The organism is Parabacteroides sp. AF39-10AC, from assembly GCF_003635405.1.
Lineage (GTDB): Bacteria > Bacteroidota > Bacteroidia > Bacteroidales > Tannerellaceae > Parabacteroides > Parabacteroides distasonis.
Genome location: NZ_QTLP01000018.1, coordinates 57,672 through 114,953 on the forward strand (window position 1 = coordinate 57,672; position 57,282 = coordinate 114,953).

A 57,282-nucleotide genomic window follows, 5' to 3' on the forward strand; every position below is an offset into this window, starting at 1 on the left:
GCATCCTCCTTATTCAAATCGTCATTCTCCTTATCGAAATTCACACGGAATACGTAACGTACGAAAATGATCGAAAGAATAATACCGATCACGCCCAGCGGATAAGCCACGGCGTAACCCAAGGCGATCGTATTATCTGAAACCCCGTACATATCGGAATAAGCCTGCTGAGCCGCACCTAATCCGGGGGTATTCGTCACCGCCCCCGATAAAATACCCACCATCGTAGGCATCGGAATACCTGTCACGAAATGCAATACCAAAGCCGTAGCCACGCCAAGGAAGACAATTCCACAGGCAAGCATATTCAACGTGATTCCACCCTGCCTAAAAGACGAGAAGAAACCCGGCCCGACTTGCATACCTACCGAATAAACAAATAAGATCAATCCAAATTCCTTAAAGAAATGAATCACATTGTGGTTAACCGTAAACCCCAAATGCCCTAAAATAATACCTACAAACAACACCAAGGTAATCCCAAGCGAAATCCCAAACACCTTTATCTTTCCCAACTGAATGCCGGCGGCAATCACGAAAGATAGTAAAAGGATAGAATGCCCGATACCTTCTCCCCATAATAAGTCGTTTATCCAATCCATGCTAAAATCTTTAAAAATCTTATTACCTATTAATAAAGATGCGAAGTTAGGCATTTACTTTGTGTTTTACAACATAACACCTATATTTACCTTCCAAATTAAAATTACATGAAAAAGATATATTACATTTTATCAGCACTGTTCCTTTGCGTGGTAGCCACCTCGGCGCAAGAAGCTGGAAAAACGGTAGTTATTAAAACCAATGTAGGTACTATGAAGGCCATCCTGTACGATGATGTGCCTAATCACACCCGTACTTTTATCGAACGGGCGAAACGGGGAGATTTCAACGGGACCTTATTCACCCGTGTCCTGCCGGAGTTTATGATCCAAGGAGGAGCCCCGGATTCCAAGAATGCTCCCGCCGGTGCCAAATGCGGCTTTGGCGATCCCTCCGCCGAGATCCTGCCCGAGATCAACGAGAAATATTTCCATAAGAAAGGAGCCTTGGCCGCTCCCCGCCAACCGGACGATGTCAACCCGCAAAAGAAATCGGACATGTCGCAATTCTTTATCGTGCAGGGGAAGGTCTATAGGGAAACCGAACTGGATACGTTAGAGCGTACCGCCAACTATCCGGCCCGGCAAAAGGCCCTGAAGGAGTTTTACGCGCCGGTCCGTGCCGAGTTGAATATGATAAAGATGAGTAACAAACGGGAATACCAGAAGCGATTGAGAATGATCAACGCCCAGATAGACTCCGTTATTCAAGCAACTCCCGGGCATTTGCTATTTACGGATGAGCAACGGAAGGCTTATACCACCGTAGGCGGTTGCCATCATCTAGACGGCACCTATACGATCTTCGGGGAGCTGACGGAGGGGTTCGACGTTCTGGATCAGATCGCTACCCAGCCGAAAGACCAGAATGACCGTCCGAAGAAAGACATCCGCATCCAAAGTATAACGATCGAATAATTCACCACTCCTATGTTAAAGAGAGATTTCATCATGGTACAGATCGAGGAACTGGGCAAAGTGATCGCCCAGATCATCTTCAATCGTAATTCCAACGATGGGGCACGCAAGAACCCCGAGTTAATCCAATCCGTCTACACATCCTTAAAACTGGATAACGATTTCTTGCTGAACACGCCTATCGACGGCATCCGCACTTATCTGGACGGTGATGATTCGTGCGGCCTCCAACGCATGGAGCTGGCGGCCAAGACCTTGCTGGAAGAAAGTTTCCTTTTGCCGGAGGCGCAAGGTAAAAAACTCCGGGCAAGAGCGAAAGAGCTATTGGAATATATCCAACGCAACGACACTACGTTCTCATTGGAACGAGTGGCGTTGCTGGAAGAGATAAATAACTATTGAATTGATTGCGGATCGATGGTAGGGCCTTCCACGACTAGAAGGCCCTTCTCATCGATTCGCATTTTATCGATGAATACGACCCGCTCATCCCCTGTCTTCTGGGTACGCCCGTGATAAACGCAATACATTTGTTTTCCGTCCTTCGACCAAGTAACGCTATTATGTCCGGTACCCGTGACGATACCGCCTTTTTCCACGTTCTTCTCCAGCACCGGATTATTAGATGCCTTCTCAAACGGTCCTAACGGATGTTCGGACACGGCATATCCCACCGCATAATTTGCCCCGCCAAAATAATTAGCGGAATACATCATATAATACAAGCCGTTGTGACGTAGCATGAAAGAGCCTTCCGTCCAACGACGTCCGACCTCCCCTTTGGTAACCGAGCGACTTTCCCATTCACTTTGCGCATCATCCAATTTTACGGGTGGACGCAGCAGAAGTACGGGTTCCCCAATTACGTGCGTAAGATCCTGAGCGACCTCCACCCCGTAAATCCAGCTTTCCTCAACGGAGTCGAACATGCCTTTCTTCTTTGCCTCATCGGCGATCTCGCTTTCTACCGGATGCTTATAGCAACAACGGGAATAATAGAGATAGGTACGGCCATCCTCATCCTCGATCAAGTTTCCGTCGATTACAGGATATCCCGGATCAAACAAAGGAGCATCGGCCAATTCCTTAAATGGTCCGGTCGGCTTATCCGACACAGCTACGCCGATACGGAAATTTTCCTCCTCGTTGGTCGGATTCTTCCGCCAATCCGCGCTGAAGAACATATAGAACTTCCCGTCACGCTCGTACACTTCCGGCGCCCAGAAATTAGCGATTGCCCAAGAATCGGGCGTATTGCCCCGATAAACCTGCCCTTCCGACTTCCAATGGATCAAATCATCGGAAGAATAGGCGCAAAAACCGTCTACAGCCCCGGCACCGGTACCATACATATAATAACGTCCGTCCGAGGCCAACAATACGTATGGATCGCCAAACTGGACCGACAAAGGATTACTGTACGTTAACTCGGGCTCTTCCGCGGCAGACTTCTTTCCCGTACAACCCGCATTCAAACACATAAGAACTCCCAGACAAAGGGATATTCCTATTTTCATACCACTTTTCATTTTTCTTATTTATTGGATTCTAAATTATACACTCCTTCCGCACAACGTTCCCCGTCGATGGCGGCGGATACGATTCCTCCCGCATACCCCGCTCCCTCACCGCAAGGGAAAAGACCTTTTACCGTGACGTGTTGATAGGTATCCCGATCACGGAGGATACGAACCGGAGCGGATGTACGGGTCTCTACGCCGATCATGGTTGCCTCGTTGGTCAAGAAGCCTCTAGAGACCTTACCGAAATAACGGAAACCTTCCCGCAGGCGACTGGTCACAAATTCCGGCATCCAAAAATGCAACGGAGAGGCCAGCAGACCCGGCGTATACGACGAAACCGGTAAATCGAAAGAGTTCTTCTTCCGCATGAAATCATCCATGCGCTGGGCGGGTGCCGTTTGCTTCATGCCTCCGTTTAGCCAGCAGACCTCTTCCAGACGTTCTTGAAAGGCCATCAACGCTAATGGGGAATCCGCATCTACCTTCTCGCCATTCCGAAGATAAAGCTCCTCCTGCCCTACCAGTTCGGAATAATCTTCAGGACGGATCTCTACCACCATCCCTGAGTTAGACCAGCGGGAACCCCGGTTGGAAGGCGACATTCCATTTACCACGACCTGCTTAGGTCCGCTCGCCGCAGGAACCACGAAACCTCCCGGACACATACAGAAGGAATAGACGCCCCGGTTATTCGCTTGCGTCACAAAACTATACTCTGCCGCAGGAAGATATTTCCCACGACCTTCTTTCCGATGATACTGGATTTGGTCGATCAATTCCTGAGGATGTTCCAGACGAACACCGACCGCGATCCCTTTCGCCTCGATCTGGATCTGGCGTTCGTATAAATAGTTATAGACATCACGGGCGGAATGGCCGGTAGCTAAGATAACAGGCCCGTAAAAGCTCTTTCCCGTATTCGTCTCGATGCCGATCACCTCGTTCTCTTTCATGATAAAAGCATCCATACGGGTCTCGAAATGTACCTCACCTCCGCATCGCTTGATTTGCTCCCGGATATTCTCGATCACACGGGGGAGCTTATCCGTTCCGATATGCGGATGGGCATCCGCCAAGATAGAGGGACTGGCCCCAAACTGGCAAAAGATATTCAGTATCTTATCTACCGAGCCTCTTTTCTTGCTACGGGTATACAGCTTTCCATCAGAATAAGCGCCGGCACCGCCCTCACCGAAACTATAATTTGATTCTCCGTTCACCTTATGCTCACGACTGATCAAGGCGATATCTTTCTTGCGTTCCCGCACGTCCTTACCTCGCTCGACGATGATGGGGCGCAAACCTAACTCTATCAAGCGCAAGGCAGCGAACAGACCTCCCGGACCGGCTCCTACGACGATCACAGGTTTCCCTGCCGAGACATCTTTATACTCTATCGATTGATATTCCGGCTCGCTGGGCATCTCGTTCATGAAAACACGCAGTTTCACGTTGACAAATATCGTTCGCTGGCGTGCGTCTATCGAACGTTTCAATACACGTACGGCCCGGATATTTTTCGGAGCCTCACCCGTCTCACGGGCTACTACTTGCCTTAGCGATTGCTCATTAACAGCCTCTTCCGGCAATATCCTGAGTTGTAATTCTTTTATCATTGTTTATTATATATTAACCGAATAGTTGCCGAAAGGCTTCCTCCACTTTCTTTACCTGTACGATTTGGATCTTACTTTTCGCCGTATCGAAACCTTTTAGATTATTATGCGGAATGATAATCCGGGAGAAACCCAGCTTCTCCGCCTCCAAGATACGTTGCTCAATACGGTTGACCGGACGGATCTCTCCGGACAAGCCTACCTCTCCGGCCATACAAATACCCGGCTCGATGCTGATATCCAAGCTAGAGGAAAGGATGGAACTGATTACCGCCAAATCGATAGCCGGATCATTCACTTTCAAACCTCCGGCGATATTCAGGAAAACATCTTTCTGGATCAACTTAAAACCCGCCCTTTTCTCCAATACCGCCAATAACATATTCATTCGGCGTAAATCGAATCCGGTGGCGCTACGTTGCGGCGTACCGTAAACCGCCGAGCTGACCAAGGCTTGCGTCTCGATCAAGAAAGGACGTACCCCCTCGATAGCGGCGGCGATGGCGACACCGCTCAGTCCCTCATGATTCTGGGTTAATAATAACTCGGATGGATTGCTGACCTCACGAAGCCCGTTCTGGCGCATCTCGTAAATCCCTAGTTCCGCCGTACTGCCAAAACGGTTCTTGATGCTCCGCAGGATACGATACATATAATGCTGATCGCCCTCAAACTGCAACACCGTATCCACGATATGCTCCAATACCTTCGGACCGGCGATACTGCCTTCCTTATTGATATGGCCGATCAATAAGACCGGGACACCGCTTTCCTTGGCGTATTTCAAGATAGCGGCGCTACACTCGCGTACTTGGGAAACACTGCCGGGGGAAGATTCCACGACTTCCGTAAAGATGGTTTGTATGGAATCTATGATCATCAAGTCCGGCTGGATATTGGCCGCTTGCGTAAAAATCTGTTCCAGATGTGTCTCGCATAAGATGAAACAGTTCGGATTATCATGCGATAATCGGTCCGCCCGGAGTTTCAACTGGCGACTGCTCTCCTCGCCCGAGACATATAGGGTTTTCAAGCCTGTCAAGCCCAACACGGTTTGCAAGACCAAGGTGGATTTTCCGATTCCCGGCTCTCCCCCGATCAAGACCAAAGAGCCTTTTACCAAGCCTCCGCCGAGGACCCTGTTTAATTCATCATCTTTTAAATCGATACGGGCCTCCTCTTCCGTCGTTATATCACGCAATAACACCGGACGGATCTTATTGCCCTCCATAATACCGGGAACTGGCCGCTTCACGGCAGGCTCCTTCGTTACGATCTCCTCCACATAGGTGTTCCACTCCCCACAATTCGGGCATTTACCCAGCCATTTCGGGGAATCAGCGCCACAGTTAGAGCAGACATATACGGTTTTTGTTTTCGCCATTCTATCTTGAATTTGGCGTAAAGATACAAAAAACTACTTTTCCCCTACTACAACGATCTTCTTTCCGATACCGCAGCCCTTCTTAATTTCCGGGCTACCTTTCTCCTTATACAAGAATCCGCGGAACATACCGCCACTGTTATAAGGCATGGCGATATTTCCTAGTTTATCCACGGCGATCAAGCCGCCGTTGCCGGCGTTCGTATTCAATTCCGTATGGATGATATAATCTGCCGCTTTCTCTACGCTTTCCTTAAGGTATTTATAGCGGGCACACACATCGAACGCTACCGCATGACGGATAAAATACTCGCCATGCCCCGTACAGGAGACGGCGCAACTGTTATTATCCGCATACGTTCCCGCCCCGATCACGGGCGAATCACCGATACGCCCCCAACGTTTCTTGAACATACCGCCGGTACTGGTCCCGGCCGTTAAGTTTCCTTGCTTATCCAGAACGACACAGCCTACCGTACCGTTCTTCTTACTTTCTTGCTTTAACTTCTCGATCCACTCCATCGTCTTGGGCGTAGCGAAATACATATTGTCTTCTACCATTTCCAAGCCTTGTTCCTTGGCGAACTCCTCAGCACCGGCTCCGCTCAGCATGACATGCGGAGATTTTGTCTTTACGGCATAGGCGGCATTGATCGGATGCTTCACGTGTTTTAAGCCAGCTACAGCGCCTGCGCTTAAATCCTTGCCTTCCATGATGGAAGCGTCCAACTCAAAAGTTCCCTCCGCCGTACAGGTAGCACCAATTCCGGCGTTAAACAACGGATTTCCCTCGAAGTAATTGATTACGGCCATCACCGCTTCCGGCCCCTCGCCTCCCGCAGAAAGGACCTTATCTCCAATCATTAAAGCGGAGTCCAATGCGGCGTAATATTGAGCCGACTTAACCGGATCTTCCTCCAATCCGGCCATCGCCCCCGCACCACCATGTACCACGATTACATACTCCCGGTCTTGCGCAAAAGCAATGGATGACACCATCAAAGCCGTCAAGGCTATCATTTGTTTTAACATGCTATTATATTTAATCATTTATACAATGTTCAAAAATAGAACAAATATCTGAATTATCTTAGAGACATAGACTTATTTCCCGATTTTTATCCGTACATTTACCTCGAACGGTAATCTCTTAAATAATAACATTATGGAAGAATACATCGATTCTATCATAAGAGTGGGAAAGATATTGATCGGAAGCATAATGGTCGTGTTCGTACTCTGGTACATCGTAAAGGATATTGTCAAGGCTTATGGGAAAGATTCGCATGAACCGGATTAAAAAAAGTGCCGTGGCGATATGACCACGGCACTTCTCTTCATTATATCATAGAGAGCTATTTCATTCGTTCGTATACCATATCGGTCCCGGCTGGCTGCCCATGACGAACTCCAATGTCGCCCCGCTCATGATTTGCTCGTGGGTGATATAACTCTTATCATAAGGTTGTCCGTTCAGCTTCACGGATTGGATATAAATATTCTCCGCAGAGACCTCGGGAGCCAAAACCATAAAGGTCTTGCCATTACCTACATGCATCTTCACTTCCGGGAACAACGGGGAGCCGATCTCATATTGGCCACTGATCGGATCAACCGGGTAGAATCCCATGGCGCTAAACACAAACCAAGCGGACATCTGCCCACAGTCCTCATTACCGCAAATACCGTCCGGGGCATTCAGATACAAATCATGTAATACCTGAGCCACGTATTTCTGGGTCTTCCAAGGCTGGCCGACCTTATTATATAAGTAGATCACATGATGGCTCGGCTCATTTCCATGCGCATATTGACCAATCATGCCTGTACTAAAGATAGGCAATTCCTCATCCGATTTGGGGACATAGGTAAACATACTATCCAATTTCTCGGCGAAACGTTCCTTACTTCCTACCAATCCGATCAAACCGTCCAAATCTTGCGGCACGGACCAGAAATATTGCCAACCATTGCTCTCGCAAATATCTTCCGTATAATCATCGGGGCTGAAATTAGCGGCAAAGTTTCCTTTCTCATCACGAGGCTGCATAAAGGAAGTTGCCGGATTGTACACATTATGATAATTCTGTGAACGTTTAAAGAATTCGTCGGCGATCTCTTTCTTACCCATCTTCTCGGCCATCTTAGCGATGCAATAATCATCGTAGGCATACTCCAAGGTCTTCGATAAAGACCAGTTCTCCCATTTTTTCGGATCGCTATAAGCCGGTACGTAGCCCAACTTCTTATAATCGCCGATACCCCGATAGTCATCCCGGTTGGCTGTCGCTATACAAGCCTCCAGCGCTTTCTCGGCATTGAAATCACCGATACCTTTCAGATAAGCGTCTACGATAACGGGCACCGCATGATAACCGATCATCATATTCGTTTCCCAGCCATAAAGGTTCCATAAAGGCAAAGCCCCGTTCTGCTCATAGAACTTCAAGAAACCCTTGATCATATCATTCGCCCGTTCCGGCTCCGTATACGTAAACAACGGATGGGAGGCACGGTAGGTATCCCATAAAGAGAAAGTAGAGTAATTCGTCCATCCGTCCGCTTTATGGATTTGCTGATCCGGACCGTAATAAGAACCATCCACGTCGCTATAGATCGTCGGGGCGATCATGGAATGATACAAGGCCGTATAGAATTTCACCATATCGTCCGTATTCCGGCTCTTCACCTCAATCTTGGAAAGCTGTCGGTTCCAATTCGCGCTAGCCTGCGCTTGATAGTAATCGAAATCATCCTTCGGGGCTTCCGCACGCAAATTCTTTCCCGCTCCCTCCATGCTGACACCAGAGATTCCGGTCGTGACAAGGATTTCCTCATCCTTCTTCGTATTGAAATCGAAACGGGCCACATAGGCCGTACCGATCCAACCTTTTTCCTTGGTCACGATAGAAGTCGTATCCATATGACAAGCCACGAAAGGCTTAGAGAAACGGGTCTCGAAATAAACATGCTGCAAGGGAGACCAGCCTTGGGATAGGCGGTATCCACGAATCGTCGTAGAGTCTACCACCTCGATCTTGGAATCCAAGGTAAAGTCCCAATTCATCGCCTTCTTCAAGTTCAAGAATACCGAAGCCTCGGCCTCCGGGAAGGTATACCGCTGGATACCGCAACGCTCGGTAGCCGTAAGCTCCACGTTAATGTTATAATCCTTCAGCAATACCCGGTAATATCCTGCGGAAGCCGCCTCGTCATTATGCGAGAACGTGGAGTAAATGCCTAACGGCGCAGGGGCCTCTTTATAAGGACGGGTCACGGGCATAAAAGAGATATCGTATAAATCGCCTGCCCCCGTACCGGAAAGGTGCGTATGGCTAAAGCCGGCGATCGTCGTATCCGGATAGAAATACCCCGAGATGCGATCCCAACCCGGCAAACCGTTATCCGGGCTCAATTGTACCATACCAAAAGGAAGTTGGGCTCCCGGGTAGGTATTGCCGGTAAAATCCGTACCGATCATGGGGTTCACATACTGCGAGTAATCCGCCTCCTGTTTCTTTTCAGGCGTGCAGGCCACGAGTGCCAGCAAAGAGACCGCCAATATAGACATGTGCTTCATGTTATGCAATTCGTTTTGAGTTTGAGCAAACATACATAAATTATTTCGAAAGAGAAACAGTTTACGGGGAAAACTTTCTATTTTCATCGGGGTGAAAATCTTTTTTCATTATGATGAGAATCTTTTTTCATCAAGGAGAAAATCTTTTTTCATCAAGACGAGAATTCGGTGGAATCCTTTAACTTTGTACAAAAACTACGATAACATGGAAGATAAAACATCAACACTTCGTTTGATCTATCCCCAATGGCAAGGTGGGATCGTGAATCATTGGATACCCGACCTTCCTGCGGACGACGCTTCCAGAGGGTATTACCTTGGTGCTCAATTACTCAATATCCTCGCTCCCCCAAGTCCCCAGAAAACCGTGGAAGTACCCATCTCACTAGATATAAACGATAGGGAAACGGATCTAGGGGTCAGCGCCCGTAAGATTATTCTGAAACAAACAAAAGCGGCCCTTGAATTATTACATGAAAACACTCCGGAAAAGATCGTCACTTTAGGGGGCGAATGTTCGGTGAGTGTCGTGCCCTTCACCTATCTGGCCGCTAAATACCCGGATGATATCGCAATTGTCTGGATAGACGCGCATCCGGATATAAACTTGCCGTATGACGAGTATAAGGGATATCATGCGATGGCCCTTACGGCCTGTCTAGGGATGGGTGATGAGGAGATTCTTCAATTATTACCGGGAAAGTTCAAGATCTCGAATAGTTTAATCGTAGGTTTACGCTCGTGGGACGAGGGTATGAAGGAACGGCAGAAAGAATTAGGTATAAAAGGTTTATCTCCGGAAGAAGTGGCGGCTGATAGCTCGCTTATCCTCGAATGGTTGAAAGGGACAGGTGCTTCCAAGGTTGTCATCCATCTCGATATAGATGTCATTGATCCAGCGGATATGATAGCCGGGGTCGGCATAGAACCGAACGGGATGAAAATAAACGAGGTAGTACGTGCCATCAATGACATTGCGTCCGAATACGATCTAGTAGGACTTACCGTCGCCGAACCTATGCCACGGATAGCGATTAAGCTTAGGAATATGTTGAGTCAATTACCACTGTTAAAAGCTTAAGCAATCAGATTGCCGTTCCGGTATTCTGATGGTGAGACTTTCAGCAATCGTTGCACGTAACGGCTGAAAAAAGACAAAGAAGAGAAATTCATATTGTCTGAGATTTCTTTCAATGTCAGGTTCTTGTCTGAAAGCAAGTGGGTAATCCGGGAGATGGTGAAACGGTCTATCCAGTAATTTGCTGTAAATCCGCTTGCTTTCTTACAAACTTCCGTAAGGTATTTAGGCGTAATGCAGAGCCGTGAAGCGTAATAGGATACTTCCCTGTGGTTTCGATAATCCCCCGCTTTTAGCAGATTTATAAATCGCTCCATCAACACGGCATTTTGTTCCGATACAGAGGGAGATTCATAAATTCGTGCATGGAAATCGTAAAGGTCGAGCACGAAAGTTTTAGCCAAACAACCGATTAGTTCGTCATGAAAACGATGCGTATGGTCCGTCAACCGCCTGCGGATAAGTTCAATATCTTCCATAAATATCCGCTGTTCTCGCTCTGTAAGCGACATGATCGGGTTACGGAGTAGTGTCAACTTTCCTATCACGTCATAATCATTTCGAGGGATATTCTTGAATGAAAAACTGTTCGAGATATAAAGTACCGTTACCTGAAAATCGTCGCTTATCTCTATCTTAGATATAAGTTCATTATGAGTAAATATAACGCAATCCCCTTTCCTCATCCGAAACCATTCGCCCGTCATCAGGAATGAAGCTTCACCCTCACGACAAAGCGCATGTGTACAATACCGGTCAAAACTCCCGGAAATCATATCATCGAGGTTGTCAGCAAATAGGATATCCGTATTCATAATCAGCTCTCTTGTTTACAGAGTAAAGATACAGAAAAACACGATATAAAAATAAAATCGAGACTCAACAACCGAAAAAAATGAAAATAGCACCGACTTTTATTTATCGTCATATCCGCTTATCAGACATAACTTTGCGACCACAATTTAAAATAACATTACGATGAACAAAACAGTAAAATTGAACAACGGCGTAGAAATGCCGATCTTGGGTTATGGTGTATATCAAATAGCCCCCGAGGAATGTGAACGTTGCGTATTGGATGCTATCAGCGTAGGCTATCGCTCCATCGACACGGCACAAGCGTACTATAACGAGGAAGGTGTAGGCAAAGCCATAAGTAAATGTGGCGTACCTCGCGATGAATTGTTCATCACCACAAAAATATGGGTGACCAACGCCGGAGAGGAGAAGGCGAAAGCCTCCATCGATGAGTCTCTGCGCAAATTACAGACCGAATATGTTGATCTTCTGCTCATTCACCAGCCTTTTGGCGACTATTATGGAACATATCGTGCCATGGAAGAGGCTTACCGTGCAGGAAAAGCCCGGGCCATCGGCGTAAGTAACTTTTACCCGGACCGTTTTATCGACCTAGCGGAACATGTAAAAATAAAACCCGCAGTGAATCAAGTGGAAACACACGTCTTCAATCAGCAAGTGAAAGCAGAGGAAATCATGCGGGAATATGGTACACAAATCATGTCATGGGCCTCTTTCGCAGAAGGGCGCAATAACTTTTTCACGAACGGGATATTGACGGGAATCGGACAGAAATATAATAAATCCGTGGCGCAAGTCGCCTTGCGCTTCCTCATCCAACGCAACATAGTCGTTATCCCCAAATCCACGCATAAAGAACGGATGGCAGAGAACTTCGACGTATTCAGTTTTGAACTTTCGGAACAGGACATGAATGAAATCGCGAAGTTAGACAAAGCCCAAAGCCTGTTTTTCTCACATTATGATCCGGAATTGGTACGGTTCATATTGAGCCTAGAGAAAAACAGATAAACAAGGCCTACACAAAAAGAGGCGTAATCCGTTATGGATCACGCCTCTTTTATATTACATTATTATAACTTTCGGGGTTTATTCCTCATTATTATCTTCCTCATTCTCCTCGTCTTCTTCCTTTGGGGCTTTCTTCACGAAGAACGCACTCAACTCATACAAACCGTAGAGCGGTAAGAATACGATACTTAACGTAAACGGATCACTACTTGGAGTGATGAACGCCGCACCAACTAACAAGCCGACAACAGCATGCCGTCTGTATTTATGAAAGAACGAGCGGTTTAGCAACCCTATCTGAGATAATAGCCAAGATACCAATGGCATCTCAAATACAATTCCCATCACGAATATCAACATCAAGAAGTTATCCATGTAAGAATCAAGGGATACCTGTTCCGTAATGGCGGCACTCAACTCGTAAGTCGCCAAGAAACGTAGTGTCATCGGGAACACCAAGAAATAACCCACTGAGCATCCGATAAAGAACATTATAGTTCCGAACAAGAATACCCAACGTACATTTTTCTTCTCATTCTCGTAGAGAGCCGGACTTACGAACTTCCAGATCTCCCACATCAAATAGGGGAAAGTCAATAATAACGCCAGCCAGAAAGAACTTGTCATATGCGTGAAGAACTGGGAAGCCAGTTTGATATTGACAATGTTCACATGGAACGTATCATTACAAAAGTCCGGGAGAAAAGAAAAATGAGAACTAATCTTACACATTTCCCGATAGACGATGAAATCGGAGCTACACGGGGCCATCACGACATTATCGAACAGCCACGGCATTACCGAGAACCCGGCTATAGCAAAAACAAAGAGCGCTAAAACAGAACGAAATAAAGTCCAACGAAGTTCTTCTAGGTGATCCCAGAATGACATTTCTTCTTGTTGCATCTTCCTTTACTTCTTTTCCGTATCGTCTAATTTGATATCGTCTTCCAAACCTTTTACACCGTCCTTGAAATTCTTCACACCCTTACCGATACCTTTCATCAGCTCAGGAATTTTCTTACCACCGAAAAGTAACAACACAACAATGGCGATGATCACGATCTCGCCAGTACCTAAGTTTCCTAAAAATAGTAATTCATTCATGATATTATAATATTAGTCATTAATATTCTCGTTTCTATGGGGGCAAAGATACAATTTGTAATGAATAGTAGCCTCATTATTCCAAATTTATTACCTTTGCACCGTCTTAAAAAACTGAAATTAGAAAAAAATTAGAAAGATGAAAGCGTACGTATTTCCCGGTCAGGGGGCACAGTTCGTAGGTATGGGCAAAGACCTCTACGATAATAATCCTCTTGCTAAAGAGATGTTTGAGATGGCTAACGAGATCCTTGGTTTCCGTATCACGGATTTAATGTTTGCCGGAACAGACGAGGATCTGAGACAAACCAAGGTTACTCAACCAGCGATCTTCTTACACTCTGTCATTCTCGCGAAAACATTAGGTGATCAATTCCAGCCGGATATGACCGCAGGTCACTCATTAGGAGAATTCTCTGCCTTGGTAGCTGCCGGAGCATTGTCTTTCGAGGACGGCTTGGTATTAGTTTCCAAACGTGCCATGGCTATGCAAAAGGCTTGCGAGGCAACTCCCTCTACAATGGCCGCCGTATTAGCCTTGCCGGACGCGACGGTTGAGGAAATTTGCGCAAGCATCAAGGACGAGGTAGTGGTTTGCGCTAACTATAATTGCCCGGGCCAATTGGTAATCTCCGGTTCTATCCCCGGTATCGATCAGGCTTGCGAGAAGTTATTGGCCGCAGGCGCTAAGCGTGCCTTGAAGTTGAAAGTAGGTGGAGCGTTCCATTCTCCATTGATGGAACCGGCTCGTACGGAGTTGGCTGCCGCTATCGAGGCTACGACGATCAATAAACCTTCTTGCCCGGTTTACCAGAACGTAAGCACGAAAGCCGAGACTTGCCCGGAAACAATTAAGGCTAACTTGATCGCACAGTTAACCGCCCCAGTACGTTGGACCCAAAGCGTACAAAACATGATCGCCGACGGTGCCACTCATTTCATCGAGTTAGGCCCGGGTGCCGTTCTTCAGGGATTGGTTAAAAAGATTAATAAGGAAATGACTACGGAAGGTATGCAATAATTTACCTTTCAATGTAATAGGATAAAAGTCCGAAAAGGATGGAGGGTGATTTCCCTCGTCTTTTCCGGACTTTTTTATATACGATGATGATTCGAAAAGATCTTGAATGCTAAACTAATCAAAGGCCAACGTTGTTTTATACTATAAACACAATTCAGAATATAGAAAATGGAAACAGTACAACAGAAAAATAGGATTATCCTACTTTGGCCGGATGGAGCGCCCACTAGTAATGGATTGGCCGGCGTAGAATTGGAAGATGCCCCGAATGCCATATCCAATATATCGAATCCTTCCCTATTGGTTTATCCGGCGACGAAGCCGAATGGCAAGGCGATCTTGATGTGTCCGGGTGGCGGACTTTCCAAGATTTCGATCGGACATGAGGGGCGTGATATGGCCGCATGGTTTAATGCGCAAGGTATTACTTATGCCGTATTGAAATACCGGATGCCGAACGGACATAGGGAAGTCCCTCTGGACGATGTTCGCCAAGGTCTCCGCATCCTCCGTAATTACTCGGAAGAGTGGAAGATTACGAAGGTCGGTGTCATGGGTGCCTCCATTGGCGGTTATATCGCCGGGCATGCCGCAATATTCGGGGTAGACGACGCACGTCCGGATTTCCAAATACTCCTTTATCCGGTTATCAGTATGCTACCTCATTTAACGCACCTTAAATCGAGGGAACGGCTATTAGGAGCGAATCCCACGCATGAGGAAGAGGAAGCTTTCTCTTTGGAATTGCACGTAAACTCACTGACGCCTCCCGCCTTTATAGCGTTGGCTTCGGATGACGAGGCGATTAGCCCGGAGAATAGCGTGCTTTATTATCTCGCTTTGCTAAAGAACAAGGTGTCCGCCTCCTTGCATATTTACCCAAAAGGCGGCCATAGTTTTGGGTTCAGGGACAGCTTTATCTTTAAGCATTTATGGACTGAGGAATTGGAGAAATGGTTAAGTATGATCGAATAAGAGACTCGGGTTAAAACCCGAAGTCTCCATGACCCTCGTCCGCTGTCTCCTCCTCCGTTCCTTTTATATAAATAAAGTCATCTCCCTTGCGAATGCAAGAAGAGGCCGATATTTTCTCACCCCAACGTTTCAAGGTTTTTTGATCTTTCACGTAAATTAAGGCTTGAAAATAATCGGTCTTCCTTTCTCCCACGAACCAGACTCCCGTGAACGGGCAATCTTCCAGCAATTCAGCCAAAGACGTACTGGCGTTTGAGACAGAGATTGGGCCTCGCAAATATTTCACCGCACCCGAATAAGGGGAACGAATCCCAAGTATCTCCGGGATTTGAGGAGCCTCCTTACCATCCATCGGTAAATAAAGACGGATCAATTCGTCTACCGCATCCTTAGCGGCCGAGGAACCGGAAGGGATATCCATAAAAAACGGTGCCACACAAGTAAATGCGTGACACCGAAAAAGTATATATAAAACAGACCAAGCAGGTTCGCTATTTAGCGTTCCACCAAAGTGGAGTAGTCGTCAAGTCCGGGCCGCCCAAAAGCTGGAGAGCTTGCGCATAACCCACTTGATTATTCGTTTGGATATTCGCCGGATAACGATAACGTTTCGGGTAGAAATCCCAACGGCATTCCTTAGAGGTAGCGACCGTCAAAGGAACTTGATTCAATGGGTTGTAATCCTTCTCTACCGCTTGGTTCTCGAAGAAAGGAAGACCTAAACGACGATGATCGCTCCAAGCCTCTTCCGGCAACCAAGGAACTTGCGCTATATATTTCTGGGTGATAATCTTCGTCAGAGCGTCATTATTATAAGCGCCATTCCGGTAGATCGAGTTATGGGGATATTCATACGTACGGCTTTTTACCTCCTTCGTATATGGGTCCGTATAACGGATCGTATACGATTTCGCCTCTGTCGTATGGTCGAAAGCGACGGAAGTACCTACACGGTTGTATTTCTGAGACGATAGGTAATCACCGACTTGGCTCAATAAGCCATGATACTCAAAACTAGCCGTAACACCAGACTCATAATTGGATTTAGCCGTTCCCGGAACTTTCCAGCCTTTCACCGCAGCCTCCGCCAATAAGAAGTAACTTTCCCACGGGCCGAAGAAGACACGCTTATTGGTGCTCATTCGATATTGTTTCGATATAGAGGGATAATTATAATTCTTACCTGTCAGCTCACTTACCAGACCGGCTTTCACGTCCCATTCTCCGGCGACCCAAGTGCCCCACGTATATTTCGGATCGATCGTCAACATATTCTGGGTATTATCCGCCGGATTCTTCAAGTGAACCGGCTTCACCTCGCTGGCCGCACCGATATAATCGGAATAAACCACACCATCATCCCAGCCCACTACACTAAACAACTTCGGGGCACGGGGATCTACATATTGAGGTATACCGTCGAAATAGAAACCGGCGCACGGATCATTCGTCGTCAGCGGGAAGTGCTGGTTCAAATATAAACCTTGATAATCGTATGGATTCTTCAAATGGCTTTTTAAGGAGTCCGGCAACGGAAATTCCTGTCCACCCAAACCAACTACCAAGTTCTTAAACGTCACGGACATCGCCTGCCCATTCCAAGGACGAGACATCACGCTCGTCAGCTCATCCCAACCCTCTTTCTCCTGCACGGAAGCGATATCGGTTGGCTCGGAAATAAATGTCTTAGAGGCGGCATCCTCAAATTCCGCTTTCGCTAAGGCAGGATCGACAGCTGAGATACGCATCGCCAAACGCATACGCAAGGAGTTGGCGTACTTCTTCCATTTCGCAACATTTCCCGCATAGAAAGCATCCTCGTTAGCCATAGCGGACATATCCAAGGAGGGGTCTAACGCAGACTCAGCTTCCCGTAATTCTTTCAATATAAATTGATAGATAGCCTCTACACTATCGTACTCAGCCGGTACACCGGAGAAAGCGGCTAACGCAGGGATCGGCCCGAAACCGTCAGCTACTTCCGAGTTCAAGTAAGCACGCCAGATGCGGGACATCTGGATCACGTTCTTATAATAAGGATAAGTATCCGCCTCGCCATTGGCAACCATCTGCTCTCCTAACTGGATCGCTTTGGTCACTTGGTTCAGCCAACCCACGGCGTAATCGTTACTCAAGTAGGTAGTACTATAATCATTGTTATCCGTACCGATCGTAAAACCACTTCCCCTATTGAAACGGGAAGCACGGTCCCAGTACAAGATAAAGATACGCTCGGCTATCTCTGGGTTCATCTGGTCTCCCATGATAGAGGCATTCAGGAACCATTGGGGTTTCACCTTATCCTCTCCCACAAGATTCGGGTCCTCATTGATCTCCTGAAAGTCATTACAGGAAGAAAGAAGAGCAGCCACCGATACCAGTCCGGTAAAAAGTATATTTCTTGTTTTCATCTTCATCATTTTTATCGTAATTCAAATTATCATGTATTCCATTAGAATCCCACGGTTACATTAAACGTATAGGAACGGCTGGTCGGCGCGGCTCCATTCTCGAATCCGGTAGCGTTGGTATTCGTGGCGGCAACGGACTCGGGGTCGATACCCGGCAAGTTATAATGGATCATCCAAACATTGTTACAAGTAGCGGATAGACGTACACGCTGGAAAGGCGTTTTCTTCAACATCTGTCGATTGAACTCGTAGCCAAAGGTGATATTACGCAAACGGACATTGGTGGCGCTATAGGTATAAACCTCTGGTAAACCATAATTTCCGGTAGACCCAATACGCTCCCAATAGTTCTGGGGAGTGACGGCGACCGTATTCTCCGCATAACCACTGCCCTGTTGAACCACGGTATTCGGTACCACGAATTCGGCACGATCACCATTCACCACTGTTCCGGCGGCGTTACCCCGGGTATACAGGTTGGAGGCTGTCGCCGAATAGATGCTACCACCGATACGGAAGTCTATCAAGAAGCTCAGGTTAAAACCTTTATAAGAGAAATTATTGGTCCAACCCATCATCCAATCCGGACTCTGGTTTCCTACTTTCGACTTCTCGGTAGAGATCAAAGGCAAACCGTCATCACCTACGACGATCTTTCCATAGTGAGGACTATTCTCATCGGTCACACGCATAAAGGTCTGCCCGTAGATCTCACCATAATAACCACCTACCGGAGCTACGATCTGGATAGCGTCGAACGTCTTTATATCATATAGATTCACGCCCTCGTATAATTCTTTGATCTTATTCCGGTTCAAGGAGAACTGCGCCGTAGAGCTCCAGCTCAATCCGGCGGGATTGTCTAGAATCGTACCGTTCAAGGAGATCTCCAAACCCTCGTTCTGAATGTTACCCGCATTAATCTTACGGGAAGCATAGCCGGAGAACGGGTCCATCGGTAAATCCAGTAACTGGCGGGTAGCGTTGGACTTATACCAAGCGGCATCCAAGCCTAACCGGTTATTAAAGAAACGGATATCGAAACCGGCCTCCCATGATTTAATCAACTCACTACGTACGTCCGAGTCGTAAAGTACCTTACCCGGTTTCGCCGTCGTATTCCCGTTGGGGTCCTTGCCTACAGAGTAGAAGTTATATAATTGATACGGGTCCAAGTCGTTACCTACCTCAGCGAAGGAGGCACGTACCTTAGCGAAAGAGAACCAATCCGGCATGCTTCCGCCAATCTTCGGCAACATATCGGAGATCACCGCGGAGAAGCTGACAGACGGATAGAAATAAGAGCGGTTGGCTTTCGACATCGTAGACGACCAATCGTTACGTGCCGTAACATCCAAGAACAGATAACCATCCCAGTTCAACTGCAACGACCCGTACAAGGAATTCATACGACGGCGGATCAACTCGGAAGTGACTGTTGGCTTATTCACGCCATTATTCAGCGAGAACAAGTTCGGCACCAACAACTCTCCGGCAGAAGCGTTCATCTTATTACGCTGCTGGAGCATCAAGTTACCACCGAAAGTAACGAAGCCTCCCAGCCGATCGATCAAGTTATCCTTCCGGGCCGTAGCCAAGAAACTGAAGTTATTCTCATAGAAGGTCTCCGATCCCTCGGTATACAGACCTCTCGGACTGGTATTACCACCGGCATATACTTTCTCGCTCTTCGTCGTGGTATAATAATCCGTACCACCTCTCAACTCAATATCGAACCAATCGGTCGGGGCATATTTCAAGGAGATATTTCCTAACAAACGGTTACGGGTATCCTCGTTCTGGCGATAACGGGTCACCCAATAAGGGTTCTCCTGCGGATTCTTGGAGGCGTCATACCAAATCATATTGCCTTGCTCATCCACGTCATCCTCAAACTCACGGATATTCAAGGAACGAGGCAGGTTATAGATCGTATTGAAAGCGTTCGAGGGATTCACGCCCTGAATCGGGCGGTTATGTGCGTTTTGATTGATATAATTCACCTTGGCATCTACTTTCCACTTTTCCGCCTCATCTAGGAAAGTAGTGGCACGCAAGGTAATATTCGTCTTGTTTAGTTTTGAGCGTGGGGTGATGCTAGCATCGTCGGAACGGTTTACGGAGGCGAATACCGCCGTACCCTTTATGTTCTGCTGGAAGCTGACACCCTCGTTAAAGGAGGTTCCGGTACGGAAAAAAGCGTCGATATTATCATATGTATGCAGAGGGATTTGGTTGCCTCTCCAATCGGTTACCATTTGTCCCGTGGCTTTCGGTCCCCAGCTAAGGCGGGATTGGTTATCGTAAACGCCCACGGAGCCTTGTCCGAAGTCGTTCTGTAAATCAGGTTTCAGGAAAATCGTCTCGGCGGTGATACCGGCGTTGATCGTAATACCGAGTCCCTCGTTCTTACGTCCGGACTTGGTAGTGATCAAGATCACGCCGTTACCGGCACGTGAGCCATAAAGGGCGGCGGCGGAAGCACCCTTCAATACCGTCATGGACTCGATATCTTCCGGGTTGATATCCGAAAGACCGTTACCCATATCCGCTCCGGAGTTACCCCATACATCATCCACGCCACCGGTGAAGTTATCCATCGGGGTACCGTCTACGACGATCAAGGGCTGGTTGCTACCCGTCAATGAGTTATTACCACGAAGTACGATCTTAGAGGACCCTCCTACGCCATTGCTTGAACGGACGATCTGCAAACCGGAAACCTTACCGGAAAGGGAGTTCGCCAAATTCGGCTCACGGGAGGCCAAGAGGTCGTCCCCTTTCAACTCCTGCATGGCATAGCCCAAGGCTTTCTTATCTCGTTTCATACCCAAGGCAGTCACCACCACCTCATCGAGTTTCTGGGTATCTTCCACGAGTTTAACCGTAATCTCGGACTGGCCGGTATATGGGATGTCTTGCGAGGTATAACCGATAAACGATATCTGTATGATATCCCCTTTCTTCACGTTATCCAAAGTAAAATGCCCGTCCAAGTCGGTCATAGTACCATTGGTAGTTCCTTTCACGATTACGGACGCCCCGGTAACGGGTCCTAAGGCATCCTCAACTATTCCCGACACCTTTGCGTTTTGCTGGGAAATGTCAACCTTCGGAATCCCGGGCATAGGCGTGGCGTATAAGTTTCCCGAGAACCCAAGCGCCCCTACCAACAGGATTAAGCTGACTGGTCTGAATCTTTTCAACATAACTACTGTTTTTTGTTTATTTTGATAGACAATGTTTTAGTTTTTGCGTCAACGAATGTCATTTATCCTGTATAAACATAAAAAGGGCAGATATGTTTTGAGTTTAACATATACAAGAGTAACCGGAGAGAGATGAGTATCACTCCGGTATCTCAGTAAACCAGGAAGGTCGTGAGTTTAGTGACAAGTGATTTTAGGAATGGACAATATATATACTGCGTTGCCCCAATAATATATACTGCGTTGGTCAAGTAAGATATACTACGTTTATTAGAATGCCCATCATAAGCACCTTTCGACCGCAGTCGGCAGGGGTTTACGATGGGCATTGTTAGATGCTTATAATAGCGGTCGGCACAAATACACAAAAACAGGGGCTTTTGACACACCCTCTTTCATATAAATCAATGTTTAGCCCACCATAGCGGAGTAGAAATTAAATCAGCTCCACCCAATAGCTCAACAGCTTTCATATAACTATCCTTACTATTGATTTCCATATTCGCTGGATAGCGCAGACGTTCTTGATAGAATTCCCACTTACATTCCTTACAGTTAGCACGAGTAAGAGGCAACTCGTTACTAGAAACGTTATAATCTATCTCAACAGCTTGATTCTCAAAGAAAGGCAAACCTAAACGACGATGATCAGACCATGCCTCTAAAGGTAACCAAGGAACCTGTGCCAAGTATTTTTGCGAGATTATCTTTGTCAGCTTATCATTATTGACCGTACCATTCTTATAAATAGAATTTTTCGGATAAGTATAAGTAGTAGTCTTTTTCTCACCAGTATAACCATCTACATATTCAGCCGTATAAGACTTTGCTTCCGCCGTATGATCAAAAGCGACAGAAGTACCTACACGGTTATATTCCGTAGAACTCAAATAATCATTTAAGAACTCAGATACACCGTGATATTCAAAGCTAGCTGCTATACCAGCCTCATAATGAGATTTCGCACTACCAGACACGTTCCAACCATACAACGCAGCTTCAGCCAATAAGAACTCCGTCTCCCACGGCCCAAACCATACACGCTTATTCGTACTTTCACGATATATCTTGGATAAAGAAGGATAAGTCTTACTTGCTCCTGTCAATTCGCTGGTTAGCGCTGAGTATTTATCCCATTTTCCAGCAACCCAAGTATTCCAAGTATATTTCACGTTCAACTCCAAATATGTCTTATTGTTATCCTCAACATTTCCAGTAGCAGGATCCGCTAAACGAGCCTTATCAGCCAAACCGATATTAGAGAAATAAACAGTACCATCATCATATCCCGGAATATGAAACAACTTAGTAGCACGAGGATCAATCTTTGAAGGAAGAGCATCAAAGAAATAGCCTGCAGCCGGATCATTCGTAGAAACCGGTAAGTGTTTTTCTAATCGAAGGCCTAGATAATTACGAGCATCTTTCAATACCACATCCTCTTTTATCGCCGCAGGAACTTGGAAATCGATTCCTCCTAGGCCAATCATCATATTATTAATGGTGACCGAAATGGGTTGGGCATTCCAAGGACGAGACATCACACCATCAAGATCAGTCCAACCGCCTTTTTCTTGCACCTGAGCAATTTCATCTTGCGTAGTAATAAAATTATTCGTCGAAGCGGCATCCTCAAAAGCAGCCTTTGCTTTAGCTTGATCTACAGCAGATAAACGCATAGCGTAGCGCAAGCGTAATGAGTTCGCATACTTTATCCATTTAGAGGCATCACCATCATAGAAAGCATCCGTTTTCTCTGATGTAATAGCGCTCATATCCGCATTTACATCTATCTTGCCAGCGGCATCTTTCAATTCAGAAATAATAAAATCATAAATATCTTCTATACTCTTATATTCTACGATACCATCAAAAGCGTTTGCCGGAGGCACAGGACCAAAGTTATCAGCCAATTCAGAGATGACATAAGCCCGCCAAATACGAGACATCTGTAGCAAATTGTTCTCATAAGGATACTCCGGATTGGCGGCACGTTCCGTACCAATTTTCACGGCCATATTAACATTGTTCAGCCATCCCACTCCATAATCAACGCCAAAGTAGTCCGTATTATAATCATTATAATTCGCACCTGTAGCTAAACCACTACGACGTTCAAAACGAGCCGCACTTTTCCATTGATACACGAACACACGCTCTGCGATATGCGGGTTCTGCTGTGCCCCCATGATTGATTTATTCAGTAGATAAGATACTTTGATCGCACTTTCATCTACGGCATTCGGGTCTTTATTTATTTCCTCAAAGTCGTTACATGCAGTAAATAAAACGGCTAATGAAGCTAACCCTATTATTGTTCTTTTTAATGTTTTCATACTTAAAATCATCTTTCTTATTAGAAACCAACTGTTACATTAAATGTGAAAGAGCGAGAAGTCGGAGCTGCCCCATTCTCAAAACCAGTAGCATTGGAATTTGTAGCCGAAATAGATTCCGGATCAATACCTTCCAAATGATTTACAATCATCCAAACGTTATTCGCCACGAATGATACACGTACTTTCTGTAATGGGGTTTTCTCTAACCATTTTTTCTCAAAATCATAACCAACGGTAATATTACGTAGACGAATATTAGTAGCATCATATAAAAATGCCTCACCCACACCGATATTACCTCCGGCAGCACGTCCCCAGTACAATTCAGGAGTAACAGCATTAGAATTTGCCGTATAACCACCATTTCCATCAGAAGTCACTGAATTCGGAACTACAAATTCCTCACGGGTTCCATTTATAACGGTACCTGCGGCATTACCTGCCTTGTACAAATTAGCAGTGGTCGCTGAGTAAATATTTCCACCAATACGAGCATCAATCAAAAAGCTCAAAGAAATATTTTTATAAGAGAACGAGTTAGTCCATCCCAACATACAATCAGGCTGTTGATTCCCCAGATAATAATCATCTGAAGTAACTAATGGTAAACCTTGAGCATCTACAATAATTTTACCAGCATGTTCCCCACTTTCAACACGTTGGAATTTTTTACCATAAATATCGCCATAATAACTACCCGTACGGGCTACAATCTTTAAATCATCAAAAGTCTTGATGCCATATTCATTTACTCCTTCATACAAATCTATGATTTTATTTTTATTGAAGGAAGCATTCAATGTTGTTTCCCAATTTAAGCCTCTAGGATTCTGCAAAATAGTACCATAAAGCATTAATTCCACACCTGAATTTTGAATATTACCTGCATTGATCTTACGTTTGGAATAACCAGAAAATGGATCCATTGCCAAATCTAGCAATTGGCGGGTAGCATTAGATTTGTACCAAGCCGCATCAATACCTAATCGATTATTGAAAAACTTCAAATCAATACCGGCTTCCCAAGATTTAATCAACTCTGAACGTACAGAAGAATCATATAAAGTAGTTCCTAGAGCTGCAGTTGGGTTACCATTTGGATCTTTATCAACCTTGAATACAGTATACAATTGATATGGATCAAGGTCATTACCTACTTCCGCATAAGAAGCACGAACCTTAGCGAAACTCATCCATTCCGGCATTGTACCGCCAACCTTTTCCACCATATCTGAAATAACACCAGATAAGCTAACCGAAGGATAAAAATAAGATTGGTTTTCTTTACTCATAGTGGAAGACCAGTCATTACGAGCCGTAATATCCATAAACAGCCAGCCATCCCAGTTCATTTGCAAAGAACCGTAAATAGAATTCATCTTGCGCTGTACATCTTCAGATGTATGCGTCATATTATTCTTGTCAGCGGCATTAGACATCGCAAATAGATTCGGGATCAATAAATCACCCGTACCAGCCTCTAATTTCTTACGGCGTTGCATCATCAAGTTTCCACCCACGGTCACAAAACCACCAAACTTGCTAAAAAGGTTATCTTTCTTAAAGGTAGTCAAGAAACTATAGTTGTTCTCATAAAAAGTCTCCGACTTCTCAGAGTAACGCCCTTTCGGATTCACATTACCACCAGAATATACCTTATTTGTAGTCGTAGTCGTATAATAGTCCGTACCGCCTTTTAGCTCGAGGTTCCACCAGTCCGTTATCTTATAAGAAAGAGAAATTGTACCTAACAAACGATTACGAGAGTCTTGATTTGTTCTATAATCTTTAATCCAATACGGATTTTCTTGGGGAGTACTCTCGGTATCCCACCAAATCATATTTCCATTTTCGTCCAAACAGTTCTCCAGATCCCTAATATCCAGCGATCGTGGTAAATTATAGATCGTACTAAAGGCATTCGATTGGTTAATACCTTGGATTGGACGATTCTTTGCGTTATTATTTAAATAGTTGGCTTTTGCATCTAATTTCCATCTTTTATCCGGACCGAACTCGCTTGTTCCACGCAAAGTAAGAGACGTTTTATTTAATGATGCACCCGGAACGATGCCCTTATCATCAGAGCGATTAATTGAGGCGAATACCGCCGTCCCATCATAGCTCTGCTGAAAAGATACACCTTCATTGAATGAAGTTCCTTTCTGGAAATAAGCATCTATATTATCATAAGTATACATCTGGACTTTCTGCCCATCCCAGCGATCAATTGTTACGGAACCATCGGCAACAGGCCCCCAGCTTGAACGGTCTTTCACATTATATATGCCATTTGTACCCTGACCATACGTATTCTGTAATTCTGGTTTCAAAAACATGCTTTCCACTGTAACTCCGGCATTTACAGTAATACCTAATCCACTTTGCTTTTTACCCGATTTCGTCGTAATCAAAATTACGCCATTACCTGCACGAGAACCATATAACGCGGCGGCTGAAGCTCCTTTCAACACGTTCATGGATTCGATATCTTCCGGGTTGATATCTGACAAACCATTACCCATATCCACGCCGCTATTACCCCAAGCATCATCAACTCCTCCAGTAAAGTTATCCATTGGAATACCATCGACAACAATCAACGGCTGATTAGATCCAGTTAATGAATTATTACCACGCAATACAATTTTTGAAGAACCGCCAGGGCCACTACTAGAACGAACTACCTGCAAACCCGATACTTTACCAGATAACGCATTCGCAATATTACTTTCCCGTGCATTTACAAGTTCGTCTCCTTTCAATTCTTGCGTAGCATATCCCAACGCTTTCTTCTCACGCTTGATACCCAAGGCCGTAACCACGACCTCATCCAATTTCTGGGTGTCTTCCGCTAATTTGATAACGCCTACCGGCTTACCGGTATACGTAAGCTCCATGGTGGAGTAACCAATGAATGAGATTTGGATTACATCACCATTCTTGACGCCATCCAAAGTGAAATTACCGTCCATATCGGTAATCGTTCCATTAGACGTTCCTTTCACGACAACTGACGCTCCGGTCACTGGGCCGAAATCATCTTCCACTGTACCTGTTACTTTCCCGTTTTGCTGGGAGATAGAGGTACCTTGCTCAACAGGTGCGATGTTGGCATACATACTTCCCGAGAAGCATAACGCACCCGCACATAGAATTAAGCTGACAGGTTTAAAGTTTTTCAACATAACTGATGGTTTTATTGATAAATAATTAGACAATGTCTTGGCGAAACATTTGTCCTTTTCTTAAATTCATCTACAGACAGATACTCACTCTTGAGTTCCGGCGCAATTAAGTTTCAATAAAAATGGGCTAATATTTTGAGTCCTATATGAACTTATTCCAAGTAGAAGTTGTTATATTTAGTTAGCGTCAAAATTCATAGCACATTTCATATCGGAGGCAAAGATATGAAATATTCATTACGTAGTGTTATTTTAATTAAAAAAATCACCCCTCATTTTTATGTTCTACAATATAAAATTAGAAATATAAACGGTTTTAAGTTAAAATTCAACCTAAGTTCATATAGAACTAAAGTATCTGCGCCAAGATGTAGAGGTTCCGTAATTCAAAGAAAGCGAAACAAAAAAAGTAAGTTAACTTCGTGGACAAAGTAAGTTAAGTTACTTTGCCCACGAAGTTAACTTACTTTGCCGATGAAGCTAGCTTACTTTTATCAGATATTTCTTATAATCCCTAAAATTCCTTCTCGTTCGCCATATACCACATATTAAGGAAGGAGGCCTTCGTGATGTCTACCACCTTGTCCCAGTTAATCCGGTCGGCATGATCGCTCGGTTGGTGGTAATCCGGATGCCCGTCGGTGTGATACCAGATGATGGGGATGCCTACCTTGGCGAAAGAACCGTTGTCGCTACCGCCTACCGGGTTATCCCATGGGCGATAATCCGGAGCGAGGTTCAAGCCGTATTTCTTGATATCGTTCTTCAGCCAGTCGCCAAACACAGGGTGGGACTCGGTGTAGAAATAAACCACGTGGGTAGGCTTCGCCTCGTTATTATTACGGCCTATCATGTCGAAGTTCAAGTAACCTTTCACGTTCTTGATCTCCGGAAAAGACTGCACGAAGGCTTTCGAACCGAGAAGACCTTTCTCCTCCCCATCCCAAAAGGCGAAAATGATCGTGCGCTCCGGCTGCTGGCCGGTAGCCAAGAATGCTCTCGCTATCTGGAGGACGGCAGATACGCCGGAGGCGTTATCGTCGGCGCCATTGTAGATCTGGTCGCCGTCCAACATCGGATCGATACCCAGATGATCGTAATGCGCTCCCACGATCACGATCTCGTTCGGATTCTTGCCCTCTATCTTACCCAAGATATTATTCAAGGAAAGTTTCTGGAAAACACCGGTTTGCTTGATAGCCGCTATGGAATCCGGCTGCACCTGCCAGCGGGCCCCTCTCTTCTGGCGTTCCATATGGTAAGCCTCAAACGGATGGTAATAAGAGTCTCCTACAGGGTCGATACCCAATGATTTCAGGTTCGCCACGATATAATCGCCCGCTATACGGCCTCCACGGAAACCAGCCTCACGGCCCTCCAGATCATCATCGGCCAAGAAACCGATATGCGCCTCGGCGGTCGATCTATTTATCACCTCCAAACCTTTCTTCTCCGGACTTTCCGCCCAAAGAGCCGTACTTAATGCCAGCGACATTAAGAGTAATCCTGCTTTTTTCATCGTTTTTGTGTTCAAATGATTATTGTTTTAGCTTTTTCATCCACAAATATAAGTAATTTCCCTGATATGCGAAGGAGAAGGAAAGGAAAGGGCACAAAAAAAAGGCTCACCCGGCCGTATCGCCAAAGGTAATCCTCATTTCCTATCTCTCACCATTCCGTTTTGAACGGAGGTAAGAGATGACATCTAATTTATTTCTTACTTTAATTCTTTACTTAAAAAAGACGCGGTCTTTTAGTTCTTATCCGCATCTACACTCATTTCGCTCATAAGGCGACGGATCTCAGCGTTTAATCGCTGACTCATGGCACCATTGCCAGCTGACTGGTAACGATCTGCTTGATAACGCAACATCGCTAAAGCACGAAGGCTTTTCTCATTTTCTCTCATCATCATAATCTTTTTGTTTTACGCTTCCCACGCTTGGAAAGCCAGTTAATAAATAATCCTAAAACGATCTTTCTTTCTTAATTCGTTACAAAGATAACCATTTTATCCGAAACAATGTTGTAGAACATAATAAAATATTTCATTTTTTCGATTATTTATAACTTGTGCAAATAAGTCTAAATACGCCGGGGATTACTCCATCGGCGTTAATTCACCTGTAACAGAGTCTATTACAAACCCTCTTACCGTTATATCCGACGGAACCAGCGGATGATTCCGAATTTGCTCCACGGTCTCGTGCACGGAAGCCTCGGAGGTCTCGAATCCCCGCAACCACGACTCGAAGTTTATACCGCAATATCGGATCATATCTATTCGTTCCTGCGGAATTCCCCGCTCTTTCATCTTTTCGATCATCTCGGAGCTATTCATGTGCTTGGCTCCGCAATCGGTATGCCCGATTATCATTACCTCTACAACCCCAAGCTCGTAAATCGCCACCATCAAGCTCCGGATAACGCTTCCGAAGGGGTGGGATATGATCGCCCCCGCGTTCTTTATAATTTTCACGTCTCCATTCTTGATGCCCAAGGAGGCGGGTAGCAACTCGGTCAGCCGGGTATCCATGCAAGACACGATGGCGATCTTCTTATCGGGATATTTATTCGTGATATACTTCTCATACCCCTTGTTCTTTACGAACTCACGATTATAGCTTACCAATTCATCAATCATAGCGTTTGTGATTTAGCGTTATTAAACTGTTTATTTATATAACATCGAAATGTCTTAAAGCGTTCATGACACCATCGTCATCTACGGAGTCGGTCACGTAATCCGCCGCCTCTTTCACCTCGTCGCCGGCGTTACCCATGGCTACCCCGATCCCGGCGTGGCGAAGCATGGCCATATCGTTGCCTCCATCGCCAAAAGCCATCGTCTCGTGGAGCGAGATCCCGTAATACTCGATGATCTTATCGATCCCTACCGCCTTACTGCTCCCCCGCGGCACGACATCCGCAAATAGCGGGTTCCAACGAGTAGCCTCGCAATGCGGCAAGACGGACATGATACGTTCTTCATGGCCGGGAGAGAAAAAGGCTATCAGCTGGTATACTTCCTTACCCCCGTTGCCACGCAAAGGACGCAAGGGAGGATGAGGGAAGTCTAGCATGTCGTAAAGCTGTCGCACAGAATCATCCACGTAGTTCTGGTAAATCCCATCTTCCTCCACCAAGGCGCACGGGAACGCCTCCTCATTCTCTTGATAGCGGATCAACGCCTCTATATCCTCCGACGGGATATTATGTTTATAGATAACCTTATCTTTTCCGGCCAAGCAATATCCTCCGTTCAAGGTAACATAGCCATCAAACTCTTGCGTCCCGAGGTTATTGATAGATTGCAACTGGCGGCCGGTAGCGATGAAAACCTTGATTCCCTTTTCTCGCAACAGGTCCAAGGCCCGGACCGTGGAGTCCGGTAGCTTATGCGTCTTGAAACTTACCAACGTACCGTCAATGTCAAAAAATACTGCCTTAATCATACTTATACTACTCTTCTTTTCGTACAAAAGTAGGTAAAAAAAGCGGAACCTAGGCATAAAGTATTTATGATCATACTATCGGGAGCATAAAATAAATCGACAACCTCTTGTTGATAAACATTTGTTTACCTACCTTTGTAAGGTCAAGATCTTTTAGATGGATGATAACCAAAAAGAGCTAAAGGCTCTGATAGAACATGAAAAGAAAAATCTTCTGTTCTATTCTCTCTACTGGGATATTTTAGCGCAAAAAACCTCAGAAGGGGAACTTGAAAAGCAAATAGACCTGCATTTAGACAGGTTATTGTTGTTACTCAAGTTGAAAGGTTAACAGAAAGTACTCCTAAAGGAGTACTTTCTAAAAGATCTTTTCACTGGAACTTTTTAACAGAACAACATATGGCAAATTACGATCAACTCAATCAAGAACTGGAAACATTAAAAAGTAAATTCATGCTTCTGGATACAGATGAAGAGCGCAAGGCTTTCCGCTCTGAAGTAACAGCGTTTATCGACTCTAAAAGTGACGAAGAAAAACAGTTGGTCAACGAAGCGTTTATCGCAGGGGCAAATGATGCCTGCGCCAGAGCCGATAAGTTAATCGACAACGTTCTCAGAAACAAACTTGACGGTATATATGAATCGATCTCTTGGTCTTATATCGCACGTACTTATTTCAACAAAAGCAGGGCATGGTTGAGCCAACGTATAAACGGCTTAATGATCCATGGCAAAGAGGTACAATTCACGTATGAAGAAAAGCAGACGTTATTACAAGCGCTCCGCGATATTGGCAAAAAAATAGAACGTACGGCTCAAGTTATCGAGCAAACACTCTGAAGATCTTGACAAATTTACAGAGAGCAGAGACCCGGCCGACATCATGGTTCGCCGGGTTTTCTCATTAATCCAACCGCACTCAAATCGATATCCAAAAACAATTTGTACTTTTGTAGTCTGTTACCAACTAAATCTATCGTATGAAGAAACATTTTCTACTTTTCTTGCTTTGTCTAGCCACGAACGCCAGCCTGACGGCCCAAGAGACCCTTCGGGAGAATAACGGGGAACCTACACTCGTGGAACGATTATCGAACGGAGAGATCAAGATCAATAGCGCCGAGATGAACTTCCAGCTTTTCACCTCGGCCAACGCTGAGTTTGTCGGAAAGGAGCTAGACGGTATGAACTTCAAGCTGAACCGTGTCCGGCTGGAGATCAAGGGGGATGTAGGCAAGTGGCTGGGGTATCATTACCGGCAGTCGTTCAACAAATACTCCGATCCCTATTCGCTCGACAACCTCTCCTCCTCGCTCGAGCTGGCTTACGTGAACCTAAAGGCACGGCATAATCTCAATTTCACGATCGGCAAGCAGTTCGTTAATTTCGGGGGATACGAGTATTACGTCAATTCCATCCGGGTACGAGAGTTTAGCGAGTTCAATAATTTACTGACCGCCTACCAAGCCGGTATCTCGGGCAACTGGCAAGTCAACCCGGACCACGAGCTTTGTTTCCAGATCGTGAATAACCGCAACGGTAACGATGAGGACATCTACCCTACCGGACTTCCCGAGGGTACCGCCAAGGCCAAGATACCCTTTATGTACACGGTCAACTGGAATAGCTATTATCTGGACAAGGCCTTGCAACTGCGTTATGCCACCGCCGTCGGACAGCAGACCCGCAAGCGCTACTCCTACTATTTCACCTGTGGCAATACCTATGAGAAAGGCCCGTTGCTAACGTACCTCGACGTTATGTACACCCGCCAAGGGATCGACCAACATGGGGTCGTCAGCCGTCTGCCCGGCACGCCTCATACCGCCATGAACACCGAATACCTATCGATTATCGGCGACGTGGATTACCGTGTCCACCCCCAATGGAACGTTTACGTGAAAGGGGCGTACGAGACCGCCCGGGTGTATAAGAGCAACGGTGATTTCCGGAAAGGGATGTACCGCCGTTCGTGGAATGCGCAGAGTAGCGTGGAATTCTTCCCCTTCAAGCAACTCGACCTTTTCGTATTCGTCCTATACACCTACCGGGGCGTTATCCTAGAGAAAGCCGCCACGCGAATGGGAGCCATAGAGCCGGATACACACCGTATATCGCTGGGGCTGGTCTATTCGATCCCGGTCTTCTGAGAAACCGCACATACGGTAGCGCAGGCTTGCAGATATGGTAGTACAAGCTTGTAGATACGTTCGTGCAAACTTGCAGATACGTTCGTGCAAACGTGTAGATACGTTAGTACGGACTTGTAGATACGGTAGCGCGGGCTGACACATAAGGAAGTACAGGCCGGCACATACGGTAGTACAGGTCCGTATCGCCTTATGTGCAGCCTCCCCCATCCACCCCATAAAAAAAGCGGTGCCTTCCGTTTCCGGAGACACCGCCCTCATTCTATACTAAAGACCTGTTATATTAAGCCTCTACATCCCAATTCTCGGCAGCCATACGTTTGTAGCTACGCAGACGCCATTTAGCGTTCTCCTCGGCGGCGGCAAACAACTCAGCGGCCTCAGCCGGATATTGTTTAGCTACGGAAGCGAAACGAACCTCACCCTTCAAGAAGTCTTGGAACTTGCTCCAATCCGGCTCCTTGCTATCCAAGGTGAACGGATTCTTGCCCTCTGCCTCCAAAGCCGGGTTGTAACGCCACAAGTGCCAGTAACCGCATGCTACGGCTTCTTTCTCCTCAGCTTGCGACTTACCCATACCCTTCTTCAAACCGTGGTTGATACAAGGAGCGTAAGCGATGATCAAGGAAGGACCGTCGTAAGCCTCGGCCTCGCGGATCGCCTTCAATGTCTGGGCTTGGTCGGCACCCATAGCGATCTGAGCCACATATACGTAACCGTAAGTAGTAGCCATCAAGCCTAGGTCTTTCTTACGTACCCTCTTACCGGAAGCGGCGAACTTAGCGATAGCGCCCACCGGAGTAGCCTTCGAGGACTGACCACCCGTGTTAGAGTAAACCTCGGTATCCAATACCATGATATTTACGTTCTTGCCGGAAGCGATCACGTGATCCAAACCACCGTAACCGATATCGTAAGAAGCACCGTCACCACCGATAATCCATTGAGAACGTTTTACCAAGAAGTGAGACAATTCCTTGATCTGAGCGCAAACCGGACAACCCTCCTTGATGCCTTGCTCAACGAATGCCATGATTTGCGGAGCCAATTCCTTCGTCTTCTCGGCGTCGTTCTGGTTAGCGATCCAAGCGGCGGCTATTTCCTTGGCCTCAGCCGGAGCATGCTCGCCCACGGTGATCTGTTGCAACAAGCCTTCCAGACGTTTACGCATCTTCTCGTTCGCCAATTCCATACCCAAGCCGAACTCGCAGAAGTCCTCGAACAAAGAGTTTGCCCAAGCAGGACCTTGACCCTTCTCGTTCGTTGTATAAGGAGTGGAAGGAACAGAACCGGAGTAGATAGAAGAACATCCGGTAGCGTTAGCCACCATCTCGCGGTCGCCGAACAACTGGGTGATCAACTTCACGTACGGAGTCTCGCCACAACCGGAGCAAGCGCCTGAGAATTCAAACAACGGAGTAGCGAACTGTGAGTTCTTCACGTTAGACTTCACGTCTACCAAGTTTTGCTTAGAAGAAACGTTAGCTACGCAGTAGTTCCAGTTATCGGCCTCAGCCAACTGGCCTTCCAGCGGAACCATAGACAATGCCTTGTTGCCCTTGAATCCCGGACAGATATCGGCGCAGTTACCGCAACCCAGACAGTCGAGAACGTCTACCTGCATACGGAACTTCATACCTTTCATAGCGGCCGGAGCCTTCACGTCCAACATAGCGAAGCTGGCGCCCTTCTGCTCCTCATCGTTCAATACGAACGGACGGATAGAAGCGTGAGGACAAACGTAAGCGCATTGGTTACACTGGATACAGTTCGCCTCATTCCAAACCGGAACGAAAGCGGCCACGCCACGTTTCTCGTATTTAGCGGTTCCTTGCGCCCAAGTACCATCCTCGATGCCCTTGAATGCGGAAACCTTCAATAAGTCGCCATCCTGAGCGTTGATCGGACGAACTACCTCGTTGATGAAAGCGGGATCGTTGTTTACGACAGCCTCATCATCCGGAAGGTTAGCCCAAGCGGGATCAACCGTCAATTGGTTGTACTCGCCACCACGGTCTACAGCCGCGTAGTTCTTGTTAACCACGTCCTCGCCCTTCTTACCGTAAGACTTAACGATGAATTTCTTCATCTGCTCGATAGCCAAGTCTACAGGGATAACACCTGTGATACGGAAGAAAGCGGACTGAAGGATCGTATTGGTACGGTTACCTAAACCGATCTCCAAGGCGATCTGTGTAGCGTTGATATAATATACAGTGATATTCTTCTGAGCGAAGTAACGTTTTACCTTATTAGGCAAGTGCTTAGCCAACTCCTCAGCGCCCCAAACGGTATTCAACAAGAAGGTACCGTTCTCACGCAAACCACGAGTCACGTCGTACATGCGCAAATAAGCCTGAACGTGGCAAGCCACGAAGTTCGGGGTATTCACCAAATAAGTAGAACGGATCGGATGATCACCGAAACGTAAGTGAGAACAAGTGAAACCACCGGATTTCTTAGAGTCGTAAGAGAAATAAGCCTGACAGTATTTATCCGTGTTATCACCGATAATCTTCACCGAGTTCTTGTTAGCGCCTACCGTACCGTCGGCACCCAAACCGTAGAACTTAGCCTCGAACATACCCTCACCGCCCAAGGCGATCTCTTCCTTCTGAGGCAGAGAAGTGAAAGTAACGTCATCCACGATACCGATCGTGAACTGGTTCTTCGGCATCGGCAACGCCAAGTTCTCGAATACGGACAGGATCTGAGCCGGAGTCGTATCCTTAGAACCCAGACCATAACGGCCACCTACGATAACCGGAGCATCCTCCTGACCATAGAAGCAGTCTTTTACGTCCAGATACAACGGCTCACCGTTAGCACCCGGCTCTTTCGTGCGATCCAATACGGCGATACGCTTAGCGGTCTTAGGCACGGCAGCCAAGAAATGCTTAGCGGAGAACGGACGATACAAGTGAACGGATACCAAACCTACCTTCTCGCCCTTAGCGATCAAGTGATCGATAGCCTCACGAGCGGCCTCCGTAACAGAACCCATGGCGATGATCACGCGCTCAGCGTCCTCAGCTCCGTAATAATCGAACAAACCGTATTTACGGCCCGTGATCTTGGAGATCTCGTTCATATATTCTTCTACGATAGCGGGAACCGCCTCGTAGTACGTGTTGGAAGATTCTCTGTGTTGGAAGAAATGATCCGGGTTCTCGGCCATACCGCGAGCGACCGGTCTCTCCGGGTTCAAGGCACGGGCACGGAACTCAGCCAAGGCCTTCTGGTCGATAAGCGGAGCCAAGTCCTCATTCTCCAAAGCCTCGATCTTCTGGATCTCGTGAGAGGTACGGAAACCGTCGAAGAAGTTCACGAACGGCACACGAGACTTGATCGTAGCCAAGTGAGCTACACCGGCCAAGTCCATAACCTCCTGTACGGAACCCTCGGCCAACATGGCGAAACCTGTCTGACGGGCAGACATCACGTCTTGATGGTCACCGAAGATACACAACGCATGAGAAGCCAATGTACGAGCGGATACGTGGAAAACGCAAGGAAGCAATTCACCGGCGATCTTGTACATATTAGGGATCATAAGCAACAAACCTTGAGAAGCAGTGTAGGTTGTTGTCAAGGCACCAGCTTGCAATGAACCGTGAACAGCACCTGCGGCACCACCCTCTGATTGCATTTCCTGTACCATTACAGTCTCGCCGAAAATATTCTTACGTCCGGCTGCAGCCCATTCATCTACATATTCAGCCATTGTAGACGACGGAGTGATGGGGTAAATCGCGGCTACCTCGCTGAACATATACGAGATATGAGCAGCGGCCTGATTACCATCACAGGTTAAAAATTTCTTCTGTTTTGTCATAGACCTATAAAACTATTAGTATTAAAAAATATCCTTACTTAATATAAAAAACCGAACAACCAAAGCGGGATCATGTTCCCCTCCCCGATCTCGGTCTTATCGACAGCATAGTACATATCCGGATTGTTCTTCACTTTCATGTTTTCCTCGATCCGGAAATTATACATCGTATTCACCAGAAAGTGGGCGTTCTTGATTCCTTCATTCAGCTTATTGTCTTTCAATAGTTGGTTATAAAAGAACGACTCACGCACCGCCCCGGCATTTACCTCCATCGGACGGATGGGGTACATCAGGTTCGAGTTATACATATATACCTTGGAGGGTTTCTTCGGAAAGGATTCGCCCACCGGATACAGCATATTCATCAAACGGGCATCTGTCAAATACTTGATATAGTTCATCACGGTGGCCCGGGATGTCTCGATATCCTTGCTCAACTGACTCACGTTTGGGGTACAAGGAGCGCTCGTAGCCAATAAGTAGAGTAGTTTGCGTAGCTTTGGCAGGTAGCTTTGTTCGATTTGTTTTATGTATAACACGTCCACCTCTAGCATCATGTTCATGGTCTTCAGCAGGTTCTCGGAGAAGTTGCGCTTTTCCAAGAAGAACGGATAAAAACCATGATGTAGATAATCTTGGAAATAAGCCATCGGCCTTACGACCGAGCAAATACGTTTGGCGATTTCCTGATGATTCTCTAATACCTCATCGAACGTGTACGCGGGAAACTGGTTCCCCGACATCAAATTCAAGAACTCACGGAACGAGAACCCCCTGAGGTTATACGATACCACCTTGCCGGACAGGTCCGGATTCTCCTCTTTCAGACGCATCACCGACGAACCGGAGAAAACGATCTTCAAGTCCTCGAAATTATCATAGCAATACCGCAACTCTCTCGACCAATCGGAATACTTAAACACTTGGTCTATCAACAACACCTTTCCGCCTTTAGCCCGAAACTCGGCGGCGAAATCAACGAGTGTGCGTTCCGTAAAATAGAAATGATTTAAATTAATGTATAAGCATTCCTTATTATCGGCACCAAAATATTCACGGGCATAGTCTAACAAGAAAGTGGTCTTTCCGACTCCTCGCGAACCTTTAATACCGATCAACCGATCCTCCCAATTGATCTCATCCATTAATCCCCTTCGTACCGGAGAATACAGATGCTCTACCAGATATTTATGTGTTTTAAAGAATGCTTCCACCTACATAATTGGTAATTGAAAATTTGGAATTACCGATGCAAAGATAAACATCTTTTCTCATTTGCAATGCGGAGATTGCAATTTTATTGCAAAAAGTAAAGTTCAAACTAACAATTGCCTATCAACGTATTCTGTCTCGTAAAGACGGAGCGCACTCCAGTCCTTACGAAACAAAAGATATTATTCAATGATCGAGATCCATCCGTAAGTATCCGGCTCGTCGCCATACTGGATGGCACGTAGCTTATGATATAGTTTCTCGCAAACAGGACCCGGTTTGCCATCTTTGGCGATAACAAAAGATTTGTTCTCATCCAAATCGTCGATTTGTGAGATCGGGGCGATAACCGCAGCGGTACCACACTCGGCAGCCTCGTCGAACGTAGCGATCTCCTCGAAAGGAACCGGACGACGCTCTACCGTCAAGCCCATATCCTCGGCCAATTGCTGCAAGCTCTTGTTCGTGATCGAGGGCAAGATCGAGTGGGATTGCGGAGTGATATAGCTATTGCCACGGATTCCGAAGAAGTTAGCCGGACCGCACTCATCCAGATATTTCTTCTCTTTCGGATCCAGATACAATACGGCGGCGTATCCCTTGGAATGAGCGATCTCGCCAGCTACCAAGCTAGCGGCATAGTTACCACCCACCTTGATCGTACCTGTCCCGTTAGGAGCCGCACGGTCGTACTCACGAAGCACGCACACCTTCGAGGGCTGGAATCCACCCTTGAAATACGGACCTACCGGAGTGACAAATATCATAAACATATATTCGGGAGCCGGCTTCACACCCACCTGAGCGCCCAAGCCGATCATCAACGGACGAATATATAAAGCGGCACCGCTCTCATAAGGAGGAACAAAACGCTCGTTCAATTTCACGACCTTACGTACAGCTTCCTCGAACATCTCTACAGGCAACTCAGCCATCTTGATACCCCGGCTGGAAGATTGCATACGTTTAGCGTTCTCATCCATACGGAATACACGGATCTTACCGTCTTTTCCACGGAAGGCCTTCAAACCCTCGAAAGACTCTTGTCCGTAATGCAAGCAAGTAGCGGCCATGTGAATATTGATAATCTCGGATGAAGAAACTTCCAACTCACCCCATTTGCCGTCACGATAGTAGCATCTTACATTGTAGTCTGTCTTGATATAACCAAATCCCAGCTCAGACCAATTTAAATTTTCCATATCTATACAATTTGCTGTAATTAGTTTAAAATTAACAAATTACACTGTTAATAATATCGCTCAAAAGCAAAAACGCCCATAGCCGTCGCTATGGGAGATTTTGTGTACCGCAAATATACGCTAATTTATATATAGTTCGGCCTATAAACTAAAAAAAGCAAACGGAAGGCCACGGCTTTTTCATTTAACATTTCGTTAAAGTGGGGTTTCTTGTAAATTTTAACATGCGCTTTTGTTTTCGGTGGAAGGATTCCGGAAAACACGTACGACCTTTCCGGAAAACACGTACGACTTTTTCCAAAAACATGTACGTGTTTTCGCAGAAAGATTATCCTGTTTTTAATTACTGATTATCAGATTCTTATACACAATTTTCTCTCGTAAACTTATTGTGCGGAATTTCACTTGAGATTCATGCATTCCGGCCTGCCGAAACGGATGGGTAAATGAAAGAGCCGTGGCATGGATATATACAAATAGCGGATTAAAATCTATGTTACCAAGATTTTTGCTACATTCGCGTCAAAAATAATTAAAATATGAAAGTCATTGATCTGATAAGGGATAGTAAGAGTACCGCTTTTTCTTTCGAGATATTACCGCCGCTGAAAGGTAACAGTATCCAGAAGGTGTATAATGTAATTGACAAGTTGAAGGAATTCGACCCTAAATACATAAATATCACCTCCCACCATAGCGAGTTCGTCTATAAAACCTTACCAGACGGAAGTTTCCAGAAAGTAAACATCCGTAAACGTCCGGGCTCCGTAGCGATCGCTTCGGCTATCCAGAATAAATACGGTATTCCTGCCGTACCCCATATTATATGTAAAGGCTTTACGAAAGACGAGACGGAATACGCTTTGATCGATTTGAACTTCCTTGGCGTAAACAACCTCTTAATATTAAGGGGAGATATAAAGACTTTAGAGGCCTCCCAGCAAAACCCGGAGTTATACCACGATCATGCGACTGATTTACAGCAGCAGGTAAATCATTTCAACGAAGGTATCGCGTTAGACGGTTCCAAGATAGACGGTATAGAGACTCCCTTCTCGTACGGCATGGCTTGCTATCCGGAGAAGCACGAGGAAGCGCCCAATATGGAATCTGATATCTATTATTTAAAGGAGAAAGTAAAAAATGGCGCTGAATATCTGGTAACCCAAATGTTCTTCGATAATAAAAAATATTATGCGTTCGTGGACCGTTGCCGTGCGGAAGGCATCACGGTTCCCATCATCCCCGGTATCAAACCGATCGTTTTCAAGAACCAATTAACGGTTCTTCCGAAGATATTCCGTGCGGATATCCCGGAGCCTTTCGCAACAGAATTACGTAAATGTAAAGATGATGCGGAAGCGAAAGAGGTGGGTGTGGAATGGTGTATACAGCAGTGCAAGGATCTGATCGTTCATGGTGTACCGAGCTTACATTTCTACACAATGATGGCCTCGGATAGCGTTTACAAAATAGCGAAAGAAATTTATTGAAATACAATAGGGGTTTTTATACGCTGAGTTGTCTAATAGAAGTACACGATTGAACAATCATGTACTAAGTATGGTTATTTTTAAAATTCTAAGGTAATGAAATACATATTCTTTATTGGACTTGACTTGGTATTGTATCCGTTCTTAGTTTTACTCTACATATGTCAATTGATATTTACAAAACCTCGCGCTTTTTGATATCTGAATACTTTTCCGTAACTTCGTTCATTATTCTATAGAAAAGGAAATATCTCATGTATTTTAAAGATATCATCGGGCAAGAGGAAGTGAAGGAACGGTTGAGACAATCGGCTCGGACGGGGATCGTACCCCATGCACAGTTATTCACAGAGCAAGGGGGAGCCGGGGCGTTTCCGCTGGCTTTGGCTTACGCCCGTTATCTGAATTGTACGAACCGGACGGACACGGACGCTTGTGGACGTTGCCCGTCATGCCTCAAATATGACGAATTGGCACATCCCGATTTACATTTTGTATTCCCGATCGTAGCCAAGAAAGAGAAAAAGAAAGAGGTCTGCGATGATTATCTCAGTGAATGGCGTGGGTTCCTCAAAGAACATCCCTATTTCAATATGGATGAATGGCTGGATTATATCGAGGCCGGAAACTCACAAGCCATCATCTATTCCAAGGAAAGCGATGAGATTATCCATAAACTGAGCCTAAAGATTTATGAGGCGGAATATCGTATCTTGATAGTTTGGTTGCCGGAGAAACTGCATCCTACTTGTGCCAATAAGCTTCTGAAAATCATAGAGGAGCCTCCTATGAGAACGGTTATTCTTATGGTATCCGAGACACCGGACCTTATCCTCGGGACCATCCAATCCCGTGCGCAACGCATCCACATCCGTCCCATTGAGACCGATGCGATCATGAATGCCATGGTATCCCGTTTCGGGCTTTCGCCCGACGACGCTAAACACGTCGCTCACCTCTCCTCCGGAAGTTTTATCAAGGCGATGGAGGCGATTAGCTTGGGCGAGGAAAATAAATTCTTTCTGGAGCAATTCAAGGCCATGATGCGAAACTCATGGGCACGAAACGTAAAAGGCATGAAAGCGATGGCGGACGTCATGGCAGGGATCGGACGGGAACGACAGAAAAACTTCCTCTCCTATTGTCAGCATTTGATCCGGGAGAACTTCATGTACCGGTTCCAATCGCCGGAACTTAATTATATGAATCTGGACGAGGCTAGCTTCTCCGTTAAGTTCTCCCCTTTCGTCAACGAGCGAAACGTGATCGATTTGATGGAAGAATTGGCGAAAGCGGAACGCCATATCACACAGAACGTGAATGCCAAGATGGTCTTTTTTGATTTATCCTTACGAATTACCGTACTAATCAAAAGATAAGTCTTCAGATTTTCTTGTTACGCCAATTTCCTTTCCATAGATAGAAGAAAGAAGAAAGGATCATGATATTATATACATACTCCGTAGTCCAGCAAACCGCCACGTCCGCACGCAACCATACGGCGACATACAATATATATAATACGTACACGAATATGCTAGCCATATCGATTTCCAGCGCACGGCGGGTATTGCCTGTCCCCGATACGCTAAAGAAATAAATAAAACCGGGAACAGCGAAGAGATAAGAAGACAGCATCACCCACAACGAGGAGATCGAGCTAGCGATCAAGTCCGGGTTATCCGTATAAATACGCAATACGGTAGACGGGAACATAGCGATCAAGATACCGATCGGTAGCACGAACGCATAGCATAGCCCGATCATCCTCCGGCAAAGCGGAAGCACCCGGTCCGACTCCCCGGCACCGATCAAGTTACTTACCAGCGAGCTGTTCGTGGAGGCGAAAGCATTCACGAACATAAACAGGAACGAGGAGATGCTACGTACCACATTCGTAATCGCCAACGGCCGCTCACCCAGATGCTCCATAGCGATAAAGAAGATAAACCATCCTCCAAAAGCGATCCCATGCTGGATCATCACCCAGATAGAGACACTAAGTATTTGTCCCAGCATCCTAAAATCCACTCTCGTAAAACGGAACAGACCATATTTTTTATAATCTATCTTCTTCCAAGTATAAATCACGAAGAACAATACGGAAACAGCTTCCGAGATCGAGGAAGCGATAGCGGCACCCGCTATCCCCAAAGCGGGGAACCCGAACTTACCGAATATCAAGATATAGTTCAAGACCACGTTGGTAAGCACCATCACCACCGAATTGGCCGTCAAGATCTTCGTATTCGTCGTACTCACGTAAAACGCACGGAACATCACCGCTATAAAAGAGAAGAAGAACCCGTACACCCGCCAGTCCAGATAGCTCATCGTCGCTCGATACACCTCTTCCGAACCGATCATCCGGTGGAGCAGATGGGGCGTAAGCAGATTAGAGGCCGTAAACAACACCGCCGCCAGCAAAAAAAGGAATAGCCCGCCTTGCGTGAAAACCTCGCCGATCCGTTCATACTCCCCCTCACCGTTACGACGTGCCATCAGCACCTGAGCGCCTACACTGAAACCAAAGCCCAGCATATAAATCACAAGATAATAGACTCCTGCCAAGGCGGAGGCACCTAGCTCGACCTCGCCGACACGTCCCAGATAAGCGGTATCCGTCAATCCGATCATATGCTCCATGAGCAAGCTGATTAATACCGGATACGTGATCTTTAGAATTTGTTTGTTCGTATATCGCATGATGAATCTTAAATAAAAGGGAGGCAAAGGTAGTAATAAGATGCCAGTCACACAATATTACCCCATGCGATCCGTTTCTTATCATATTACATTATTATACGAAGAGATATGGTTACAAAACTCATCATGGCCTGTATTTTGTCCGCTACGCTATTGAGCTGCAACGGGCAAAACACAAATACGATCAACTACGCTACCGTCGAACCCCTGCATATCAATCGTTTTGACAAGGATTTATTCCGGCTGATCGATACGGAAGATACCACCTTGCAACCCGAACTAATCAAACAATACCCGGAAATGCTGGATATCATCGGGAAAGGCATATTAAACCTGCAAACCATCGAGACTCCCGGCTTCTTCGAGAAAATGCGGAATTATTACTCGGAGCCTACCTTGAAAGGCTTGTATCGTGACGCTATCACCCAATATGATTCCGTGGAGGATATCGAGAAATCCTTGGGATACGGATTCGCCTATCTAAAGGAGAATTTCCCCTCGATGCAGATCCCTGCTATCTATATGCATGTATCCGGTTTCAACCAGAACGTATTGGTAGGCGATAGCCTGCTTTCCCTTTCCATCGATAAGTATATGGGAAAGGACTATCCCTTGTATCAAGATTTCTTCTATGACTCCCAGAAATTGAAAATGCAACGTGGACTCGTGGTCCCGGATTATCTGGCGGGGTGGCTCATGTCCGAATATCCTTTCGCGGGAAAAGAGAACGTATTGCTGGACCGGATGATTTACGAGGGAAAAATCAAATACCTGCTCTCGCAAGCCCTAGGCGTTCCCGATGCCGCCGAGCTAATGGGATACACCGAACAGGCCTACAACTGGTGCAAGGACAACGAAGGAACAATCTGGAAAGCAATCATCGAGCGCAAGCATCTTTATACCCCGGATCAACTGATAACTTCCCAGTATTTCGAGGATACCCCGGCCATTTTCCCCGAGAACGACGCTCCCGGGAATATCGGGACTTGGATAGGCTGGCAGATCATCAACCAGTACATGAAGGAGACGGGATCTACCCCGGAGGCGTTGATGCAAAACAACGACGCCCAAGAAATCCTAACCGCCTCAAAGTACAAACCCCTATAAACAGGAAAACCGCCCTATTCTCACGAACAAGACGGATAACCTAATCTAACTTAATTCTAATACCATGAAAAACACTATATCTTAATAACAAGGCTTTTTAAAAAAGGTTCAATGGAATGAGATTTTAAACCTCTTATTTACCTTGGTTGTTGTAACAGGAAACGAAAACAAGGTGAGTCCGATGGATAATGATCTCTTAGATATAACAAAATTGAGGCGCTGGCGGATCTGGAAATTGAAACTTATTGACGCCAGACTTTATTTTGTAAGCATTTTCGTGGGATTGCTGACCGGGTTGGTAGCGGTACCTTATCACTATCTGCTCCAGCAGTTATTCAATAGCCGGAAACTTTTTTTCGACGGTCATTACCCTTGGTATTTCCATGTCTTGTTCTTCTTCACGCTATGGGGTATATTGCTTTGCGTGAATTGGATGGTCAAGAAGATGCCGCTGATTACCGGTGGGGGCATTCCCCAGACACGGGCGGTTATCAATGGCAGGATCACTTATAAAAACCCGTTGACACAATTAATCGCCAAGTTCACGGGAGGGATATTAGCGATCAGCGCCGGCCTGTCCCTTGGTCGTGAGGGGCCGTGCGTACAGATCGGATCTTACGTGGGGAATATCATTTCCAAATGGGGACACGTATTGGCTGGAGAGCGCAAGCAACTTTTGGCCGCCGGCGCAGGTGCCGGATTGGCCGCCGCTTTCGCCGCTCCCCTCGCTTCCTCACTTTTGGTGATCGAGTCCATCGAACGGTTCGACGCTCCCAAGACCGCCATTACCACCTTGCTGGCAGGGGTCGTGGCGGGAGGCGTAGCGAGCTTGATTTTCCCCTTCAACCCCTACTCGCAGATTAGCGCTATTGCCCCGCAGGCTACTTTTATAGATCAACTGAAGTTGTTCTTATTTCTGGCCGTGGTTATTTCCGTCTTCGGGAAAATTTACTCGATGTTTACCCTTTGGTGCAAGGATTTCTTTACCAGACTGAAGCATCCTCCTTATATGAAGATGTTGTACCTGCTTATCATAGCGTATACGATCTCATTGACGGAGATCGACTTGACAGGAGGAGGCGAGCAATTCCTTATCATGCAAGCGATGCATGGATATCACCCCGTTTTATGGATAGCGGCGATGATGCTCATCCACTTGATATTCACGTCTCTCTCTTTCTCCTCCGGACTGCCGGGAGGGAATTTCATCCCTACACTAGTTACCGGGGGATTGTTCGGGCAGATCATCGCCTTATTATTGGTGAAGTATGGTTTCATTGAAACGGAGAGCATCAGCTATATCATGTTAATCAGCATGGTAGGTTTCTTGGTGGCGGTAGTCCGGACACCGCTGACGGGTATCGTCTTGATTACGGAGATAACCGGGCATCTGGACGTATTCTACCCCTCTATCATTGTCGGCGGGCTTACGTATTACTTCACGGAAATGCTACAGATAAAACCTTTTAACGTGGTTCTCTACGACGAGATGATCTCGACTCCAGCCTTCCGTACCGAAGGGCGTTCCAGCCTGTTCGTAGAGATCATGACAGGTGCCTATTTCGACGGGAAGGAGGTAGATCACCTCACCCTCCCCCAACGTTGTATCATCAAGACTATTCACCGGGATCGCAAGGACTTGGCTCCCGCCGGACAGACTCTTATCCCCGGTGATCAAGTAGAAATCGAGATCGATTCGCAGGATATCGAGAAGCTGTATGAGCCGCTGATTAGCATGGCGAACATCTATTAATCGCAGACCTGCCAATCGCCTCGAAAAGAAATGCCACACCAAGAATCCCCCGGTGTGGCACATCAACAAAACGCTACATTATCAGAAGTTATATTGAGCGGAAACATTAAGTCGGTTGGCGTGGCGGGTCATATCGTTGAAATCGGTACGCCAGCCTCTCAAGTACTCGGCGCCGACTTGCAGATTAGCGTTCACGTTCCAGAAAATGTTGGCTACCAAGTATTGACCGTAGCGGTATTGATCCGACGGGGTAACCGGGTAATCATTCTCGCTGTATAAACGAGTCTGGCTATAGGTGCTGGAGACGAATACCTTCGGCGTGATATTATACTGCAAGCCAGCGTACCAACCCATCATCGGAAGCACTTGCATCTTGCCTTTGGCCTCGGGGTCCGGAACCAGATCCACGTCCAGATTACTGATATCATTCAAGAACTGGCTGATACCCCGGCCGTAAGTAGCCTGACCGTAGAAGTTCAGTTTGCTCGTCACATTGAACGTAGAGGCGGCAAACACGCCCCATCCGGCCTTAGACTCGGCCCGTTGCGCCACCAAGTTCTCATACGTCATATTACGTACGATACCAGCTACACGGATATGGCTGCTCTTATTCCAAGCGTATTGGATATAGGCAGGGAAGTTCGGCATACGTTGGTTACTGATATTCACGCTTTGGTTCGTGATGCCATCCACCACAGGCATCTCGATACCTACACCCGCTTTCCATCCCTTACCGAAAGCACGCTCATAGCGTAACAGGGTGGCACGGCTGAAAACCTGTCCGGCAGGCCCCGCATAATCGATCGAGGGCGGAAGGGCGGCCAGATCCATGAAGGTACTATAATCGTAACCCATCGTGAAACCAAGGAAAGACACATAGGCGTTCTGGAGCTCGAAGACCTTGCTGCCTCCCCGGAAGTTACCCGCCGTATACACGACGAAATCCCCGAGGTGTTTGGTACGACCCACTAATTTCAAGAATATCGTACTGGTAGTAGCGTCCATCTGGAACTGGTTACGGACGTAGTTCTGCCCACCATTCGGGATCATGGACGGATAGAAATCGACATCATCCGAGATCCCGCCGAAATCATACTCCGCCGTAGCCTTCACGTAACCGCCGATACCCAAGGCGAAACGTCCCTTACGATCGGTCAATACGAAGCGGGGGGCTTTCGGGTCGTGGAAACGAGGGCTCTGCGTCTCATTCATTATCCTCACGATTTCATCACCTGCCTTGTCTTGGCTGACAAGGACTATCGAATTTGGCACGTCATCCTCGATGACCACCTTTTGAGCCTTAGCGGGAGCCGATAAGAATCCCATACCTAGCAGTAATACTGCTCCTTGTACAAATAGTCTCATAAATGTGTTTTGTTTAGATTAATTACCTACCTTGAACAAGGCTATAAAGAAAAGGTTCTGATTTTAACAACCCTACGAGCACTTTTTCCACCCTATTGCCCGTTCAAAAAATATTCATATATTTGCGGAATATATTACTTGGGATGAGAAGATTTTTATTGTTCATACTCGCTGTTTTTTACCTCGGGGTTTCCTCCGGGTTTGCGCTGAATTACCATTATTGTATGGGTAAGTTGGCGGAGGTGAGTTTGCAGTATCTTGACACTTGCCCCAGTTGCGGTGAGGCGGGCACGTCCCATAAGTGCTGCTCTACCGAGACGGAATATGTTAAGTTATCCGTCGATCAGGATGTGGCGAATACGCTCGTGCAATTGTCCGCTCCTGTCGCTGTAGTTTTGTTGTTCGATCTACTCGACTCCTATAAGATCGCCGGGCGAGACGAGACAACACGTTCCAATCCCTTTATTAATCCACCCAAGGAGAATAGCGCTATCCCGTTATTCGTCCATCATTGTACTTTTTTGATTTAGCGGTATAGGCTTCCTTTTTAAAAGGCGATTTACGTCTGTTTACGCACGAGTACCGGCGTAATCTATTGCGAGTACTGGAGTAATCCACCGCAAGTACTGGAGTAATCCATTGCAAATACTGGAGTAATCCATTGCGAGTACTGGCGTAAAGCATCACGAGTACTCATGTGATCGCTTGCCTTCAAAGACGAACAAATAAGCGTTCTCATATGTTTTCAAATCATAAAAGCTCATTCAAATGTTAAACAGAATCATTCGTTACTTCCTTGAGAACAGGGTGGTAACCTTACTTTTACTAGTGCTGATTATCGTATGGGGCATCTCCACGTCCCCCTTCAATTGGCACGGGGGGATCATTCCCCGGAATCCGATTCCGGTAGACGCCATCCCCGATATCGGCGATAACCAGCAGATCGTGGCCACGGAATGGATGGGCCGCTCGCCGAAGGATATACAGGACCAGATCACTTATCCGCTGACCACCTCTCTTTTAGGTATCCCGGGAGTGAAGACGATCCGTAGTTCCTCCATGTTCGGGATGTCCTTCATATACATTATCTTCGATGACGATATAGAGTTCTACTGGAGCCGTTCCCGTATATTGGAGAAGCTGAACTCCCTGCCTCCGGGAACCTTGCCGGAAGGCGTACAGCCTACCTTGGGACCGGACGCTACCGCCCTCGGGCAGATCTATTGGTATACGCTGGAAGGACGGGACCCCAAGACCGGTAAACCTACCGGAGGCTGGAACGCCGAGGAGTTGCGTACGATACAGGATTTCTACGTCAAGTACACCTTATCCTCCGCCGAGGGGGTATCCGAGGTTGCCTCGGCGGGCGGCTTCGTGAAGGAGTACCAGATCGAGTTGAACCCGGATGCCATGTATGCCTTCAACGTCTCCGTGATGGATATCATGAGCGCCATCAAGAAGAGCAACCTCGATATCGGCGCCGAGACGATGGAGATCAACAAGGTGGAGTACCTGATCCGGGGCTTGGGGTATATCAAGAATGTAAAAGATATAGAGAATGCCGTCATCACCGTTCGGGAAGGCGTACCGGTTCGCATATCGGACGTGGCGTTCGTGAATATCGGCCCCGGAACCCGACGGGGAGGGCTGGACAAGGAGGGTGTGGAGGCCGTGGGCGGAGTGGTCGTAGCCCGCTATGGCTCCAACCCCTTGGAGGTTATCAATAACGTAAAGGCGAAGATCAAGGAGATGGAACCGGGATTGCCCCAGAAGGTACTGGCGGACGGGACGGTCTCCAAGGTAACCGTCGTGCCGTTCTACGACCGTACGGGGCTTATCAAGGAGACGATCGGGACGTTGGAGACCGCCCTCTCCCACGAGATATTGATCTGCGTGATCGTTATCATCGTGCTGGTGCTCAACCTAAGGGCCTCTATCGTTATCGCCAGCATGTTACCGATAGCGGTGCTCGCCACGTTCATCATCATGCGTTATACGGGGATAGCGGCGAATATCGTGGCTTTATCGGGTATAGCGATCGCCATTGGCGTGATGGTGGATGTAGGGGTCGTCTTCGTGGAAAGTATCATCCGTTACCGGGAGATGCCCGAGAACAGGCATATACAGGGGGGAAAGGCGTTTGTCAACCTTATTTATAAGGCGGTAAGCGAGGTGTCCGGGGCGATCAGCACGGCGATGATCACGACGATCGTCAGCTTCCTCCCCGTCTTCACCATGGAGGCGCAGGAAGGGAAGATGTTCTCGCCCTTGGCCTACACCAAGACGTATGCTTTGGCTTCCGCCTTCGTGCTGGGATTGATCTTGCTTCCTTCCCTATCGTATTGGTTGTTCTCGATAAAGATCCATTCAAGGCAGATACGGAAAATACTGAATTACCTGTTGATCGTGGCCGGAATCGCCTTACTTATTATCTATGGCAGTATTCCCGCTATCGGGCTAACGGCAGTCGGGTTGAATAATCTATTGTCCGGGTATTGGAAGAAGCCTCAGATGAGCACTTATATCAATATCGGTATCACCCTCTTTGTCTCGATCTATTACCTGTCCGAGGAATGGTTGCCGATGGGGCCGCAAAAAGGGATGCTCGCCAATATCCTGTTCGTGGCGGGTTGCGTAGCCATCATCCTAAGCATCCTGTGGCTGCTCGTTATGTATTATGAGAGGATATTGCGCTGGTGCTTGGATAACCGCTGGAAATTCATGTTGATTCCGGGAGCTACCATCGTATTCGGTTTCTGGATATGGAGAGGCATCGGACAGGAGTTTATGCCTAGCCTGAACGAAGGTTCTTTCCTACTGATGCCGACTAGCATGCCGCATTCCGGTATCGAGCAAAACCTTGATTATATAGAGGCGCTCGACAAACGGCTGGCCTCTATCCCCGAGGTGGAGACCGCCATCGGTAAATGGGGCCGTGTAAACTCCGCCCTCGATCCAGCGCCGGTACAGATGTTCGAGAATACGATCAACTACCGTCCGGAATATATCCTGAATGAGGACGGGAAAAGGGAACGTTTCAAGGTAAACCGGCAAGGGGAGTATCTCCTAAAAGATGGAGGCGTATATAACCCCAAAGACGGTTTCCGGCTGATTCCCTCAGACAGCCTGATCCCAGACGCTAAAGGCGATTACTTCCGCCAATGGCGACCGGAGATCAAGAACACGAACGATATCTGGCAACAGATCGTGAACGTCACCCATCTTCCGGGATTGACTTCCGCCCCGAAGCTGCAGCCTATCGAGGCCCGTCTCGTCATGTTATCCACCGGTATGCGTGCCCCGATGGGTATCAAGGTGTATGGCCCGGATCTGGAGACGATCGAGAAAGCCGGAAAGGCGATCGAGAAGGCATTGAAAGAGGTATCCTCCGTTATCCCCTCTTCCGTATTTTACGACCGTGCGGTAGGCGCCCCTTATCTGGAGATCGAACTGAACCGTGAGAATATGGCCCGTTACGGCGTAAACGTGGAGGACTTGCAAGAGATATTAAGTGCCGCTGTCGGTGGCATGGTACTGACCCGCACCGTGGAAGGCAGGGAACGTTTCCCGGTGCGCCTACGCTACGCTCGTGAGCTTCGAGATAATCCGGAGGCGCTAGGTATGATCCTCGTACCGACCGCCACTGGGGCGCAAGTCCCGCTTAAAGAGCTTGCCGATATCAACTATACCCGTGGAGCGCAGATGATCCAAAGCGAGAACACTTTCTTGGTAGGCTACGTCATCTTCGACAAACTGGCGGGGAAGGCGGAAGTGGATGTCGTGAAAGAGGCTTCCCGCATCCTTGAGCAACAAATAAAGGAGGGAGGGTTGAACCTTGATCCCGGCGTATCCTATAAGTTCGCCGGCAATTACGAGCAGCAGGAGCGTGCCACCAGCCGGCTGATGATCGTCGTTCCCCTCGCCTTGTTGATCGTCCTGCTGGTTCTATACTTTCAATTCAAGACGGTCACTGCCTCACTGATCCATTTCTCCGGGGTGTTCGTGGCCTTCGCCGGAGGTTTTATCTTGCTATGGCTTTACGGACAGGATTGGTTCATGAACTTCTCCATCGCCGGAGAGAATATGCGGGATCTTTTCCAGATGCACACGATCAATCTGAGCGTGGCAGTCTGGGTCGGTTTCATCGCCTTGTTCGGTGTGGCTACGGATGATGGGGTATTGATGGGAACCTACATCCATCATGTATTCCTCGAGCGAGACCCCCGCACCAAGCACGATATCCGGGAAGCGGTAGTAGCCGCCGGACTGAAACGGGTACGCCCTGCGGCCATGACTACAGCCACTACCCTGATCGCTTTGCTCCCCGTACTTACCTCTACCGGTAAGGGGGCGGATATCATGGTACCGATGGCTATCCCTACGTTCGGAGGAATGCTGATCCAGAGTATGACCATGTTTGTCGTTCCCGTCCTGCAATGCTGGTGGCGGGAGAACGCTATAAAGAAAGAACAAAAGAATAAAATTCAAGAGGAGGTAACGACTTATGAGATATAAAAGAATCAGATCAATCATCATGGCAGGTGTACTGGGGATGCTAAACGTCCTTTTCGCTTACTCCCAGCCGGCCGATAGTTTAGGCTATTATCTGGAACTGGCGGCACGTAACAATCCGCAGATCAACGCCGACTTCTCCCTGTATAAGGCATCTTTGGAGAAAGTCCCGCAAGCCGGAGCCTATCCGGACCCGGAACTGGAGATCGGTTTCTTCCTGAAACCGATGGAGATCTTGTCCGGAAAGCAAATAGCGGATTTCACCTTGATGCAAATGTTCCCTTGGTTCGGTACCCGGAAGGCGGCCCGCAACGAGGCGACCGAGATGGCCCGGATGGCTTACGAACAATTCCGTAACAGTCGCAACAACCTGTATTACGAGGTGAAGAGTCAATGGTACCAGCTTTGCAATATCAGCGAGCAATATAAAAATACGCAGGCGAACCTTCGTCTGCTAGACCAGTTGGAACAGTTGGCATTGAACCGCTTCTCCGCTCCGTCGGCGAAGGCGGGCGGTTCCTCCGTCTTACCCTCCCCCGTATCTTCTGCTCCATCGACTCCTCCCGCCGTATCCGGTGGAGGTATGTCGGGTATGGGAGGCAGTAGCATGGGAAGCCCTACGGTACAAAGCACGGGAGCATCCGGTAGTACGATGTCCGGAATGTCCGGCGGTAGCCCTATGGGTGGAGGCTCTATGGGAAGTGGCAACTCCATGGGCGGAATGTCGGACGTATTGCGAATCCAGATGGAGAAGGTAGAACTGGAGAATACGCTAGCCTCCTTGTTATCGCAACGGAAAACGGCCGAGGCTGCTTTTAATACGTTGCTCAATCAGTCGCTAGCTACCCCGATTTCCGTCCCCGACTCGTTGGAACGGCTTCCTCTCTCATGGGGTGAGTCGATGGCTCTTGACAGCGTCATCTCCAACAACCCCATGCTTACCATGCTGGAGGCGGAAGGAAACGCTTACCGGGCCAAGGCGGAGATGGACAAGAAAATGAGTTACCCCATGCTAGGTATCGGCCTCCAGTATTCCTTGATCGGGAAGAAACCGGAAGATATGTCTATGGGCTCTATGTCCGGTATGAACGGAAAGGATATGTTCATGCCCATGCTAAAGATCAGCCTTCCTATCTTCCGTAAGAAATATAACGCACAGCAACGGGAAAGCAAGCATTATTGGAAATCCAGCGAGTTGAAGTACGAGAACACGATGAACCAACTGCAAGCCGAGTATATCCGTATTACCCAGCAATTGGAAGATGCCGCACGGAAAATCGATTTGTACCAGAAACAATACGATCTATCGTTGGCCACCTACCAACTGATCGTCCGGGAATTCTCGACAGGAAGTACGACCTTGACCGACGTGATCCAAGTGGAGCGACAAATGTTGAACTATCACTTGAAGAAAAGCGAAGCGATAGCGGAATATAATACCCAAATCGCCGGAATCGAGAAATTAATATCCACCTCTGTAAACGAATAAGAAAATGAAAAATATAAATGAAACCGTAAAATCCAAGTACCTGATATATATCCTGTTCCTAGCGGGCGGCCTCTTGTTGGGCTGGCTCCTGTTCCATAACTCCGATACCGACAGCCATACGTCACAAGCGAGCGAGACCGGCACGGAAGTTCACGACCCTACGCATGGCCACGACCTCCAACAGAACGAGGCCGGCGAGTGGACTTGTTCCATGCATCCCCAAATTCGCCAAGACAAGCCGGGTAAATGCCCTATCTGCGCCATGGATTTGATCCCTGTACGTAAGAGCTCCTTCTCCGACAAGGCCATCGATCCCAACGCCATTCAGCTTTCGGAAGAAGCAGCAGCCTTAGCGGACGTACAAACCTCCAAGGTATCCCGCCAGAATCCGGTCAAGCAAGTCCGTTTATACGGCAAGATCGTACCGGACGAGCGTAGCCTGCAATCTCAAACAGCCCATGTAAGCGGACGCATCGAGAGCTTGAACGTTGATTTCACGGGTGAGACGGTGCATGCCGGACAGACCCTCGCTACCCTCTACTCCCCAGAGCTTTTCACCGCCCAGCAAGAATTGTTGGAAGCGATCCGCATGGGACAATCTCAATTGATACAGGCCGCCCGTGAAAAACTATATTTATGGAAGATGACAGATGCCCAGATCGCCGCTATCGAGAAGTCCGGCTCTATCTCCCCGGTTGTAGAGATCAAGTCGAACACGAGCGGTATCGTCCTGTCCAAGCGGGTAAGCCAAGGTGATTATGTATCCCAAGGAGCTATCCTTTTCGACGTGGCGAACCTCACGAAGGTATGGGCCTTGTTCGACGCTTTCGAGGTGGATCTCCCTTTCCTTAGCAAAGGTGATCCGGTGGAATTTACCCTGCAAGCGCTACCCGGCAAGAAGTTCTCGGGTAAGATCTCTTTCATCGACCCGATCTTGAACACGACGACCCGTACCGCCAAGGTCCGTGTAGAGGTACCGAACGCCTCTTTGGAGCTCAAGCCCGAGATGTACGCCACGGCAAACGTAAGCGCCCCGCTCCGCAACTATAAGAACGAGATCGTCGTACCGCAAACCGCTGTGCTCTGGACGGGTAAACGTGCTATCGTGTACGTAAAGCAACCGGATACGAATACCCCCGCTTTCTTGATGCGTGAGGTGGAGCTAGGCCCTTCCCTTGGTAACTCTTATGTTATCTTGAATGGCTTGCGAGAAGGTGAGGAAATCGTAACCAACGGAGTCTTCGCCATAGACGCCAGCGCACAGCTGGAGGGAAAAACTTCCATGATGAATAACGGCGACGAGCCCGCCAAGCCTATGACTGGGCATGAGGGGCATATGATGCATGCGCAAAGCGCCACGGGGGTAGCCTCCGAGCATGCCATGTTCGGTGTCAAAGGCTCTTGCGATATGTGCAAGGAACGTATCGAGAAAGCGGCAAAAGGGGTAAATGGTGTGTTATCCGCTCATTGGGACAAAGATACCCAGATGATCCATCTCCAGTACGATCCCCAAAAGACCTCCCCAAAAGCGATCAGCAAGGCGATCGCTAAAGTAGGCCATGACACGGATATGGATAAGGCGGATAAAGCCGTATATGATAAGCTACCGGCTTGTTGCCACTATAGATAAAGTATTGGACATTCGGGGGTGTGTCAAAAGTGTGAACATGGCACGCAGATAACGCTGATTGAGCAGATGACCGCAGATTTATGATATGAAAATCAATATATTATCTGCGTAAATCTGCGTGCCATAATACCAACTTTTAACACACCCTCCTTATTAGTAAAGATTCCAACGAAAAGAAGCGACTGCTTTAGCGGGAACCTCGTAGGTAAACGAACGTTCGCCGCTGTTTACCGTTATATTTTTAGTCCCGTCCGTATTATTTAGTAATACGAGCGCTTCCGTTCCATCTAAATTCTCGAAGGCGGAATACATAATCCCATCAGCCGTATACCCTTTAGAGCCGATCCGTACTGCCCCCGGTTTCACCACAGAGGATAAATGACCGATAATATAATAATGAGAATTCCGGGTAATCGTCTTATAATCCGAGCGATCGATATCCACGGCACCATAACAAGTCTGGCAACCACCCTCTCGGTTCGGTCCCCGCTCGTTGTCCAGCATCAAGTTCCATACGATAACTGCCTTACACCAGTTATTCACCGTACCCAAGGCCGTCTCCTCCATATCTTCCATCAAGCGTTTCTCTAAGTTACGTCCATCATTCCACATGCCGATAGAAGTTTCCGTAAAGATTAATTCTTTATCGGGAAACTTGCCGTTTACGTTATTCAACTCCTCCCGGTCGCCCCCGTAATTATGGTAAGCGGCACCTGTCAGGAAAGAAGCGGCATTCTCATCCTCGTAGATTTTCATCGGATAGCCTTGCTGCTCCAACATATTATCGTAATTGTAATTATGGTCGAAAGCGTAGATCTTCGTCTTGAGGCCAGTCTCTTTCAGTTTAGGGCCTAGAGCGTCACGCACGAAAGAGAGTTGCTCCTCCCATCCCATAAATAAGGAAGCGGAATTTCCTCGGTTCAAAGGTTCGTTTTGGGGAGTTATCGCCTCGATAGGAATCCCCTCGGCCTCCATCGCCTGTATCCATTTCACGAAATAGGTAGCGTAATCTTGATAATAGGCGGGATTCAGCTGTCCGCTAGTCCACGACTCGAACGGGCGCAAATCCTTTAAGTTATCCACCTTCATCCATCTTGGACAAGTCCAAGGCGATCCCAAGATTTTTATAGAAGGGCTGATCGCCAAGATCTCCTTCAAGATCGGTATCACATACTCCTTCTCCTCGCTCTGCAAGGCGAAATTCTCGACACCCTTCGTGTCACAACAAGTATACTCACTTAAAGAAAAGTCCGAGCAGCCGATCGAGATACGGATATAGCTATACCCCATCCCCTCCGTATCAGAGAAAGTCTCTTTCAGGAAAGCTGTCCGATCCTCGGGAGCCATCCGCATCAAGTTATAGCAGGTAGAGCCTGTCACGGCGGCGCCAAAGCCATCCATCGTCTGATAGCGCACCGAAGGGTCTATCGTTATCACGGAAGGCGAGGCGGCTTGTTTGTCCCCCAAGGCGATCTCACTTCTCACGAAATCTTTCGCACGATCGTTTGTCGTGACATACACCGTTACATTGTCCGAGGTCTTCGCTCCAGAACATGCGTTCAAGCAAATCAAGACCATTAATAAAGAAAAGAGAACCATACGTATTAAATTAAATAGTTTATCGAATTACCGGGTTTCTGAACCTTTCAAGATCGCCTTCACGTGATTCTTTAAGATGTGGAAGGCAGGAGCGGCCATCGATCCATGATCATATCCGTCCAACTCATAGATATAAGTATTCTTATGTCCGGCCACTTTCATCATACGCCAAAAATAGGCGTTCTCCTCATAGCGGCCCAGCATCTCCATCTCCCGGTCGCCCGAGACGATAATCAATGGAGGAGCGTCAGGACGTACGTAAAACAAAGGGGCGAACTCGTCGATACTCGGTTGGGTATCTTTCATCCCCTTCGCCTGCCGATAAGCGAAATGGCTGATCGCATGACCGCTGAAAGGGATTAATGCGGCGATGGAATCAGCATCTATCCGGTACTTAGTCAACCACTTCTTATCCAGTCCGACCATATTTGTTAAATAACCTCCAGCGGAATGACCTGAGACAAAGATTTTACGCCTATCCCCACCATACTTCTCAATTTCGCTGAATGTCCAAGCGACAGCGGCGGCGGCATCATCGATACAATCGCTCAACGTGGCTTTGGGTAGCAGACGGTAATTTACGGCGATAACGGCTAATCCGCAGTTCTTCAATTCCTCCGGAATGAATTTGCTACCTCCCGACAAGCCGCCTCCGTGAAACCAGACTACCGTAGGGAAGTCTTTTGCGTTCTCGGGATAATAAAGATCCAATTTACAACGTTCCACCGCATATGGATTTTTCGATTGGGTATAAGAGATATCTCTGACTATTTTATAGTCTTGATCTTGCGCCGCAAGGATATTACAGATAAACAGACTAAATAGAAATAAATAGATTTTCTTCATGATATTAGATAATAGATTTAATACATCAAATTTAATATAAAAAAAGGAGTCACCCCTTACGGACTGACTCCTCTCCATCGGCTATCGCCTTCTTCAAGACGGCGGCTACCTACTCTTCCACTGTTACGCAGTACCATCGGCGTG

Annotated in this window: 43 protein-coding genes (1 of these 43 cut by a window edge); 18 read left to right on the top strand and 25 right to left on the bottom strand. The window is 47.1% G+C overall.

What is annotated here, in order from left to right; translation table 11 throughout:
* A protein-coding gene (locus DW033_RS16105) for a putative transporter (RefSeq protein WP_048928404.1) crosses the window boundary here: on the bottom strand, positions 1-602 show its 5' end (the start). Its footprint begins 1,075 nt before the window's first position; only the first 602 of its 1,677 coding nucleotides appear in the window; it begins with the start codon at positions 600-602; its stop codon lies beyond the left edge, outside the window.
* 108 nt (positions 603-710) lie between these two features.
* On the opposite strand from DW033_RS16105, the gene DW033_RS16110 reads away from it, so the two are divergent.
* The gene (locus DW033_RS16110) at positions 711-1,520 is read left to right on the top strand and encodes a peptidylprolyl isomerase (RefSeq protein ID WP_008779516.1); all 810 of its coding nucleotides are present in this window, start codon (positions 711-713) and stop codon (positions 1,518-1,520) included.
* A 12-nt stretch (positions 1,521-1,532) separates the two neighbouring features.
* The gene (locus DW033_RS16115; protein ID WP_008774176.1) at positions 1,533-1,922 is read left to right on the top strand and encodes a hypothetical protein; all 390 of its coding nucleotides are present in this window, start codon (positions 1,533-1,535) and stop codon (positions 1,920-1,922) included.
* Here the strand turns inward: DW033_RS16115 and DW033_RS16120 are convergent.
* From DW033_RS16120 to DW033_RS16135, 4 genes are read right to left on the bottom strand one after another with little or no spacing between them, the layout of a single operon-like run.
* Positions 1,916-3,037 (bottom strand): glycoside hydrolase family 43 protein, encoded by a 1,122-nt coding sequence (locus tag DW033_RS16120; RefSeq protein WP_229103512.1) that lies wholly within the window; start codon positions 3,035-3,037, stop codon positions 1,916-1,918. The two genes, DW033_RS16115 and DW033_RS16120, sit on opposite strands and share 7 nt — an antisense overlap.
* Positions 3,038-3,054: 17 nt before the next feature.
* On the bottom strand, positions 3,055-4,659 hold the full coding sequence (locus DW033_RS16125) for an NAD(P)/FAD-dependent oxidoreductase (protein ID WP_008774174.1): 1,605 nt from the start codon (positions 4,657-4,659) through the stop codon (positions 3,055-3,057).
* Positions 4,660-4,672: 13 nt separating this feature from the next.
* The gene (radA, locus tag DW033_RS16130; RefSeq protein ID WP_036610374.1) at positions 4,673-6,043 is read right to left on the bottom strand and encodes a DNA repair protein RadA; all 1,371 of its coding nucleotides are present in this window, start codon (positions 6,041-6,043) and stop codon (positions 4,673-4,675) included.
* A gap of 33 nt (positions 6,044-6,076) precedes the next feature.
* The gene (locus DW033_RS16135) at positions 6,077-7,075 is read right to left on the bottom strand and encodes an isoaspartyl peptidase/L-asparaginase family protein (protein ID WP_008778111.1); all 999 of its coding nucleotides are present in this window, start codon (positions 7,073-7,075) and stop codon (positions 6,077-6,079) included.
* 133 nt (positions 7,076-7,208) lie between these two features.
* Between DW033_RS16135 and DW033_RS25220 the strand changes: the two genes are divergently transcribed.
* Positions 7,209-7,343, top strand: a complete 135-nt coding sequence (locus tag DW033_RS25220; protein WP_005858250.1) for a hypothetical protein — start codon at positions 7,209-7,211, stop codon at positions 7,341-7,343.
* 60 nt (positions 7,344-7,403) lie between these two features.
* Here DW033_RS25220 and DW033_RS16140 read toward each other — a convergent pair whose 3' ends face one another.
* Entirely contained in the window at positions 7,404-9,710 is a 2,307-nt protein-coding gene (locus tag DW033_RS16140) for a GH92 family glycosyl hydrolase (protein ID WP_121961063.1), read from the bottom strand.
* A 118-nt stretch (positions 9,711-9,828) separates the two neighbouring features.
* Between DW033_RS16140 and DW033_RS16145 the strand changes: the two genes are divergently transcribed.
* Positions 9,829-10,704 carry an arginase family protein gene (locus DW033_RS16145; protein WP_121961064.1) on the top strand — a complete coding sequence of 292 codons (876 nt, stop codon included), beginning with the start codon at positions 9,829-9,831 and terminating at the stop codon, positions 10,702-10,704.
* Here DW033_RS16145 and DW033_RS16150 read toward each other — a convergent pair.
* Complete coding sequence (locus DW033_RS16150; RefSeq protein ID WP_005866166.1) at positions 10,701-11,516, bottom strand: AraC family transcriptional regulator; 816 nt, start codon at positions 11,514-11,516, stop codon at positions 10,701-10,703. The genes DW033_RS16145 and DW033_RS16150 overlap by 4 nt on opposite strands.
* Positions 11,517-11,679: 163 nt before the next feature.
* Here DW033_RS16150 and DW033_RS16155 point away from each other — a divergent pair, with 163 nt between their 5' ends.
* A complete protein-coding gene (locus tag DW033_RS16155; protein ID WP_048928369.1) occupies positions 11,680-12,531 on the top strand; it encodes an aldo/keto reductase in 852 nt (283 codons plus the stop codon).
* Positions 12,532-12,609: 78 nt separating this feature from the next.
* Here the strand turns inward: DW033_RS16155 and tatC are convergent, their stop codons facing one another.
* On the bottom strand, positions 12,610-13,437 hold the full coding sequence (gene tatC / locus DW033_RS16160) for a twin-arginine translocase subunit TatC (protein ID WP_005866162.1): 828 nt from the start codon (positions 13,435-13,437) through the stop codon (positions 12,610-12,612).
* 6 nt (positions 13,438-13,443) lie between these two features.
* Positions 13,444-13,638 (bottom strand): twin-arginine translocase TatA/TatE family subunit, encoded by a 195-nt coding sequence (locus DW033_RS16165; protein ID WP_005858259.1) that lies wholly within the window; start codon positions 13,636-13,638, stop codon positions 13,444-13,446.
* Between the two features lie 139 nt (positions 13,639-13,777).
* Here DW033_RS16165 and fabD point away from each other — a divergent pair, with 139 nt between their 5' ends.
* The gene (gene fabD / locus DW033_RS16170; RefSeq protein WP_044545813.1) at positions 13,778-14,659 is read left to right on the top strand and encodes an ACP S-malonyltransferase; all 882 of its coding nucleotides are present in this window, start codon (positions 13,778-13,780) and stop codon (positions 14,657-14,659) included.
* A 168-nt stretch (positions 14,660-14,827) separates the two neighbouring features.
* Positions 14,828-15,634, top strand: a complete 807-nt coding sequence (locus DW033_RS16175; RefSeq protein ID WP_048928368.1) for an alpha/beta hydrolase — start codon at positions 14,828-14,830, stop codon at positions 15,632-15,634.
* Positions 15,635-15,644: 10 nt separating this feature from the next.
* Here the strand turns inward: DW033_RS16175 and DW033_RS16180 are convergent, their stop codons facing one another.
* From DW033_RS16180 to DW033_RS16215, 9 genes are all read right to left on the bottom strand, one after another.
* The gene (locus DW033_RS16180; protein WP_229040482.1) at positions 15,645-16,070 is read right to left on the bottom strand and encodes a hypothetical protein; all 426 of its coding nucleotides are present in this window, start codon (positions 16,068-16,070) and stop codon (positions 15,645-15,647) included.
* 55 nt (positions 16,071-16,125) lie between these two features.
* On the bottom strand, positions 16,126-18,045 hold the full coding sequence (locus DW033_RS16185; RefSeq protein WP_044545814.1) for a SusD/RagB family nutrient-binding outer membrane lipoprotein: 1,920 nt from the start codon (positions 18,043-18,045) through the stop codon (positions 16,126-16,128).
* A gap of 41 nt (positions 18,046-18,086) precedes the next feature.
* Positions 18,087-21,254, bottom strand: coding sequence for a SusC/RagA family TonB-linked outer membrane protein (locus DW033_RS16190; RefSeq protein ID WP_005866149.1), 3,168 nt, complete (start codon positions 21,252-21,254; stop codon positions 18,087-18,089).
* A 404-nt stretch (positions 21,255-21,658) separates the two neighbouring features.
* Complete coding sequence (locus tag DW033_RS16195) at positions 21,659-23,590, bottom strand: SusD/RagB family nutrient-binding outer membrane lipoprotein (RefSeq protein WP_008774163.1); 1,932 nt, start codon at positions 23,588-23,590, stop codon at positions 21,659-21,661.
* A 20-nt stretch (positions 23,591-23,610) separates the two neighbouring features.
* Positions 23,611-26,781, bottom strand: a complete 3,171-nt coding sequence (locus tag DW033_RS16200) for a SusC/RagA family TonB-linked outer membrane protein (RefSeq protein ID WP_005866145.1) — start codon at positions 26,779-26,781, stop codon at positions 23,611-23,613.
* Positions 26,782-27,295: 514 nt separating this feature from the next.
* Positions 27,296-28,300 carry a M28 family metallopeptidase gene (locus tag DW033_RS16205; RefSeq protein WP_048928367.1) on the bottom strand — a complete coding sequence of 335 codons (1,005 nt, stop codon included), beginning with the start codon at positions 28,298-28,300 and terminating at the stop codon, positions 27,296-27,298.
* Positions 28,301-28,534: 234 nt separating this feature from the next.
* Complete coding sequence (locus tag DW033_RS24710; protein WP_005858277.1) at positions 28,535-28,696, bottom strand: hypothetical protein; 162 nt, start codon at positions 28,694-28,696, stop codon at positions 28,535-28,537.
* 186 nt (positions 28,697-28,882) lie between these two features.
* A complete protein-coding gene (locus tag DW033_RS16210) occupies positions 28,883-29,425 on the bottom strand; it encodes a carbonic anhydrase (protein ID WP_122382929.1) in 543 nt (180 codons plus the stop codon).
* A 34-nt stretch (positions 29,426-29,459) separates the two neighbouring features.
* Positions 29,460-30,236 carry a Cof-type HAD-IIB family hydrolase gene (locus DW033_RS16215; RefSeq protein ID WP_008778109.1) on the bottom strand — a complete coding sequence of 259 codons (777 nt, stop codon included), beginning with the start codon at positions 30,234-30,236 and terminating at the stop codon, positions 29,460-29,462.
* Positions 30,237-30,393: 157 nt separating this feature from the next.
* On the opposite strand from DW033_RS16215, the gene DW033_RS24715 reads away from it, so the two are divergent.
* The 3 genes from DW033_RS24715 (at position 30,394) to DW033_RS16225 (ending at position 32,386) form a co-directional block, all read left to right on the top strand.
* A complete protein-coding gene (locus DW033_RS24715) occupies positions 30,394-30,567 on the top strand; it encodes a hypothetical protein (RefSeq protein WP_008778108.1) in 174 nt (57 codons plus the stop codon).
* A 68-nt stretch (positions 30,568-30,635) separates the two neighbouring features.
* Positions 30,636-31,076, top strand: a complete 441-nt coding sequence (locus DW033_RS16220) for a DUF5053 domain-containing protein (protein WP_005866138.1) — start codon at positions 30,636-30,638, stop codon at positions 31,074-31,076.
* 140 nt (positions 31,077-31,216) lie between these two features.
* Positions 31,217-32,386 carry a porin gene (locus DW033_RS16225; protein ID WP_122369336.1) on the top strand — a complete coding sequence of 390 codons (1,170 nt, stop codon included), beginning with the start codon at positions 31,217-31,219 and terminating at the stop codon, positions 32,384-32,386.
* 283 nt (positions 32,387-32,669) lie between these two features.
* Here DW033_RS16225 and nifJ read toward each other — a convergent pair whose 3' ends face one another.
* From nifJ to DW033_RS16240, 3 genes are all read right to left on the bottom strand, one after another.
* Complete coding sequence (gene nifJ, locus DW033_RS16230; protein WP_122382930.1) at positions 32,670-36,221, bottom strand: pyruvate:ferredoxin (flavodoxin) oxidoreductase; 3,552 nt, start codon at positions 36,219-36,221, stop codon at positions 32,670-32,672.
* A gap of 38 nt (positions 36,222-36,259) precedes the next feature.
* Positions 36,260-37,438 (bottom strand): ATP-binding protein, encoded by a 1,179-nt coding sequence (locus DW033_RS16235; protein WP_048928364.1) that lies wholly within the window; start codon positions 37,436-37,438, stop codon positions 36,260-36,262.
* A gap of 180 nt (positions 37,439-37,618) precedes the next feature.
* Complete coding sequence (locus DW033_RS16240; RefSeq protein ID WP_005858291.1) at positions 37,619-38,638, bottom strand: branched-chain amino acid aminotransferase; 1,020 nt, start codon at positions 38,636-38,638, stop codon at positions 37,619-37,621.
* Between the two features lie 539 nt (positions 38,639-39,177).
* Between DW033_RS16240 and metF the strand changes: the two genes are divergently transcribed.
* Both metF and DW033_RS16250 read left to right on the top strand, forming a co-directional pair.
* Positions 39,178-40,131 (top strand): methylenetetrahydrofolate reductase [NAD(P)H], encoded by a 954-nt coding sequence (gene metF / locus DW033_RS16245; RefSeq protein ID WP_005866130.1) that lies wholly within the window; start codon positions 39,178-39,180, stop codon positions 40,129-40,131.
* Between the two features lie 254 nt (positions 40,132-40,385).
* A complete protein-coding gene (locus DW033_RS16250) occupies positions 40,386-41,510 on the top strand; it encodes a DNA polymerase III subunit delta (RefSeq protein ID WP_122369338.1) in 1,125 nt (374 codons plus the stop codon).
* 4 nt (positions 41,511-41,514) lie between these two features.
* On the opposite strand, the gene DW033_RS16255 is transcribed toward DW033_RS16250, so the two are convergent.
* Positions 41,515-42,837: an MATE family efflux transporter gene (locus tag DW033_RS16255; RefSeq protein WP_005866124.1), complete on the bottom strand. Its 1,323-nt coding sequence runs from the start codon at positions 42,835-42,837 to the stop codon at positions 41,515-41,517.
* A gap of 108 nt (positions 42,838-42,945) precedes the next feature.
* Between DW033_RS16255 and DW033_RS16260 the strand changes: the two genes are divergently transcribed.
* Positions 42,946-43,944 carry a gliding motility protein GldB gene (locus DW033_RS16260; protein WP_122382931.1) on the top strand — a complete coding sequence of 333 codons (999 nt, stop codon included), beginning with the start codon at positions 42,946-42,948 and terminating at the stop codon, positions 43,942-43,944.
* Between the two features lie 181 nt (positions 43,945-44,125).
* On the top strand, positions 44,126-45,697 hold the full coding sequence (locus DW033_RS16265; protein WP_005866120.1) for a ClC family H(+)/Cl(-) exchange transporter: 1,572 nt from the start codon (positions 44,126-44,128) through the stop codon (positions 45,695-45,697).
* Positions 45,698-45,778: 81 nt separating this feature from the next.
* Here DW033_RS16265 and DW033_RS16270 read toward each other — a convergent pair whose 3' ends face one another.
* Positions 45,779-47,062 (bottom strand): DcaP family trimeric outer membrane transporter, encoded by a 1,284-nt coding sequence (locus DW033_RS16270; protein WP_005866118.1) that lies wholly within the window; start codon positions 47,060-47,062, stop codon positions 45,779-45,781.
* A 143-nt stretch (positions 47,063-47,205) separates the two neighbouring features.
* Between DW033_RS16270 and DW033_RS16275 the strand changes: the two genes are divergently transcribed.
* From DW033_RS16275 to DW033_RS16290, 4 genes are all read left to right on the top strand, one after another.
* The gene (locus tag DW033_RS16275; RefSeq protein WP_041525575.1) at positions 47,206-47,592 is read left to right on the top strand and encodes a hypothetical protein; all 387 of its coding nucleotides are present in this window, start codon (positions 47,206-47,208) and stop codon (positions 47,590-47,592) included.
* Positions 47,593-47,830: 238 nt separating this feature from the next.
* Positions 47,831-51,577 (top strand): efflux RND transporter permease subunit, encoded by a 3,747-nt coding sequence (locus DW033_RS16280; RefSeq protein WP_122382932.1) that lies wholly within the window; start codon positions 47,831-47,833, stop codon positions 51,575-51,577.
* A gap of 19 nt (positions 51,578-51,596) precedes the next feature.
* Positions 51,597-53,063, top strand: a complete 1,467-nt coding sequence (locus tag DW033_RS16285) for a TolC family protein (RefSeq protein ID WP_227154379.1) — start codon at positions 51,597-51,599, stop codon at positions 53,061-53,063.
* A 4-nt stretch (positions 53,064-53,067) separates the two neighbouring features.
* Positions 53,068-54,693 carry an efflux RND transporter periplasmic adaptor subunit gene (locus DW033_RS16290; RefSeq protein ID WP_122382934.1) on the top strand — a complete coding sequence of 542 codons (1,626 nt, stop codon included), beginning with the start codon at positions 53,068-53,070 and terminating at the stop codon, positions 54,691-54,693.
* Positions 54,694-54,846: 153 nt separating this feature from the next.
* Here DW033_RS16290 and DW033_RS16295 read toward each other — a convergent pair whose 3' ends face one another.
* Together DW033_RS16295 and DW033_RS16300 are read right to left on the bottom strand one after the other, a co-directional pair.
* Positions 54,847-56,292 carry a glycoside hydrolase family 30 beta sandwich domain-containing protein gene (locus DW033_RS16295; RefSeq protein WP_008779458.1) on the bottom strand — a complete coding sequence of 482 codons (1,446 nt, stop codon included), beginning with the start codon at positions 56,290-56,292 and terminating at the stop codon, positions 54,847-54,849.
* Between the two features lie 27 nt (positions 56,293-56,319).
* The gene (locus tag DW033_RS16300; protein WP_044544718.1) at positions 56,320-57,138 is read right to left on the bottom strand and encodes an alpha/beta hydrolase; all 819 of its coding nucleotides are present in this window, start codon (positions 57,136-57,138) and stop codon (positions 56,320-56,322) included.
* Positions 57,139-57,282: the final 144 nt, after the last annotated feature.

Excerpts from the sequence above, each read along its gene's own strand:
- DW033_RS16175 (WP_048928368.1), top strand. The coding sequence starts at position 14,828 with ATGGAAACAGTACAACAGAAAAATAGGATTATCCTACTTTGGCCGGAT.
- radA (WP_036610374.1), bottom strand. The coding sequence starts at position 6,043 with ATGGCGAAAACAAAAACCGTATATGTCTGCTCTAACTGTGGCGCTGAT.
- DW033_RS16205 (WP_048928367.1), bottom strand. The coding sequence starts at position 28,300 with ATGAAAAAAGCAGGATTACTCTTAATGTCGCTGGCATTAAGTACGGCT.
- DW033_RS16225 (WP_122369336.1), top strand. The coding sequence starts at position 31,217 with ATGAAGAAACATTTTCTACTTTTCTTGCTTTGTCTAGCCACGAACGCC.
- DW033_RS16185 (WP_044545814.1), bottom strand. The coding sequence starts at position 18,045 with ATGAAAACAAGAAATATACTTTTTACCGGACTGGTATCGGTGGCTGCT.
- DW033_RS16115 (WP_008774176.1), top strand. The coding sequence starts at position 1,533 with ATGTTAAAGAGAGATTTCATCATGGTACAGATCGAGGAACTGGGCAAA.
- DW033_RS16250 (WP_122369338.1), top strand. The coding sequence starts at position 40,386 with ATGTATTTTAAAGATATCATCGGGCAAGAGGAAGTGAAGGAACGGTTG.
- DW033_RS16195 (WP_008774163.1), bottom strand. The coding sequence starts at position 23,590 with ATGAAAACATTAAAAAGAACAATAATAGGGTTAGCTTCATTAGCCGTT.
- DW033_RS16110 (WP_008779516.1), top strand. The coding sequence starts at position 711 with ATGAAAAAGATATATTACATTTTATCAGCACTGTTCCTTTGCGTGGTA.
- DW033_RS24710 (WP_005858277.1), bottom strand. The coding sequence starts at position 28,696 with ATGATGATGAGAGAAAATGAGAAAAGCCTTCGTGCTTTAGCGATGTTG.
- DW033_RS16135 (WP_008778111.1), bottom strand. The coding sequence starts at position 7,075 with ATGTTAAAACAAATGATAGCCTTGACGGCTTTGATGGTGTCATCCATT.
- DW033_RS16120 (WP_229103512.1), bottom strand. The coding sequence starts at position 3,037 with ATGAAAATAGGAATATCCCTTTGTCTGGGAGTTCTTATGTGTTTGAAT.
- DW033_RS16290 (WP_122382934.1), top strand. The coding sequence starts at position 53,068 with ATGAAAAATATAAATGAAACCGTAAAATCCAAGTACCTGATATATATC.
- DW033_RS24715 (WP_008778108.1), top strand. The coding sequence starts at position 30,394 with ATGGATGATAACCAAAAAGAGCTAAAGGCTCTGATAGAACATGAAAAG.
- DW033_RS16145 (WP_121961064.1), top strand. The coding sequence starts at position 9,829 with ATGGAAGATAAAACATCAACACTTCGTTTGATCTATCCCCAATGGCAA.
- DW033_RS16300 (WP_044544718.1), bottom strand. The coding sequence starts at position 57,138 with ATGAAGAAAATCTATTTATTTCTATTTAGTCTGTTTATCTGTAATATC.
- DW033_RS16280 (WP_122382932.1), top strand. The coding sequence starts at position 47,831 with ATGTTAAACAGAATCATTCGTTACTTCCTTGAGAACAGGGTGGTAACC.
- DW033_RS16260 (WP_122382931.1), top strand. The coding sequence starts at position 42,946 with ATGGTTACAAAACTCATCATGGCCTGTATTTTGTCCGCTACGCTATTG.
- DW033_RS16210 (WP_122382929.1), bottom strand. The coding sequence starts at position 29,425 with ATGATTGATGAATTGGTAAGCTATAATCGTGAGTTCGTAAAGAACAAG.
- DW033_RS16270 (WP_005866118.1), bottom strand. The coding sequence starts at position 47,062 with ATGAGACTATTTGTACAAGGAGCAGTATTACTGCTAGGTATGGGATTC.
- DW033_RS16215 (WP_008778109.1), bottom strand. The coding sequence starts at position 30,236 with ATGATTAAGGCAGTATTTTTTGACATTGACGGTACGTTGGTAAGTTTC.
- DW033_RS16255 (WP_005866124.1), bottom strand. The coding sequence starts at position 42,837 with ATGCGATATACGAACAAACAAATTCTAAAGATCACGTATCCGGTATTA.
- DW033_RS16140 (WP_121961063.1), bottom strand. The coding sequence starts at position 9,710 with ATGAAAATAGAAAGTTTTCCCCGTAAACTGTTTCTCTTTCGAAATAAT.
- nifJ (WP_122382930.1), bottom strand. The coding sequence starts at position 36,221 with ATGACAAAACAGAAGAAATTTTTAACCTGTGATGGTAATCAGGCCGCT.
- DW033_RS16285 (WP_227154379.1), top strand. The coding sequence starts at position 51,597 with ATGGCAGGTGTACTGGGGATGCTAAACGTCCTTTTCGCTTACTCCCAG.
- DW033_RS16275 (WP_041525575.1), top strand. The coding sequence starts at position 47,206 with ATGAGAAGATTTTTATTGTTCATACTCGCTGTTTTTTACCTCGGGGTT.
- DW033_RS16125 (WP_008774174.1), bottom strand. The coding sequence starts at position 4,659 with ATGATAAAAGAATTACAACTCAGGATATTGCCGGAAGAGGCTGTTAAT.
- metF (WP_005866130.1), top strand. The coding sequence starts at position 39,178 with ATGAAAGTCATTGATCTGATAAGGGATAGTAAGAGTACCGCTTTTTCT.
- DW033_RS16240 (WP_005858291.1), bottom strand. The coding sequence starts at position 38,638 with ATGGAAAATTTAAATTGGTCTGAGCTGGGATTTGGTTATATCAAGACA.
- DW033_RS16155 (WP_048928369.1), top strand. The coding sequence starts at position 11,680 with ATGAACAAAACAGTAAAATTGAACAACGGCGTAGAAATGCCGATCTTG.
- DW033_RS16265 (WP_005866120.1), top strand. The coding sequence starts at position 44,126 with ATGGATAATGATCTCTTAGATATAACAAAATTGAGGCGCTGGCGGATC.
- DW033_RS16165 (WP_005858259.1), bottom strand. The coding sequence starts at position 13,638 with ATGAATGAATTACTATTTTTAGGAAACTTAGGTACTGGCGAGATCGTG.
- DW033_RS16150 (WP_005866166.1), bottom strand. The coding sequence starts at position 11,516 with ATGAATACGGATATCCTATTTGCTGACAACCTCGATGATATGATTTCC.
- DW033_RS25220 (WP_005858250.1), top strand. The coding sequence starts at position 7,209 with ATGGAAGAATACATCGATTCTATCATAAGAGTGGGAAAGATATTGATC.
- DW033_RS16190 (WP_005866149.1), bottom strand. The coding sequence starts at position 21,254 with ATGTTGAAAAGATTCAGACCAGTCAGCTTAATCCTGTTGGTAGGGGCG.
- DW033_RS16295 (WP_008779458.1), bottom strand. The coding sequence starts at position 56,292 with ATGGTTCTCTTTTCTTTATTAATGGTCTTGATTTGCTTGAACGCATGT.
- fabD (WP_044545813.1), top strand. The coding sequence starts at position 13,778 with ATGAAAGCGTACGTATTTCCCGGTCAGGGGGCACAGTTCGTAGGTATG.
- DW033_RS16200 (WP_005866145.1), bottom strand. The coding sequence starts at position 26,781 with ATGTTGAAAAACTTTAAACCTGTCAGCTTAATTCTATGTGCGGGTGCG.
- DW033_RS16220 (WP_005866138.1), top strand. The coding sequence starts at position 30,636 with ATGGCAAATTACGATCAACTCAATCAAGAACTGGAAACATTAAAAAGT.
- tatC (WP_005866162.1), bottom strand. The coding sequence starts at position 13,437 with ATGCAACAAGAAGAAATGTCATTCTGGGATCACCTAGAAGAACTTCGT.